The organism is Variovorax sp. WDL1 (genome assembly GCF_001541225.1).
GTDB lineage: Bacteria > Pseudomonadota > Gammaproteobacteria > Burkholderiales > Burkholderiaceae_C > Variovorax.
In genome coordinates, this window is sequence record NZ_LMTS01000247.1 from 746 (window position 1) to 42,493 (window position 41,748).

At 67.1% G+C, this 41,748-nt stretch carries 39 protein-coding genes; 22 read left to right on the forward strand and 17 right to left on the reverse strand.

Annotation, left to right across the window (positions count from 1 at the left end; genetic code table 11):
* Positions 1 to 1,269, reverse strand: a 1,269-nt coding sequence (locus APY03_RS30345; RefSeq protein WP_232324479.1) for an ABC transporter permease/substrate-binding protein, incomplete at its 3' end; no start/stop codon positions are given.
* A gap of 29 nt (positions 1,270 to 1,298) precedes the next feature.
* On the opposite strand from APY03_RS30345, the gene APY03_RS30350 reads away from it, so the two are divergent.
* Both APY03_RS30350 and APY03_RS30355 read left to right on the forward strand, forming a co-directional pair.
* Entirely contained in the window at positions 1,299 to 2,159 is an 861-nt protein-coding gene (locus APY03_RS30350) for an alpha/beta fold hydrolase (protein ID WP_197913149.1), read from the forward strand.
* A 29-nt stretch (positions 2,160 to 2,188) separates the two neighbouring features.
* Positions 2,189 to 3,316, forward strand: a complete 1,128-nt coding sequence (locus tag APY03_RS30355) for an ROK family protein (RefSeq protein WP_232081124.1) — start codon at positions 2,189 to 2,191, stop codon at positions 3,314 to 3,316.
* Positions 3,317 to 3,356: 40 nt separating this feature from the next.
* Here the strand turns inward: APY03_RS30355 and APY03_RS30360 are convergent, their stop codons facing one another.
* Genes APY03_RS30360 through APY03_RS30370 form a run of 3 tightly spaced genes read right to left on the reverse strand, consistent with a single transcriptional unit; the run spans position 3,357 to position 6,587 of the window.
* Positions 3,357 to 4,733, reverse strand: coding sequence for a phospholipase D-like domain-containing protein (locus APY03_RS30360; protein ID WP_232081123.1), 1,377 nt, complete (start codon positions 4,731 to 4,733; stop codon positions 3,357 to 3,359).
* Between the two features lie 16 nt (positions 4,734 to 4,749).
* Entirely contained in the window at positions 4,750 to 5,427 is a 678-nt protein-coding gene (locus tag APY03_RS30365) for a glutathione S-transferase family protein (RefSeq protein WP_068682942.1), read from the reverse strand.
* A 38-nt stretch (positions 5,428 to 5,465) separates the two neighbouring features.
* Entirely contained in the window at positions 5,466 to 6,587 is a 1,122-nt protein-coding gene (locus APY03_RS30370) for a 5-methyltetrahydropteroyltriglutamate--homocysteine S-methyltransferase (protein WP_068682944.1), read from the reverse strand.
* 146 nt (positions 6,588 to 6,733) lie between these two features.
* Here APY03_RS30370 and APY03_RS30375 point away from each other — a divergent pair, with 146 nt between their 5' ends.
* The 8 genes from APY03_RS30375 to APY03_RS30410 all read left to right on the forward strand — a co-directional run bounded on the left by APY03_RS30375 (position 6,734) and on the right by APY03_RS30410 (position 14,404).
* Positions 6,734 to 7,843, forward strand: a complete 1,110-nt coding sequence (locus APY03_RS30375; protein ID WP_068682946.1) for an aromatic ring-hydroxylating dioxygenase subunit alpha — start codon at positions 6,734 to 6,736, stop codon at positions 7,841 to 7,843.
* Positions 7,840 to 8,595 (forward strand): GntR family transcriptional regulator, encoded by a 756-nt coding sequence (locus APY03_RS30380; protein WP_068682948.1) that lies wholly within the window; start codon positions 7,840 to 7,842, stop codon positions 8,593 to 8,595. The genes APY03_RS30375 and APY03_RS30380 overlap by 4 nt, the downstream gene beginning before the upstream one ends.
* 17 nt (positions 8,596 to 8,612) lie before the next feature.
* Entirely contained in the window at positions 8,613 to 9,623 is a 1,011-nt protein-coding gene (locus tag APY03_RS30385) for a PDR/VanB family oxidoreductase (protein ID WP_068682950.1), read from the forward strand.
* Between the two features lie 157 nt (positions 9,624 to 9,780).
* On the forward strand, positions 9,781 to 10,956 hold the full coding sequence (locus APY03_RS30390) for an ABC transporter substrate-binding protein (protein WP_068682952.1): 1,176 nt from the start codon (positions 9,781 to 9,783) through the stop codon (positions 10,954 to 10,956).
* Positions 10,957 to 11,104: 148 nt separating this feature from the next.
* Entirely contained in the window at positions 11,105 to 11,977 is an 873-nt protein-coding gene (locus tag APY03_RS30395; protein ID WP_068682954.1) for a branched-chain amino acid ABC transporter permease, read from the forward strand.
* Between the two features lie 3 nt (positions 11,978 to 11,980).
* On the forward strand, positions 11,981 to 12,952 hold the full coding sequence (locus APY03_RS30400; protein WP_068682956.1) for a branched-chain amino acid ABC transporter permease: 972 nt from the start codon (positions 11,981 to 11,983) through the stop codon (positions 12,950 to 12,952).
* On the forward strand, positions 12,949 to 13,707 hold the full coding sequence (locus APY03_RS30405) for an ABC transporter ATP-binding protein (RefSeq protein ID WP_068682957.1): 759 nt from the start codon (positions 12,949 to 12,951) through the stop codon (positions 13,705 to 13,707). The genes APY03_RS30400 and APY03_RS30405 overlap by 4 nt, the downstream gene beginning before the upstream one ends.
* Positions 13,700 to 14,404: an ABC transporter ATP-binding protein gene (locus tag APY03_RS30410; RefSeq protein WP_068682958.1), complete on the forward strand. Its 705-nt coding sequence runs from the start codon at positions 13,700 to 13,702 to the stop codon at positions 14,402 to 14,404. Before APY03_RS30405 ends, APY03_RS30410 begins: the two co-directional genes overlap by 8 nt.
* A gap of 19 nt (positions 14,405 to 14,423) precedes the next feature.
* Here APY03_RS30410 and APY03_RS30415 read toward each other — a convergent pair whose 3' ends face one another.
* Both APY03_RS30415 and APY03_RS30420 read right to left on the reverse strand, forming a co-directional pair.
* A complete protein-coding gene (locus APY03_RS30415) occupies positions 14,424 to 15,560 on the reverse strand; it encodes a branched-chain amino acid ABC transporter substrate-binding protein (RefSeq protein WP_068682960.1) in 1,137 nt (378 codons plus the stop codon).
* Between the two features lie 150 nt (positions 15,561 to 15,710).
* Positions 15,711 to 16,328: an NAD(P)-dependent oxidoreductase gene (locus APY03_RS30420; protein ID WP_068682962.1), complete on the reverse strand. Its 618-nt coding sequence runs from the start codon at positions 16,326 to 16,328 to the stop codon at positions 15,711 to 15,713.
* 173 nt (positions 16,329 to 16,501) lie between these two features.
* On the opposite strand from APY03_RS30420, the gene APY03_RS30425 reads away from it, so the two are divergent.
* Positions 16,502 to 17,425 carry a LysR family transcriptional regulator gene (locus tag APY03_RS30425; RefSeq protein ID WP_068682964.1) on the forward strand — a complete coding sequence of 308 codons (924 nt, stop codon included), beginning with the start codon at positions 16,502 to 16,504 and terminating at the stop codon, positions 17,423 to 17,425.
* A gap of 83 nt (positions 17,426 to 17,508) precedes the next feature.
* On the opposite strand, the gene APY03_RS30430 is transcribed toward APY03_RS30425, so the two are convergent.
* Positions 17,509 to 18,414 carry a LysR family transcriptional regulator gene (locus APY03_RS30430; protein ID WP_068682966.1) on the reverse strand — a complete coding sequence of 302 codons (906 nt, stop codon included), beginning with the start codon at positions 18,412 to 18,414 and terminating at the stop codon, positions 17,509 to 17,511.
* A gap of 113 nt (positions 18,415 to 18,527) precedes the next feature.
* On the opposite strand from APY03_RS30430, the gene APY03_RS30435 reads away from it, so the two are divergent.
* Genes APY03_RS30435 through APY03_RS30445 form a run of 3 tightly spaced genes read left to right on the forward strand, consistent with a single transcriptional unit; the run spans position 18,528 to position 21,670 of the window.
* Positions 18,528 to 19,478 carry a hydroxymethylglutaryl-CoA lyase gene (locus APY03_RS30435; RefSeq protein WP_068682968.1) on the forward strand — a complete coding sequence of 317 codons (951 nt, stop codon included), beginning with the start codon at positions 18,528 to 18,530 and terminating at the stop codon, positions 19,476 to 19,478.
* A gap of 12 nt (positions 19,479 to 19,490) precedes the next feature.
* Entirely contained in the window at positions 19,491 to 20,645 is a 1,155-nt protein-coding gene (locus tag APY03_RS30440; RefSeq protein WP_068682970.1) for a CaiB/BaiF CoA transferase family protein, read from the forward strand.
* A 44-nt stretch (positions 20,646 to 20,689) separates the two neighbouring features.
* Positions 20,690 to 21,670 (forward strand): tripartite tricarboxylate transporter substrate binding protein, encoded by a 981-nt coding sequence (locus APY03_RS30445; protein WP_068682972.1) that lies wholly within the window; start codon positions 20,690 to 20,692, stop codon positions 21,668 to 21,670.
* Here the strand turns inward: APY03_RS30445 and APY03_RS30450 are convergent.
* From APY03_RS30450 to dnaG, 4 genes are all read right to left on the reverse strand, one after another.
* Positions 21,642 to 22,811: an HPP family protein gene (locus APY03_RS30450; RefSeq protein WP_068682973.1), complete on the reverse strand. Its 1,170-nt coding sequence runs from the start codon at positions 22,809 to 22,811 to the stop codon at positions 21,642 to 21,644. The genes APY03_RS30445 and APY03_RS30450 overlap by 29 nt on opposite strands.
* A gap of 2 nt (positions 22,812 to 22,813) precedes the next feature.
* Complete coding sequence (locus APY03_RS30455; protein WP_068682975.1) at positions 22,814 to 24,052, reverse strand: multidrug effflux MFS transporter; 1,239 nt, start codon at positions 24,050 to 24,052, stop codon at positions 22,814 to 22,816.
* A gap of 114 nt (positions 24,053 to 24,166) precedes the next feature.
* Positions 24,167 to 26,506: an RNA polymerase sigma factor RpoD gene (rpoD, locus tag APY03_RS30460; RefSeq protein WP_068682977.1), complete on the reverse strand. Its 2,340-nt coding sequence runs from the start codon at positions 26,504 to 26,506 to the stop codon at positions 24,167 to 24,169.
* A gap of 314 nt (positions 26,507 to 26,820) precedes the next feature.
* Entirely contained in the window at positions 26,821 to 28,704 is a 1,884-nt protein-coding gene (gene dnaG, locus APY03_RS30465; RefSeq protein ID WP_068683107.1) for a DNA primase, read from the reverse strand.
* A gap of 91 nt (positions 28,705 to 28,795) precedes the next feature.
* Here dnaG and APY03_RS30470 point away from each other — a divergent pair, with 91 nt between their 5' ends.
* On the forward strand, positions 28,796 to 29,749 hold the full coding sequence (locus APY03_RS30470; protein WP_068682979.1) for a YihY/virulence factor BrkB family protein: 954 nt from the start codon (positions 28,796 to 28,798) through the stop codon (positions 29,747 to 29,749).
* On the opposite strand, the gene APY03_RS30475 is transcribed toward APY03_RS30470, so the two are convergent.
* A complete protein-coding gene (locus APY03_RS30475) occupies positions 29,697 to 30,455 on the reverse strand; it encodes a 3-hydroxyacyl-CoA dehydrogenase (protein ID WP_068682981.1) in 759 nt (252 codons plus the stop codon). The genes APY03_RS30470 and APY03_RS30475 overlap by 53 nt on opposite strands.
* Positions 30,456 to 30,600: 145 nt before the next feature.
* Positions 30,601 to 31,161 carry a phasin family protein gene (locus APY03_RS30480; protein ID WP_068682983.1) on the reverse strand — a complete coding sequence of 187 codons (561 nt, stop codon included), beginning with the start codon at positions 31,159 to 31,161 and terminating at the stop codon, positions 30,601 to 30,603.
* Between the two features lie 182 nt (positions 31,162 to 31,343).
* Here APY03_RS30480 and APY03_RS30485 point away from each other — a divergent pair, with 182 nt between their 5' ends.
* Positions 31,344 to 32,285 (forward strand): histone deacetylase family protein, encoded by a 942-nt coding sequence (locus APY03_RS30485; protein ID WP_443082855.1) that lies wholly within the window; start codon positions 31,344 to 31,346, stop codon positions 32,283 to 32,285.
* A gap of 59 nt (positions 32,286 to 32,344) precedes the next feature.
* Positions 32,345 to 32,794, forward strand: coding sequence for an acyl-CoA thioesterase (locus APY03_RS30490; RefSeq protein WP_068682987.1), 450 nt, complete (start codon positions 32,345 to 32,347; stop codon positions 32,792 to 32,794).
* Positions 32,795 to 32,846: 52 nt separating this feature from the next.
* On the opposite strand, the gene APY03_RS30495 is transcribed toward APY03_RS30490, so the two are convergent.
* Both APY03_RS30495 and APY03_RS30500 read right to left on the reverse strand, forming a co-directional pair.
* The gene (locus APY03_RS30495) at positions 32,847 to 33,254 is read right to left on the reverse strand and encodes a hypothetical protein (RefSeq protein ID WP_068682989.1); all 408 of its coding nucleotides are present in this window, start codon (positions 33,252 to 33,254) and stop codon (positions 32,847 to 32,849) included.
* A 25-nt stretch (positions 33,255 to 33,279) separates the two neighbouring features.
* A complete protein-coding gene (locus APY03_RS30500) occupies positions 33,280 to 33,513 on the reverse strand; it encodes a CsbD family protein (protein ID WP_068682991.1) in 234 nt (77 codons plus the stop codon).
* Positions 33,514 to 33,710: 197 nt separating this feature from the next.
* On the opposite strand from APY03_RS30500, the gene pncB reads away from it, so the two are divergent.
* From pncB to APY03_RS30525, 5 genes are read left to right on the forward strand one after another with little or no spacing between them, the layout of a single operon-like run.
* Positions 33,711 to 34,922, forward strand: a complete 1,212-nt coding sequence (pncB, locus tag APY03_RS30505; RefSeq protein WP_068682994.1) for a nicotinate phosphoribosyltransferase — start codon at positions 33,711 to 33,713, stop codon at positions 34,920 to 34,922.
* Positions 34,919 to 36,349 carry a sodium:proton antiporter gene (locus APY03_RS30510; protein ID WP_068682996.1) on the forward strand — a complete coding sequence of 477 codons (1,431 nt, stop codon included), beginning with the start codon at positions 34,919 to 34,921 and terminating at the stop codon, positions 36,347 to 36,349. The genes pncB and APY03_RS30510 overlap by 4 nt, the downstream gene beginning before the upstream one ends.
* 2 nt (positions 36,350 to 36,351) lie before the next feature.
* The gene (locus APY03_RS30515) at positions 36,352 to 37,338 is read left to right on the forward strand and encodes a 2-hydroxyacid dehydrogenase (protein WP_068682998.1); all 987 of its coding nucleotides are present in this window, start codon (positions 36,352 to 36,354) and stop codon (positions 37,336 to 37,338) included.
* Positions 37,339 to 37,351: 13 nt separating this feature from the next.
* A complete protein-coding gene (locus APY03_RS30520) occupies positions 37,352 to 38,695 on the forward strand; it encodes a DNA recombination protein RmuC (RefSeq protein ID WP_102905466.1) in 1,344 nt (447 codons plus the stop codon).
* Positions 38,692 to 39,852 carry an MFS transporter gene (locus tag APY03_RS30525; RefSeq protein ID WP_068683002.1) on the forward strand — a complete coding sequence of 387 codons (1,161 nt, stop codon included), beginning with the start codon at positions 38,692 to 38,694 and terminating at the stop codon, positions 39,850 to 39,852. Before APY03_RS30520 ends, APY03_RS30525 begins: the two co-directional genes overlap by 4 nt.
* Before the next feature lie 49 nt (positions 39,853 to 39,901).
* Here the strand turns inward: APY03_RS30525 and APY03_RS30530 are convergent, their stop codons facing one another.
* Both APY03_RS30530 and efp read right to left on the reverse strand, forming a co-directional pair.
* Complete coding sequence (locus tag APY03_RS30530; protein WP_068683004.1) at positions 39,902 to 40,768, reverse strand: TIGR00730 family Rossman fold protein; 867 nt, start codon at positions 40,766 to 40,768, stop codon at positions 39,902 to 39,904.
* A gap of 181 nt (positions 40,769 to 40,949) precedes the next feature.
* Positions 40,950 to 41,504, reverse strand: a complete 555-nt coding sequence (gene efp / locus APY03_RS30535; RefSeq protein WP_068683006.1) for an elongation factor P — start codon at positions 41,502 to 41,504, stop codon at positions 40,950 to 40,952.
* Positions 41,505 to 41,748 lie beyond the last annotated feature (244 nt).

Below are 41,748 nucleotides of genomic sequence, written 5' to 3' on the forward strand. Positions count from 1 at the left end.
CTGTCCGCGTGTCATGCCCAGGGCCGTGCCGGCCATCCGCACCCCAACCGGCACCTCGGCCAGGCCGGTCACGGTGTTGCGCATGATGGGCAGCAGCGAATAGAGCGTGAGTGCGATCAGCGCCGGCAAGGTGCCAATGGCACCGAGGAGAGAGATCAGCACCGCGAGCAGCGCCAGCGACGGCACGGTCTGCAGGAGCCCGGCAAGGCCGAGCACCAGGGCCCGCAGCCGCAGGTGCGGGAACACGGCAATGCCCAGCGGCACGGCGACGAGGATCGCCAGCCCGACCGAGATCGCCACCAGCAGAAGATGCTGGCGCGCGAGCCGGCCGAGGTCGGGGCCGAAGAGCTTGGCGACGAAGCCGCGCGCATCGTCGCCACCGGCAGCGCCGGCCTTCCCGCCCACGCCACCCTGCGCCAGAAAATCGCGCGCGATCACGTCGAAGGCGACGCCCTGCAACTCGGCACGCGCGTTCATCGCGATCATGGCGCGCTCGTCGATGCGGCCTTCGAGTTTCTGCAGCGCGGCCCAGGCGGCCGGCCAGCGCGTGGGGACGTCGAGCCGGTACAGCACCACTGCGTCGTAGCGCGGGAAGTAGCCGCGGTCGTCGGCCAGCACGCGCAGGCCGAGGTGGTCGATCTTGGCGTCGGTGGTGTAGATGTCGATGACGTCGACCTGCTTCGCCGCGATCGCGTCGTAAGCCAGGCCATGGTCCAGCCCGGTGGGCTTCTGCGCGAAGCCGTAGCGCGCGGCCAGGCCTTGCCAGCCATCGGCGCGGCCGATGAATTCGTTGGACAGGCCCAGCCGCAGATCGGGATGGCGCGCCAGGTCGCCGAGGGTGCGAACGCCGAGCCGATCGGCATCGGCCGCGCGCATGGCGAGCGCGTAGCCGTCGTTGAAGCCCAGCGGAATCGCGATGCCGAGGCCGAGCGGTGCGAGCGCGGCGTTCATCGCCTCGGGCGTCATGGGCTGCGGGTTCTTGAGGATCTCCAGCGCCACCGTGCCGGTGTATTCGGCGTACAGATCGATGCTGCCCGAGCGCAGGGCCTCGTAGACGATGGCGGTGTTCCCCAGGCCCTGCCGGAGCCGGGGCGGGGCCGACAGATGGGGCGCGGCGGTCTGCGCCAGCACCTCGGCCAGGATGTAGGACTCGGTGAAGCGCTTGGACCCGATGTCCAGGCCCGTGTCCTGCGCCTGCGAGGTTGCCGCTGCGCAGAGCAGGCCCAGGAAGGACAAGGCGAGAAGCCGCAGGTGGAGCAGGCAATGCATCCGGCGCAGTGTATCGGCGTGCCCCGGACTTGGCCGCACTCCTACAGCAGATCGTGCGCGGGGCTGATGCGACGCCATGGCGCGTGCGCCATAGTGAGAAGGTGCGCATCAATTACGTCCGGCGTGGCCAAGGCAAGTCGCTGCTGCTCGTCCATGGACTGGGCAGCAGCTGGCGCTCGTGGCAGAGCGTCATGGAACCGCTGGCGGCCAAGCGCAGCGTGACCGCGATCGACCTGCCTGGCTTCGGCAAGAGCCCGCCGCTGGACGGCGAGGTCTCGTTGCAGACGCTGGCCGACGCGCTCGCACAGTTCCTCCGGGAGCATGAGCTGATCGGCACCGATGCCGCCGGCAGCTCGATCGGCGCTCGCCTGTTGCTCGAACTGGCGCGCCGCGGAGGCGTAGTGGGCTCGGTGGTATCGCTGGGGCCGGGCGGCTTCTGGGTCGGCTGGGAGCGCTTCGTCTTCGCCGCATCGGTCTGGTTCTCGCACCGGCTTGCGCAGAGCCTGCAATTTGCCATGCCGACGCTCATTGCGCATGACTGGTCGCGCAGCCTCCTGCTGGCGCAGTTCTCGGTGCAGCCGGCTGCGCTGCCGCCTTCGATGGTGCTCGAGGAAATGCGAAGCTATGCCAGCGCGCGCTCCTACGGCGCGGTGTTGCGTGCGCTCCTGCGCGAGCCGGCGCAGCAGGGCGCGGATGCGGGCAGCCTGGCCAGGCCCCTGGTGATCGGCTGGGGGCGGCTCGACCGCGTCTGCCTCCCGCGGCAGGCGGCGCGCGCGCTGCAGCTCTATCCCGGGGCACGCCTGCACTGGTTCGAGCGCTGCGGCCATTTCCCGCACTGGGACGCGCCTGAGGAGACCACGCGCCTTATTCTCGAAGCCACGGCCGACTGACTGCACTACCCCAACCTGAAAAGGACTTCATGGCCTCCAAGAACAAGACGCACAAGGCGCGACCAAAGAAGAGCAACGACAACAACGGCTACGCGCCGCCGGCGCCGACGGCCGACATCCATGGAGCGAAGGAACTCCCGGCGGTGATCGTCGAGGGCTACAGCCTCCAGTTGCGCGGCGAGAACGGCTTCCTGGGCGACCAGGCCAGCCAAACGGCCTTCCGCGAGCTGCTGGAGCGCTGGCGCCGGCGTCATCGCAAGAAGGGCAAGCCGGATCCGCTGGGCGAGCAGCATTCCAAGGAGCTGGCGAAGGGTACGCTCGACGCCGCGCTGAAGGCAGGCAAGGCCACGGAAGCCACGGACATCGTCCACGCCGCCATCGAGGAGTTCGCCGAGGCCCTGTCCGAGGTCATCCAGAGCTTGCTTCGCCAGCCTTCGTGGGAGGGCGTCGAGCGCATCGTGATCGGCGGCGGCTTCCCGGAAAGCGACGTCGGCGAGCGCGCGGTGCTGCAGGCGGCTGCCATCCTCCAGGAAGCGAAAGTACGGACGCAGCTCGCACGCATCTGCCATGAGCCCGACGATGCCGGACTGCTCGGCTGGCTGCACCTGACCCCGCCCGAGCTGCTGGAACACTACGACGCCATCCTCGCGCTCGACATCGGCGGCACCAATGTGCGCTGCGGCATCGTGAAGACGCGGCGCAAGCGGGCGGCCGACCTGTCGAAGGCGAAGGTGATCCGACGCAAGAAGTGGCGCCATGCCGACGACGGCCCGAACCGGCGCATGCTGGTGGCAAGGCTGGCAGAGATGCTCGAAGACCAGGTCCACTATTGCAAGAAGGCAGGTATTCGCCTGGCGCCCTTCGTCGGCATCGGCTGCCCGGGATTGATCCGCAAGGACGGCTCTATCGCGCGTGGCGCGCAGAACATGCCCGGCGACTGGACCAGCGAGCACTTCCACCTGCCCACCGAGTTGGCCAGGAAGATCCCGACCATCCGCGGCGTGCCGACCATGGTGCTCATGCACAACGATGCGGTGGTGCAGGGTATGAGCGAGCTGCCTTTCATGCGCGACGTGAAGCGCTGGGCCGTGCTGACCATCGGCACGGGGTTGGGGAACGCAAGCTACACCAATCTGGAGTCGCCGAAGAAGCCATAGGAGAGGCTGACCCCTGGTCGGCCGCTACAGCCCGTTAGAGCTAGAGCTGGAAGGCGATCGTCAGCAGCAGGCCTTCCGCCACGTCGCGTACCAGGCCGGGGCGCCGCGCCCGGTAGGTCTCGCCGGCTGAGGCGGTGGTCTCGATCCACTGGGCGAGCCAGTCGATCTGCTCGGCGCCGTAGAACACCACTGCCGCCTCGTGGTTCAGCAGCAGGCTGCGCATGTCGAGGTTGATCGAGCCGCACAGCGCCAGCTGCTCGTCCACCACCACGGCCTTGGCGTGCGCCATGAAGGGCAGCATGCGGAAGCTGACGCCGGCGCGCGCGAGATCGCGCATGGCCCGTGCGCGTACGAAGTCGGCCAGCCGGTGGTTGGATTGCGCCGGCATCGCGATCGTGACCTGCACGCCGCGCCGTGCTGCCAGCCGCAGCGCGTCGCGCAGGCCGTCGCCGGGCACGAAGTAGGGCGTGACCGCGAGCAGCCGGTGCTCCGCGCGGAAGCAGGCGTCGATCAGCAGCGCATGGGCCGTGTCCTCGGTCTGGTCGGGTCCGCTGGGAAGGAACTGGGCAAGCTCGCCCGCCGGCGGCGCGACGGCGGCGATGGCGCGCGGCTTGCGCCCGCGCACCGAGGCCCAGTCGTGGTCGAACTGGCGCGCCGCCGCCACGGCCACGCTTCCCCGGAGATCGAAGGACAGGTCGCGCCAGGGCTGCGGGTGCTCGTGGTTGCCGAGGAAGTACTCGCCCGCGAGGTTGCGCCCGCCCGACCAGAGCCAGCCGTCGTCCGCGATGGTGAGCTTGCGGTGGTTGCGCAGGTTGCGCGGGCCCGTGCGGCGAAGGCTGAAGAGGGGGCGGAATACGGCCACCTCCGCGCCGGCGCCGCGCAACGTGTCGAAGTGATGGCGCGGCAGCGACAGGGCGCCGAAACCGTCGAGCAGCACGCGCACCTTGATGCCCTCGCGCGCGCGCCGCGACAGCCGGTTGATTGCCTCGTGGCCCAGCGCATCGTCGCCGATGATGAAGGTGCAGACGTCGATGCGCGTGCGCGCACCCTCGATCACCTCCCACAACGCGTCGCGTGCCGCGCCGCCGTCGGCATGGAAGCGCACCGCGCTGGGGCCGGGCGGCGCAAGGCCGAAGCTCTCGATCAGGTCGGCCGCCCAGTGCCCGGCCGGCACCGAGCGCGGCGGCCGGGGCGAACCTGAAGGCCGCAGCTTGCGCTGGCCGAACAACAGGTACATCGGGAGGATGAGGTAGGGCAGCAGCGCCAGGCCCATGACCCAGGCGATCGCGGTGGCGGGCGCGCGATGCTCGCGCCGCCCGCGCGTGGTCAGCACATAGACCAGGAGTGCGAAGGTCACGACCAGCAGGTGCTGCGACGGCGAGGGCAGCCAGTCCAGCCAGTCGTCGATGCGGTTCACGCGGTGCGGGCCTGATTCACGAGCTGACAGGCCCCAGGTGCGACTGGAGGGTGGGGGGCACGGGCCGCCCCTCCGAGGCCAGGAAGCGCATCATCGGCCCGACCACGGCGCGCACCGCGGGACGCGCGCCCACGCGCTCGCGCCAGGCCAGCAGGCGCGGCGTGGCGTCCGTCATGCCGGCACCCTTGCGGTCGGCGAAGATCTGCGCCATGTAGAAGGCGATATCGGCGAAGGAGTAGGGGCCGGCCAGGTGCTCGGCGTGCGCCAGCCGCTCTTCCATCTGCTCGTAGAAGCGCGCGCAGGCGGCGCAGGCCGCAACCGCCGCCTCGCTGCGCATGTCGTGCTGCAGGCCCATCAGCTTGATCACGTGCGGGAAGAACACCTCGTCGGAGAGGTGCTCGAGCTGGCGGGCGCGAGCGCGGCCGGCGACGTCGCGCGGCCACAGCGGGGGCTCGGGCACCTTGTCCTCGAGGTATTCGAAGATCTGCGTGGAGTCGAAGACCTCCACCTCGCCGTCGATCAGCACGGGCACCTGCCGCTTGGGATTGACGCGCAGCACCTCGGGGTGCTTGGGCAGGTAGTTGTCGTCCTTGTCGAAGGGAACCATGACGGCTTCGACCGCGATGCCTTTTTCGAACGCCGCGATCTGCGCCTTGGCGCCGAACATGCTGAGGGGGCCGGTGAAGAGCTTCATGGAGCGCGATCATGCCGCGACTTCACCGGGCACGCACCTCAGGTCGAGCCCCAGACCTCCTGAGCGACTTCCACCACCAGCCGCAGCTTCGCCCGCTGGTCCTCCACGGCGATCTTGTTGCCGTGCACCGTGCTGGAGAAACCGCATTGCGGCGACAGGGCCAGCTGCTCCAGCGGCACGTACTTCGCGGCGGCCTCGATGCGCTGCTTGAGCTCGTCCTTGTCTTCCAGCTGCCCGAACTTGGTGGTCACCAGGCCCAGCACCACGGTCTTTCCCTTGGGCAGGAAGCGCAGCGGCCGGAAGTCGCCCGAGCGTGCATCGTCGTATTCGAGGAAGTAGGCGTCCAGGTCCATCTCCTTGAGCAGCGCCTCGGCCACCGGCTCGTAGTTGCCGGCCGCCGCATGGGTGCTCTTGAAGTTGCCGCGGCACAGGTGCATCGCGAGCGTCATGCCCTCGGGCTTCTGCGCCACCACCTTGTTGATGAAGGCGGCGTAGCGGTGGGGCAACTCGTTGGGGTCGTCGCCGCGCTGGCGGGCTGCCTCGCGCATCTTCTCGTCGCACAGGTAGGCGAGGTTGGTGTCGTCCATCTGCACGTAGGTGCAGCCGGCATCGGCGAGCGAGCGCAGCTCGTCGCCGTAGGCGCGGGCCACGTCGTCGTAGAAGGTGGGGTCGAGCTCCGGGTAGGCGTCCTTGCTGATGCCGGCGCGGCCACCGCGGAAATGCAGCATCGTGGGCGAGGGGATGGTGACCTTGGGCGTGTTGCCAGGCGAGACCTGGCTCTTGAGGTACTGGAAGTCGGCCAACTGGATGGCCTTGGCATGGGTCACCTTGTCGATCACGCGCATCACTGGCGGTGCGAGCTCCTCGCTGCCGTCGGGCTTGCGGATGGTGACCGGGATGTCGGTCTTCACGCCGCCGAGCTGCTCCAGGAAGTCGATGTGGAAGTAGGTCCGGCGGAACTCGCCGTCGGTGATGCTCTTGAGGCCGACGTCCTCCTGGAACTTCACGATCTCGGTGATGGCTTTGTCTTCGACCTTGCGAAGTTGTTCGGGCGTGATCTCGCCCTTGGCTTTCTGCTCGCGGGCTTCGAGCAGGTACTGGGGGCGCAGGAAGCTGCCGACATGGTCGTAGCGGGCAGGCAGGCGGGCGTGTTCGGACATGGTGGGCTCCGTCGAAACTGAAAAAGAACGACCGATCGTAAACGCTGAGCAATCCGGTCGGATGAATACAGTGAGTTCAGTGTTTTCCCTTAAAAGAGGGCCAAAGTATTGGATATTGAGCGGTTACTGTATACATTGCGTATCCCATGAGTCGTTCCACAAGTCCTTTTCCCCTCGATGCCTGGTATGCGGCGGCCTACGACGTCGAGATCAAGCACAGCCTGCTCGCTCGTACCGTCTGCAACCAGAAACTGGTGCTGTACCGGCGCAACGATGGCCAGGTCGCCGCGCTGGAAGACGCTTGCTGGCACCGCCTGATGCCGCTCTCCCTCGGCCGGCTGGAAGGCGACGAGCTGGTCTGCGGCTACCACGGCCTGGTCTACAACAGCCAGGGCCGCTGCACCCACATGCCGAGCCAGGAGACGCTCAATCCATCGGCCTGCGTGCGCGCCTATCCGGTGGTGGAAAAGCACCGCTTCGTCTGGGTCTGGCCCGGCGACTCCGCCAAGGCCGACCCGGCGCTGGTGCCCGACATGCACTGGAACGACGACCCGGCTTGGGCCGGCGACGGCAAGATGATCCGCGTGGCCTGCGACTACCGGCTGGTGGTCGACAACCTGATGGACCTCACGCACGAGACTTTCGTGCATGGTTCCTCCATCGGCAACCGCGCGGTGGCGGAGGCGCCCTTCGTCGCGACGCACGGCGATCGTTCGGCCACCGTCACGCGGTGGATGGAGAACATCGACCCGCCGCCGTTCTGGGCTGCGCAAATCCGGCATGCCAGGGGCTACGAGGGCAAGGTCGACCGCTGGCAGATCATCCGCTTCGAGGGGCCCTGCACGGTCAACATCGACGTGGGCGTGGCCCCGGCGGGCAGCGGCGCGGTGCCGCGCGAAGGCCATCCAGGCGACCGGAGCAGGGGCGTGAATGGCTATGTGCTCAACACCATCACGCCCGAGACCGACACGACCTGCCTCTATTTCTGGGCGTTCGCGCGCAATTACTGCATCGGCGAGCAGCGGCTCACGCACGAATTGCGCGAGGGCGTGGCCGGCATCTTCCGCGAGGACGAGCTGGTGCTGGAGGCGCAGCAGCGCGCGATGGACGAGCGCCCCGGGCACGAGTTCCACAACCTCAACATCGACGCCGGTGCGATGTGGGCACGCCGACTGATCGACCAGATGATTGCGAAGGAGCGGCCGGCCGCGGCAACCATCCCTATCCGGCCGGTGCCTGCGGCGGAGGGCGCGTGAGCACGAGCAGCGAGACTTCTTCGGAAGCGGGGGGCTCGCAGGCGGTCAAGGCCCAACTGCGGCTGCGCGAGATGGTGCTGGCCGGCGAGCTGCCGGGCGGCACGCGCATCGCCGAGGTTGCGATCTCGGAGCAGCTGGGGGTTTCGCGCACGCCGGTGCGTAGCGCGCTCATGCGGCTCGAGCAGGAAGGCCTGCTCGAAGCCCTGCCCAACGGCGGCTATGCGGTGCGCACCTTCTCGGAACGCGACGTCGCCGACGCCATCGAGCTGCGCGGCACGCTCGAAGGCCTGTCGGCACGTCTGGCGGCCGAGCGCGGCGCGGCGCCCGTGGTGCTGCGCGAGGCGCGCGCCTGCTTGCGCCGCATCGACGAACTGCTGAAGGAACCTGCGCTCGACGACGCCGCCTTCTCACGCTATGTGGAATTCAACGGGCAGTTCCATCGCCTCCTGTCCGAGATGGCCGGCAGCCCGCTGCTCGCGCAGCAGATGGAGCGGGTGATCAACCTTCCCTTCGCGTCGCCCTCGGCCTTCGTGGTGGTGCAGGCCAATTCGCCGGCCGCGCGCGACATGCTGGTGATCGCGCAAGACCAGCATGGCCAGGTGCTCGACGCCATCGAGAACCGCGAAGGCTCGCGCGCCGAGGCGCTGATGCGCGAGCACAGCCGCATCGCCCAGCGCAACCTGCGCGAGGCGCTGCATGGTGCGCACAACCACCCCCTGCCCGGCGTGCAATTGATTCGCCGGCGAGCCTGAACCCCACCCATCTTGCGATGAACAGCGAAATCCACTGGATGCCTGCGCGCATCACGGCCTGCCGCGATCTGACGCCCACGGTGCGTGAGTTCGAGCTCACGCCCGAAGCGGGCCTGGCGGCCGGCTACGAGCCCGGGTCCCATCTCCAGGTCCAGGTGCTCGTCGGCACCACTGGCGCAGGCCGGATGCAGAAGCGCCACTACTCGCTCGTGGGCGAGCCTGACGGGCGCGCGTGGCGCATCGCCGTCAAGCGCCTGGACGACGGCCGGGGCGGCTCGCTCGCGATGTGGCGCCTGGGGCCCGGCGATCGCCTGCTGGTGACGCAGCCGCAGAACCACTTCGGCCTCGACACCACGGCGCCCGGCTACCTGCTGGTGGCGGGCGGCATCGGCATCACGCCGATGGTCTTCATGGCGCAGCGCCTGGGCGCGCTGGCGGCGCGCAGGGGCGTGCCGGTGCGCATGCTCTACGGCGCGCGAAGTACCGAGGAGCTGGCCTACCTTCCGTTGCTGCAGAAGGCGCTCGGAGGCTCGCAAGCCACCAGCTTCCAGGCCCACGCCGGCAGCGCGCCCATCGATTTCGCCGCCGAGATCGAGGCGTTGCCCCCTGGCGGTCAGCTCTACACCTGCGGGCCGGTGCCGATGCTGGAGGCCGTCAAGCGCGCCTGGACGGCGGCTGGGCGACCGCCGGCAGACCTGCGCTTCGAGACCTTCGGCAGCAGCGGCCGGCTGCCGGCGCAGGCATTCGAAGTCCGCATTCCGCGTCATGACCTCAGCATCCAGGTGCCCGCGGAAAGCAGCCTGCTCGAAGCGCTGGAAGCCGCGGGCGTGCAGACGCTGTGGGATTGCCGTCGCGGCGAATGCGGCCTGTGCGCGATGGACGTGCTCGCCGTCGATGGCGAGATCGACCACCGCGACGTGTTCCTCAGCGAACAGGAGAAGCGCGAAGGCCAGCGTATCTGTGCCTGCGTGTCACGCGCGGTCGGCAGCATCACCCTCGATTCCGCGTGGCGGCCCGACACGCCGTGAAGGCCCGGGGGCTTTGCGCGATCATCGCGCAAGCGATCGACGGATCGCGCAGAATCCAGGCCGGCGCGCTGGCGCCTTAGGTGTTTGCCAAGGCGCCAACGTCGATTCGATTGATCACAATACGCCCCGTTCCGATCCTCATCACAAGGAGACATCCATGCAACGTCGCCACCTAATGCAGGCCGCGAGCCTCACGGCCCTCGCTCTGGCCATGCCGCTGGCGCAGGCCCAGGGCAACACCTTCAAGATCGGCCTGGTGCTGCCGATGACAGGGCAGCAGGCCACCACCGGCCGGCAGATCGAGGCCGCGGCCCGGCTCTACATGGCGCAGAACGGCGACACCGTGGCGGGCAGGAAGATCGAGCTGATCATCAAGGACGACACCAGCCTGCCCGACGTGACCAAGCGCCTGGCGCAGGAGCTGGTGGTGAACGACAAGGTCAACGTGCTGGCAGGCTTCGGCATCACCCCCTCGGCCATGGCCACCGCGCCCATCGCCACCCAGTCGAAGACGCCGATGGTGGTGATGGCCGCCGCCACCTCCAGCATCACGGAGGCCTCGCCCTACATCGTGCGCACCAGCTTCACGCTGCCGCAGGTGTCGGTGGCGATGGGCGACTGGGCGCCCAAGAACGGCGTGAAGTCGGTGGTCACGTTGGTCACCGACTACGGGCCGGGCAACGACGCCGAGAAGTTCTTCGTCGAGCGCTTCCAGCTCAACGGGGGCAAGGTACTCGACAAGCTGCGCGTGCCGTTGCGCAACCCGGATTTCGCGCCCTTCCTGCAGAAGGTGCGCGACGCCAAGCCGGACGCGCTGTTCGTCTTCGTGCCCTCGGGCGCCGGCGCGGCGGTGATGAAGCAGTTCATCGAGCGCGGCATGGACAAGGCCGGCATCAAGATGATCGCCACCGGCGACGTGACGGACGACGACCAGCTCAACGACATGGGCGACGGCGCCCTGGGCGTGGTCACCACGCACCACTATTCGGCGGCACACCCGTCGGCGGCCAACAAGAAGTTCGTCGAGGCCTTCCAGAAGGCCAACAAGAACATGCGTCCCAACTTCATGGCGATGGGCGGCTACGACGGCATGCGCGTGATCTACGAGGCGCTCAAGGCCACCAAGGGGCAGGGCGGCGGCGATGCGCTGCTGGCGGCGATGAAGGGGCAGCTCTTCGAGAGCCCGCGCGGCCAGGTGCTGATCGACGCGCAGACGCGCGACATCGTGCAGGACGTGTACCTGCGCAAGGTCGAGAAAAAGGACGGGCAGCTCTACAACGTGGAGTTCGACGTGATCAAGGCGGTGAAGGATCCGGGCAAGAACAAGCAGTGATTCATCAAGCGACCGCGCGCTCCAGCCGCATGACCCCGCCGCGCTCCCTTCGGGAGACACCGCGGAACCGGCTTTGCCGGGCCGCAGGTGTTGCTCCCGGTAGGGGGTGGGCGCCCGACACGAAGTGCGGGCAACCTGGGGGCGAGCCATGTTGACCATTCTTTTCGACGGCATCGCCTACGGCATGCTGCTGTTCGTGCTCGCAGTCGGCCTGGCGGTGACGCTGGGGCTGATGAACTTCATCAACCTCGCGCACGGGGCCTTCGCGATGGCTGGCGGCTACCTGACGGTGTTCGCGATGCAGAAGGCGGGCGTGCCCTTCCTGGCCTGCCTGCCGCTGGCCTTCATCGTGGTCGGCCTGGCGGGCGCGCTGCTGGAACGCACGCTCTACCGGCCGATGTACGGCAAGCCGCACCTGGACCAGGTGCTGTTCTCGATCGGCCTGGCCTTCATGGCGGTGGCGGCCATCGACTACTTCGTCGGCTCCTCGCAGCAGAACATCCACCTGCCCGAATGGCTGCGGGGCCGCAGCGAGATCGGCGAGGATCCGTGGCTGCTGGGCATGGGGCACTACCGGCTCTTCATCATCGCGGTATGCGCCGTGCTCACCGTGGTGCTGCAGCTCATCCTCTCCAAGACGCGCTTCGGCAGCCGGCTGCGCGCAGCGGTGGACGATCCGCGCGTGGCGGCCGGACTCGGCATCAACGTCAACGTGGTGTTCCTCCTGACCTTTGCGGTCGGCTCGGGGCTCGCGGGCCTGGGTGGCGCGCTCGGGGCCGAGATCCTCGGCATGGACCCGACCTTCCCGCTCAAGTACATGATCTATTTCCTGATCGTGGTCTCGGTCGGCGGCACCTCGTCGATCACCGGGCCCCTGCTGGCCGCGCTGTTGCTCGGAATCGCCGACGTGGCGGGCAAGTACTTCATCCCCAAGATGGGGGCCTTCACGGTCTACCTTTTGATGATCCTGATCCTGATGTGGCGCCCGCAGGGATTGTTCACGCGCCGGGGAGGGCGCTAGCCAATGGATTCACGCGACGCGCTGCTGGCCAGGACGCGCTGGCGGCCCTGGGAGTTCGTCTTCTGGGCGGTGGTCTTCGTGCTGCCGGGGCTGCTGCCCTCGAAGGCGCTGATGATCAACGAGATCGCGATCATCGCGCTCTTCGCGCTGTCGCTGGACCTGATCCTCGGCTACACCGGCATCGTGTCGCTCGGGCATGCGGCCTTCTTCGGCTTCGGCGCCTACACGTCGGCCCTCTTCGCCAAGCACGTGATGCCGGACCCGACCGTGGGCCTGCTGGTCGCCATCGCCGCCTCGGCCGCGCTCGGCGCCGTGGCCAGCATCACCATCTTGCGCGGCAGCGACCTCACGCGGCTGATGGTCACGCTGGGCACCGCGCTGCTGCTGCTCGAGTTGGCCAACAAGCTGGACTGGCTCACCGGTGGCGCCGACGGGTTGCAGGGCGTGGTGATGGGGCCGGTGCTGGGCATGTTCGACTTCGACCTCTACGGCCGCACGGCGGCCTGGTACTCGCTTGCGGTGCTGTTGCTGCTGTTCCTCGTGATGCGGCGGCTGGTGCAGTCCTCCTTCGGCGCCACGCTCAAGGCGATTCGCGACAACCGGCTGCGCGCAATGGCGATCGGCATTCCCGTCGTCTCGCGCATCGCGGTGATCTACACCGTGGCCGCCGCGGTGGCCGGCGCGGCGGGCGCGCTGCTGGCTCAAACGACCGGCTTCGCCTCGCTCGACGTGCTGGCCTTCGACCGATCGGCCGACGTGCTGCTGATGCTGGTGATCGGCGGCGTGGGGTGGCTCTACGGCGGCATCGCCGGAGCCATCGTCTTCAAGCTGCTGCAGGACACGCTGTCGACCGTGACGCCACAGTACTGGATGTTCTGGATCGGGCTGATCCTGGTGCTGCTGGTGCTGGTCGGGCGAGACCGCCTGCTCAGGCCCTGGACCTGGTTCGGCCGGCGCGCGGGGGCGGTGCGATGAGCGATGTCGTGCTCACCGCCATCGGCCTGGTGATGCGCTTCGGCGGCATCACTGCCACCGACAACGTGACGCTGAACCTGAAGCGCGGCGCACGCCACGCGCTGATCGGTCCCAACGGCGCCGGCAAGACCACGCTGGTCAACTTGCTGACGGGCGTGCTCACGCCGACGGCCGGGCGCATCGTGCTGGAGGGTGAGGACATCACGCGCCTGGCGCCGCATGCGCGCGTGGCGCGCGGCATGGTACGTACCTTCCAGATCAACCAGCTTTTCGACTCGATGACGCCGCTGGAGACCTTGGCGCTGGTCGTGTCGCAGCGCTCGGGCCTGGGAGCGCAGTGGTGGCGGCCGCTGGGCGCGACGGCGCAGATCTCGGAGCGGGCGGCGCAGCTGCTGGAGCAGTTCCGTCTCGCCGACGTGGCGCGGCAGCCGACGCGGGAGCTGGCCTATGGCAAGCGCCGCCTGCTCGAGATCGCGATCGCGCTGGCCTGCGAGCCGCGCGTGCTGCTGCTGGATGAGCCCGTGGCCGGCGTACCGGCGGGCGAGCGCGAGGAGCTGCTGCAGACGGTGTCCGCGCTGCCGGCCGATGTCTCGGTGCTGCTGATCGAGCACGACATGGACCTTGTGTTCAGCTTCGCAGACCGCATGACGGTGCTGGTCAACGGAGCCGTGCTCACCGAGGGCGACCCCGACGCGATCGCCCGCGACCCGAAGGTCAAGGAGGTCTACCTGGGCCAGGGAGCGGTGCATGTCTGAGCTGCTGCGCATCGAGAAACTTAGCGCGGGGTACGGAGAGGCCGTGGTGCTGCACGACGTTTCGCTCCACCTCGGCGAAGGCCAGACGCTGGCGCTGCTGGGCCGCAACGGGACCGGCAAGACCACGCTGATCAATACGCTGGCCGGCGCGACGCGCCAGCACGGCGGCAGCATCGCGCTCTCGGGCGCGGCGCTGCACAAGCTCTCGCCGCACCAGCGCGCGGCAGCGGGCATCGGCTGGGTGCCGCAGGAGCGCAACATCTTCAAGTCGCTCACGGTGCACGAGAACCTGACGGCAGTGGAGCGACCCGGCCGGTGGAACCCGCAGCGCGTCTACGAGATGTTCCCTCGACTGGCCGAGCGCAAGCGCAACCTGGGCACGCAGCTGTCGGGCGGCGAGCAGCAAATGCTGGCCGTCGGCCGGGCGCTGGTGGTGAATCCGCGGCTGCTGCTGCTCGACGAGCCGCTCGAGGGACTGGCGCCGATTCTCGTGGAGGAGCTGCTGCGCGCAATCCGCCGTATCACGCAGGACGAGGGGCTCGCGGCCATCATCGTCGAGCAGCATCCGCAGGCCATCCTCGCGATCTCCGACGAGGCGGTGGTGCTCGACCATGGCACGGTGGTGCATGCCGATCGCGCGGCGACCCTGCGCGCCCAGCCCGAGGTGCTGGAGCGCTTGCTGGGCGTCTCGCGCTGACTGTGCGCCGGACCCCCGTTCACCAGCGGTCTGAACTCATCAGCGGTTCCCAGCGTCCTCCGCGCGGTCGATAGACGCCCACGCTGCCGTAGATCTGCTCGCCGTCGGGACCGAACTTCATCACATTGGTGACGGGGGCCATGAAGTCGAGCTCGCGAAGCTTGGCGGTCAGCACCTTGCCGTCGACCGACTTGGCCCGCTGCACGGCGTTGGACAGCAGGTACATGGCATCGTAGGTGTAGTGGGAGCCATACACCGGTGCGTGGCCATATGCAGCGCTGAAGGCGGCGACGAACTTCGCGCCGCGGTAGAACTCCCTCGGTTCCAGCACGGGCGACGTGGCGAAGACTTCGAGCGGGAGCTGCTGTGCCAGCAGCTTGTTGGTCTTGAGCGTGTCGCCGCCGACGATCTTGATGTTGTTCAGGCCGGCATCTGCCAGCTGCTCGATGAGCGCGACGACTTGAAAGTCCGCAAGGGTCGTGACGATGGTCTCGACCGAACGGGTCTTCAACTCCTTGACCAGCGAACCGAATTCGGTGGTCTTGTCGTCGAATGATCGGCGCAGGGCGACGGTCCGGCCATGGGCGTTGAGCGACTTTTCCGCCAGTTCAGCCAACGCCTTGCCATAGGACGAGCTGTCGTCGACGACAGCACAGGCGCCTGCGCTCTCGCTGAGCGTCGTGGCCGCGTAGGCGCCCATCGCGCGCCCCTGGATCGTATCGCTGGCCACCAGTCGCAGCGTCGTCGGAAAGCCGAGCTGCGTGTACTGGGGCTGGGTGGAAATGGCGAGCTGCGGAATGTTCTTCGCAGCGTAGATGGGCGCGGCCTGGATGCTCACGCCGGAATTGAGGTGACCGATGACCGCGACCACCCCCTCGTCGACAAGATGGCGCGCAACCTGCTCGCCGACGCCGGGGCTCGATTGATCGTCGACGGCGACGATCTCGAAACGCAATGTCTTGCCGTCCACCGCGACGCCGCTGGCGTTGATTTCCTTCACCGCCAGCTCGACGCCCTGGAGCATGTCCTTGCCCAGGGCGGCCAGCGGACCCGACAAAGGCTGGGCGACGCCGATCTTCACCGTGTCGGGGACCTTGGAACAGGCGATGAGCCCGACGAGCGCGAGTGCCGCAAAGCCAATACCGATGAGTCTCATGAACCCCCCTGAAAGTTGTAGAAAAAAATTCTACGAGGGGGTCCTGGCGATCTCGGGCGGTCGAACAGATTTCGCGAGCATTCATCTCACGATGGTCGACAAGCGCAGGGCAGGCAACGAAGAAGGCGCTCGAGACGCCTGCGCGACCGTTCAGTAGCCGACGGTGAAGCGCTGGCGGGGATGCGCGTGCTTCTCGATCTCGTCTGCCATGGCGATCGCATAGTCCTCCATCGAGATCCAGCTCTTGCCATTGGAGTCAGCCAGCAACTGGTCGCCGCCGGTGCGGTAGCGGCCTGTTCGCTCGCCCGGCTCGAGCAGCGCAGACGGCGAAAGGAAGGTCCAGTCCAGTTCCTTCTCGGCGCGCAGCGCCTCCAGAAAGCTGCGGCCCGCCAGCGCCTCGGCCTTGTAGGCAGAGGGGAACTCGGGCGTATCCACCAGCGTCCTGCCCGGCGCAATCTCGAGGCTGCCCGCGCCACCTACCACCAGCAGGCGCGGCACTCCGGCCTGCTTCGCCGCGGCGATGGCGGTGCCCGCGTCGATGCCGCCCGCGAAGTGGGTTGCGCTGACGACGGCGTCATGGCCGCGCAGCAACGGCACCAGCGCGTCGAGCCGGGTGGCATCGGCCTGTTGGGGCGTGAGCCCGGGCTTGGGCTGGACCTTGCCGATGTCTCGCGCGATGCCTGTGACGGTGTGGCCGCGTGCAAGCAACTCGTTGGCGATGCGTGAACCGACGCGGCCGGTGATGCCGAGGATGGCGAAGTGGCTCATGGAAGAACTCCTGGTTGAAGGGAAAGACAAGGACTCCAGGCGCTCGGGAAACTTGCCGAACCGCTGCGAGATGCCTCCGGTTGCCGGGGTGCGGGAACGATCTTATGTTTCTCGTTCCGATCGAAAAACCGCTTAGCATGCAAAGGTTTGTTGCTTGAATCGACCAGATCTTTATGGACCGCATCACCGCCGCGCAGGTATTTGTGAACGTGGCCGAACGCGGCAGCATGACCGCTACGGCCGAAACGCTGGGCATGTCCCGCGCCATGGTCACCCGCTATCTGGCCCAGATGGAGCGCTGGGCCGGCGCGCGCCTGCTGCACCGGACAACGCGCCGGCTCAGCCTCACGCCGGCAGGCGACGAGACGCTCTCGCGCAGCCGGCAGATGCTCGAGATTGCAGGCCAGGTGCCCGTGGCCGTCGATGCGCAGGCCGAGCTACCGCGCGGCCTGCTGCGGCTGAGCTGCGCCCAGTCCATGGCGCAGGACGTACTGGCGTCGGCGGTGACGGCCTTCCTGCAGCGTCATCCGGCGGTGGCGGTCGACTTGCAGACCAGCGACCGCACGGTGAACCTGGTGGAGGAGCGCATCGATCTCGCGATCCGGATCACCAACGAACTGGACCCGAACCTGATCGCGCGGCCCCTGGGCAGCTGCGGCTCGCTGGTGTGCGCCACGCCAGCCTACCTGGCCGCGCATGGAACGCCGCGTGCGCCGGAGGAGCTCGCGCTTCACAACTGCCTGACGCACTCCTATTTCGGCAAGAGCCTCTGGCAGTTCGAACGACAGGGCCGGCAGCTCGCGGTGCCGGTGGGCGGAAACCTGAGCGCCAACGATTCGCACGTGCTGCTGGCGGGCGCGCTCGAAGACGCTGGCATCACGATGCAGCCGGTGTATTCAGCCGCGCCGCTGGTGGCCAGTGGCAGGCTGGTCGCGCTACTGCCCGAATGGAAACCGCAGGCGCTGGGGGTCTACGGGGTCTACGGCTCGCGCCGGCAGATGCCCGCCGCGTTGCGCGCGATGCTGGATTTCCTGGCAGCGCGCTTCGCCGAAGAGCGCTACTGGCCGTCGGCAACGGGGCCGAAGAAGAAGCGCTGAGTGAATATCCAGGTCGGGTCGTTCTCTTTGCGTCTTCGCGGAACCTTCGCGTCTTCTGCGTCCGCATCTCAGCATCCCGGTCGTCAGCTGACCCGGGCACGCTCGCGCAAGTGCACGACCAGCAGCTTGGCCGCCGGGGAGAGATTGGCCTCGCTGCGAAAACAGATTGCAAAGCGCCGCTCGGCCCAGGCGTCGGACAGCGGCACCACGCGCAGCCCGAAGCTCTGCACCACGGGGTCGACCACTTCGCGTGGCACCACCGCAATCCCGAGGCCAGCGCGCACGCAGCGTAGCGCCGCGTCGAAGGTCGACACCACCGCGCGATAGCTGAGCGGCCGGCCGATGATGGCGGCCGCACGCGCCAGCATGGTGTGGACGGCGGTGGAGGCCGGCAGGCCGACGTGGTCGAACTCCAGGGTCTCCTCGAAGCTGCAGCGCCGGCGCCGCGCGATCGGATGGGAGGGGTGGGCAACCATGGCCAGCCGGTCGCGCCGGTAGGGCCAGGCCTGCAGCCCTTCGAGGTCTGCCGCGTCCCAGCACACGCCGACCGGGGCCGAGCCTTCGCGCAGCGCGCGGACCAGGTCCCGGCTGAGCGCCTCTTCGATGTCGACGCGAATGTCGCCATGCGCGGGTACCTGCAGGAAGTCCGCGATGTCGTCGGGCAGGAACTCGGCGATGGAGGATACGCTGGCCAGCACCCGCACCTGGCCCTTCACGCCGCGTCCGTAGGCGGCCATGTCGCGGGCCACGCGGTCGGCAGTGGCAAGCATGGCGCGTGCATGCTCCAGCAGGATCTCGCCAGCCGCCGTCGGCATGACGCCGCGCCGACGGCGCTCGAACAGCGTGGCGCCGACCACGCCTTCGAGCTGGGCCAGCCGCTTGCTGATGGCGGAGGCCACGATGTGGTGCTGTTCGCCGGCCCGGGCGATGTTGCGGGTCTCGCAGACCGCCACGAAAAGGCGCAGGCTCGTGAGGTCCAGGTCTCGCATGACGTTCCGTACCGGAATGTTGGGCGTGCCAGATTACCGCTTTTGCGAGCGATAGGGAACGCCTAGAGTTCAGGCAAGGACGGCTTCCTGCCGACCACGAGAGACAAAGCCCCATGCCCGCATCGAACCCGCGCCTGCCGCGCGCCGCCGTCATCCGCGAGGTCGGTCTTCGCGATGGCCTCCAGAGCATCGCGACCATCCTGCCCACCGAGCACAAGTGCGAGTGGATCCGCGCGGCCCATGCCGCGGGCCAGCGTGAGATCGAGGTTGGCTCCTTCGTGCCGGCGCGCTTGCTGCCGCAGCTGGCCGACACCGCCGAGCTGGTGAACTTCGCCAAGACGCTGCCCGGCCTCTTCGTCTCGGTGCTGGTGCCCAACCTGCGCGGCGCGGAGAGCGCGATTGCGAGCGGCGCCGATCTGATGATCGTGCCGCTGTCGGCCAGCCGTGCTCACAGTCTTGCCAACCTGCGCAAGACGCCGGACGAGGTGGTTGCGGAAGTCGCGCGTGTCCGCGCGGCGCGCGACGCAGCCGGCGCAAGGACGCTGATCGAAGGCGGAGTGGGCACGGCCTTTGGCTGCACGCTGCAGGGCGAGGTCGATCCAGGCGAGGTGCTGCGCCTGATGCAGGCCCTGCTCGACGCGGGCGCCGACCGGGTGAGCCTGGCCGACACCGTGGGCTATGCCGATCCGGCCATGGTGCGCGAGCTGTTCGAGCAGGCGCTGGAGATCGCAGGCGAGCGCTTCTGGTGCGGGCACTTCCACGATACGCGCGGCCTGGGCCTTGCCAACGTGTATGCGGCCCTGGAGCTGGGCGTGAACCGCTTCGATGCCTGCCTGGCCGGCATTGGCGGCTGCCCGCATGCGCCCGGCGCGAGTGGCAATGTCGCCACCGAGGACCTGGCCTACATGCTGGGCAGCATGGGCATCGCGACCGGGGTGGACATCGGGCAGTTGCTCTCGCTGCGTGCGCGGGTGGCCGACTGGCTGCATGGCGAGACGCTGCACGGCACGCTCTGGCAGGCCGGCCTGCCCAAGACCTTCACACCCGAAGCCCTGGCAGCCTGATACGAAAGCACCATGCAAACCGAAAACGATTCCCTGCCTCTCGCCGGCGTCCGCGTCGTCGAGTTCACCCACATGGTCATGGGCCCGACCTGCGGGATGATCCTGGCCGATCTCGGCGCCGAGGTGATCAAGATCGAGCCGCCCGGCGGCGACAAGACGCGTCGGCTGCCAGGCCTCGGCGTCGGCTTCTTCCGCTCCTTCAATCGCAACAAGAAGAGCGTGGTGCTCGACATCACGAGTGAAGAGGGGCGTGCCACGGCGAGCGAGCTGATCGGCCAGTGCGACGTGATGCTGGAGAACTTCCGGCCGGGGCTGATGAGCTCGCTGGGCCTCGACCACGAGACGCTCTCGAAGAAGTACCCGAGGCTGATCTATGTCTCGCACAAGGGCTTTCTGCCCGGCCCGTACGAGAAGCGGCTTGCGCTGGACGAGGTGGTGCAGATGATGGGCGGCCTGTCGTACATGACGGGCCCGCAAGGGCGTCCGCTGCGCGCGGGCACCTCGGTCAACGACATCATGGGCGGCATGTTCGGCGCCATCGGCGTGCTGGCGGCGCTGCGCGAGCGCGAGCGCACCGGCCGCGGGCAGGAGGTGCAGAGCGCATTGTTCGAGAACTGCGTCTTCCTGTCCTCGCAGCACATGCAGCAGTTTGCGATGACCGGCGAGCCGCCGCCGCCGATGCCCTCGCGCGTGTCGGCCTGGAGCGTCTACGACGTCTTCACGCTCGCCGGGGGCGAGCAGCTCTTCATCGGCGCTGTGAGCGACAAGCAGTTCCTCACGCTGTGCCGCGTCCTCGAGGCGCCCGAACTGGCTGCCGACCCGGCGCTCGCGAACAACGCGTTGCGCGTGGCGGTACGCCCGGCCCTGCTGCAGCGCCTGGGCGAGATCCTGGCGCACCATCGTGTCGAGGAACTCGCGCCGAGGCTCGAGGAGGCTGGCATTCCCTACGCCCCGATCGTGCGGCCCGACCAGTTGCTGCAGGACCCGCACCTGAAGGCGAGCGGCGGCCTCGTACCTATGGAAACCGACGATGGCGGCATGACCGAAGTGGTGCTGCTGCCGCTGCTGATGGGAGGCCGCCGCCCAGGCGTACGGCAGCCCCTGGCGCGCGTGGGCGAGCACACCGACGAGGTGCTGTCGCAGCTCGCGGCGCGCGAAGCGGCCTGAACGGCCAGCCCCTCGACGATTCGACACAGCCAAGGAGACATGACATGAACCCTATCCTCTCGCGCCGCACGATGCTGCACTTCGGCACTTGCGCACTCGCCGCCGCCGCGCTGCCTGCGCTGGCCCAGGGCGGCTCCGACAAGCCGGTGCGCATCGTCCTGCCGATCAGCGCCGGCTCGGGCGTGGACACCATCGCACGCGCTGCCGCCCCGGCGCTGGGCAAGGCCTTTGGCCGGCCGGTGGTGATCGAGAATCTGCCGGGCGCGGGCGGCATCACCGGTACCTCCGCCGTGGTGAAGGCGGCGCCGGACGGGCTCACGCTCGGCATGGTGTCGAACAACCACGTGATCAATCCGAGCGTCTACAAGAAGATGCCCTTCGACGCCCTCGACGACATCACGCCCATCAGCGTGGTGGGCGCGACACCGCTGCTGCTGGTGGTGAATCCGAAGGTGCCGGCGAAGAACGTGAAGGAGCTGGTGGCGCTGCTCAAGGCGAAGCCCGATGGCTACAACTACGCTTCCTCGGGGAACGGCACCATCATCCACCTGGCCGGCGAGATGTTCATGGACGAGGCCGGCGTGAAGGCGCGCCACATCCCCTACAAGGGCACCGGCCCGATGGTGACCGACATGATTGCGGGCCAGGTCGAGATCGGCGTGGTGGCCTTGCCGGCGGTGCAGCAGCACATCAAGAGCGGCGCGCTGCGCGCCATCGGACTGTGTGGCCCCGCACGCTCGCCGGCCGCGCCCGAGATCCCGACCATTGCGGAGCAGGGCCTGCCGAACTACAGCGTGGAGGGCTGGTTCGCCGTGATCGGACCGGCCCGGCTGCCCGCGGCCGAGGTCAAGCGCGCGCACGATGCCGTCGTGGCTGCCTTCACCACGGCCGAGGTGCGCGAGGCCATGGACAAGCAGGGCAACATCGTCAAGCCGACGACGCCGGAGGAGGCGGCCCGCTACTTCCGCAGCGAGGCCGAGCGCTACGCGGCGCTCGTCAAGAAGGCGAACGTGACGCTGGAGTAGGCGGCCCGGTCTCGGGACCGACGGCGCGGTACAGGGCGCGTACGAAATCAGATTGCGTGATCATCCCGGTGAGCCGCCGCTCGTCGTCGATGATCGGGATGTGATGGTGGCCGCCCTCGGAGAACAGCGGCACCAGCTCCACCATCGGCCGCTCCTCGCTGGATACGCGGACCTGCCGCGTCATGATCTGGCCGACCACCTCAGGCTTGCTCGACATGACGGTTCGCGTGGCCCGTATGAAGTCACGAAGGCGCCCGCCCAGGCCTTCGTGGTGGTCCAGGTCGATGTGGCGGAGGAAGTCCGCCCGCGTCACGATGCCCACCACTCGGCGCGTGCGGTCGATCACCGGCAGGGCCTTGATGCCGCGCGCCTGCATCAGGGCCCACGCCTCCTGCAGCGGCGTGCCGAACTCGGCGGCCACCGGGTCGCGCGACATGATGTCGGCGCAACGGACGGTGCCGAGGCGGCGCCGGTAGGACTCCAGCTCGGTATCGCGGATCAGCGACTCGAGGTCGTCGCGGCTGATGTCCAGCACCTGGTTGTAGCGCGCCAGCACCGCATCGACGTCGGCCGAGCTGAAGCGCGCATCGGCCTGCGGCGTGCGCGGCGCCAGCTGGACGTGCGGGTAGCGGCGCCCGGTCAGGGTGTTGTAGAGCACGCCGGCCATCACCAGCAGCACCGAATCGGCCAGGACGGGGTTGAGCGCGAAGGGAAAGTGTGTCGTGTGGTTGAGCGCCACCAGCAGCGCCACCGCGCCACCGGGCGGATGCAGGCAGCGCAGCGCGAACATCAGCGCGATGGCCAGGGCGGTCGCGACGGGGCCAACCCACGCGGCGTCGGGCATCCAGCGCGCGCAGGCGACGCCGACCAGCGCCGAAAACATGTTGCCCGCGATCACCGGCCAGGGCTGGGCGAGCGGGCTTGCCGGCAGCGCGAACACCAGAACGGCACTGGCGCCCAGCGGCGCGATCAGCCAGTGGCCGTGGCCGTCCGAATCCAGCCCGGCGAACTGCAGGATCAGCACGGTCAGCAGCAGGCCCAGCCCGGCACCGGCAACGGCGCGCAGGCGTTCGCGCGTATTGACGTTGGTGCGGCCCGGAAGCCAGGAGCGGGCGAAGGTGCGCAGTGCCTCCCGTCCCATGCTCAGGCGACCTCGCCGGCGACCCGGCGTCCGATCTCGGGCCAGCGGCCGTGCAGCCAGCCCCAGGCCACCAGGCCGATGCTCATCATCCCGATCGAGGTCAGCGCCAGCGCCAGCGTCGAATGCATGACGAGCGGGGCGACCACGCCGGCCACGATGCCGTTGGCCGTCGAGCCGATCACGGCCTGCAGCGAGGAAGCCATGCCGCGGCGCTCAGGATGCAGGTCGAGCACCAGCAGCGTGACCACCGGCACCATCAGCGCCCAGCCGAAGGCGAACACCGCGAGCGGCCACAGCGCCCAGGCCGCGTGCGGGGTGAAGAGGGCGTTGGCGACCACGTTGGCGATCGAGGTCAGCAACATGATCAGGAACCCGTCGCGGATCTGCCGCTTGGGCGCCACCTTGCCCGCCATGCGGCCGCTGGCCCAGGCGCCGGCCATGATGCCGCCGATGGTCAGCAGGAAGAACCAGAAGAACTGCGTGGGCGCGAGCGCGAGGTGATCCCCGAGGAAGGCAGGCGCGGCCAGCACGTAGAGGAACATGCCGTTGAAGGGCACGCCGCTGGCCAGCGCCAGCAGCAGGAAACGCGGGTCGGAGCACAGGTTCCAGTAGCCGCGCATCAGGTGCCGCACTTCGAAGGGTTGCCGCTGGCTGTGGTGCAGGGTTTCGGGCAGCAGCTTCCAGTTGGCGGCAAATAGCACCACGCCCACAGCCACCAGGAACCAGAAGATGCTGTGCCAGCCAAGGTGCACGTACAGGAAGCCGCCGATGATCGGGGCAATCGCCGGGGCGACGCCGAAGTAGATCGTGACCTGGCTCATGACCCGCTGTGCTTCCGCCGGGGGAAACATGTCGCGGATCACCGCACGCGAGACCACGATGCCCGCACCGGTCGACAGGCCCTGCAGCGCGCGGAAGAGCACCAGCTGGCCGATGGTCTGCGAGAGCGCGCAGCCCAGCGAGGCAATGGTGAACACCGCCAGGCCCCACAGCACCACCGGGCGGCGACCGAAGCTGTCGGAAAGCGCCCCGTGGAACAGGTTCATGAAGGCGAAGCCGAACAGATAGGCCGAGAGCGTCTGCTGCATCTCCGCCGGCGTTGCGCCGATGGTCTGGGCGATGCCTGAGAAGGCCGGGATGTAGGTATCGATCGAGAAGGGACCGAGCATGCCCAGCACCGCCAGCAGCACGGCCAGCGCCCAGCGTGGCGCCTGCCAGAGTTTGTTGGCGTCGGGGTTCATGCGGCCAGTCTCCGTTCTTCCGTTCTTGGTTTTGGTCTTGGTGTCGCGGCCAAAGAGAACGCCCGCCGCCTGTGAAGGCAAAGCGGGCGTTCGGGCTCGAGGATCCGCTGGGGATCAGAGCGTATCAATAAAGCTGCGCAGCTTGTCGGAACGCGAGGGATGCTTGAGCTTGCGCAATGCCTTTGCCTCGATCTGGCGGATACGCTCGCGCGTCACGTCGAACTGCTTGCCCACTTCTTCCAGCGTGTGGTCGGTGGACATCTCGATGCCGAAGCGCATGCGCAGCACCTTGGCTTCGCGCGGCGTCAAGCTGTCGAGGATGTCCTTGACCACGTCGCGAAGGCCAGCCTGCATCGCAGCCTCGATCGGCGCGGTGTTGCTGCTGTCCTCGATGAAGTCGCCCAGGTGCGAATCGTCGTCGTCGCCGATGGGGGTTTCCATCGAGATCGGCTCCTTGGCGATCTTCATGATCTTGCGGATCTTGTCTTCCGGGATCTCCATCTTGGCGGCCAGGATGCCGGCATCGGGCTCGAAGCCAAACTCCTGCAGATGCTGGCGGCTGATGCGGTTCATCTTGTTGATGGTCTCGATCATGTGCACCGGGATGCGGATGGTGCGCGCCTGGTCGGCGATCGAGCGCGTGATCGCCTGGCGGATCCACCACGTCGCATAGGTCGAGAACTTGTAGCCGCGGCGGTATTCGAACTTGTCGACCGCCTTCATCAGGCCGATGTTGCCTTCCTGGATCAGATCCAGGAACTGCAGGCCGCGGTTGGTGTACTTCTTGGCGATGGAGATCACGAGGCGCAGGTTGGCCTCGATCATTTCCTTCTTGGCATCGCGTGAGGAGGACTCGCCCTCGTTCATGCGCTTGTTGATGTCCTTGAGCTCGGCCAGCGGCACCACCACGCGTGACTGGATGTCGGTCAGCTTCTGCTGCAGTTCCTGCACCGGCGGGATATTGCGGGCCAGCACGGCGCTCCAGGGCTTGGCCGAAGCCGCCTGCTTCTCGACCCACTTGAGGTTGAGCAGGTTGGACGGCACGCGGTGGCCGTTCTTGTCGTAGCCGCTGAAGTCGCGGATGAACTCTTCCTGCGGGAAGCCGCACTTGTCCACGATGATGCGGCGCAGCTCGCGCTCCTTCTTGCGCACATCGTCCACCTGGGTGCGCACCAGGTCGCACAGCTTCTCGATGGTGCGGGCCGTGAAGCGGATGGTCATCAGCTCTTCCGAAAGCGCATGCTGCGCCTTCTGGTAGGCCGGCGTACCGTAGCCTTCCTTGTCGTAGACCCTGTGGACCTTCTCGAACAACACGGCGATCCGGTCGAAACGGGCCAGCGCTTCGTTCTTGAGCTCCTCGAGCTTCTTAGTCAGCGCCTTGGAGCCGCCCTTGCCGTCGTCGTCGTCTTCCTCGTCGAACTCGTCGAAGTCTTCCTCGGCCACGTAGTCATCGGCCTCGTTGGGGTTCGAGAAGCCGTCGACGATGGTGGAGATGACGACCTTGCCCTCGCGGATCTCCTGGCCCAGGCGCAGGATCTCGGCGATGGTGGCGGGCGAGGCCGAGATGGCCTCCATCATGGCCATCAGGCCGCCCTCGATGCGCTTGGCGATCTCGATCTCGCCCTCGCGCGTCAGCAGCTCGACGGTGCCCATCTCGCGCATGTACATGCGCACGGGGTCGGTGGTGCGGCCGAATTCGCTGTCGACCGTCGAGAGGGCGGCTTCGGCCTCCTCTTCGGCTTCTTCCACAGTGGTGGCGGTAGGCGCCGTGTTGTTCAGCAGCAGGGTCTCGGCGTCGGGCGTCTGCTCGTAGACCGCCACGCCCATGTCGTTGAGCATGGTGACCACGACTTCCATGGTCTCGGCGTCGACCAGCTTGTCGGGCAGGTGGTCTGAGATTTCGCCGTGCGTCAGGTAGCCGCGGGTCTTGCCCAGGGTGATCAGGGTCTTGAGGCGGGAACGGCGCTTGGCCAGGTCTTCTTCGGACAGTACCGTCTCGTCGAGGCCGAACTCCTTCATCAAGGCGCGTTCCTTGGCCTTGCTGATCTTCATGCGCAGGGGCTTGACCTTCTCTTCGGTCGCGGCGGGCTCATCACCGACCAGCTCGTCTTCGATGTCGGACAGATCGACGTCGCTGGCGGGCGCCTGAGCGGCGGCCTTGGGCTTGCGGCCACGCTTGGCGCCGCCAGCGGCGGGTGCGGCACCGGCCGCCTTGGGCGGACGGCCGACCTTGCGAGCGGCGGTGGCAGGCGCGGCGGCGACCGCTGCTGCGGTGGTCTTCTTGGGTTCGGCGGTGGGGGACGATTTGGTGGGCACGGTTTTCACTTTCGTTGCGGCTGTGGCCTTGGACGCGGCGGTACCCGTCTTAGTTGCCGGCAGGGCCGCAGCTTTCAACGGTTTCTCTGCAACCGGCTTGTCGGCGGCGGACACGGCAGGCTTCTTTGAACTGGGCATAAGACCTTCGTACAACAAGAATTGGACCAACAGAATCACGGGCGCCAACAGCCCGGCGCAGGCAGGAGCACAAAATAAACGGAAAGGGCGAACAAAAGGTCGCTGGCAACCCTCGAACGCGCTTCAAAAGACAAGATGTCGGGCGAACATTTGGTGTGCAGTCCTTGCGGTTTTTGACCCGTATTCCGACGTGGACTCATCGGAAATTGCGTTGCGCATCGAGTCGGCCCGGAGGTGCTGCTGTCGCTCTTGCCTTATTTCGCTTGCATGCGAAGCCTTAAATTATAGCGTGTTGCGCGTTTTTCAAGCAGTTCCTACCTAGGATGCAGGCGTGCGCGCAGCTCCAGCCGGCGCGTTTCCAGGGCCTTGTAGCGCTCAAGGGCCCGCGGATCGCTCCCGACGGCGGCGATGGCCTCACTCTGTTGAGCCTTCAGCCGATCGTCCAGCATGAAGTCGAGCACGTTGCGCAGTTCGCGCGTGGCCTCCGCTGCATGCTCGCCCTCGGGGTCGCCGAGTGGCCCGCCATCGGGGCCGGTCATGACGCGCAGCGCCAGCGTCTCGAAGTCAAGACCCCGCAGGCCCTCGCGCAGTGCTGCCCAGGGCTGCACCCCGTGTTCGTGCAATTGGCTGTCCAGCCAGGCGAAAAGCTGTCCGTGCTCGCCGGGGAGTTCGCACAGCAGGGCATGGAGCTCGTGGGGCAGAGCCTCCCATTCCGCCATGCTCGACAGCAGCAGGCGCGCGGCGACGTCGGGCCGGCCGGGCGGCAAGGTGCGGCCGCGGGCAGGGGCACGGGGGGGCGAAGCGCGGGACCCGTAGCGGTCTTCCCGGGGCCGGGCCCGGCCTCCTTCGCGGCGCTCATGCGGACCTGAGCCGGCGGGACGGGCTGCCCCGGGAGGCAGCCAGAGCTCGCCAAGCTCCTGGGCGCTCAACTGAACCATCTCGGCGATCTCGGTAAGCAGTTGCCGCTTGAGCGCGCCCTCGGGCAGGGTGCTCCACAGCGGCCGGGCATTGCTGGCCATATGGGCACGTCCTTCGGCGCTGCCGAGGTCGCAGCCCTCGCGCGCCACTTCGACCATGAAGCGGCTCAGCGGCGTGGCTTCGCTCACGAAACGCGCGAAGGCGTCGGCGCCGAATTCGCGGATGAAGCTGTCGGGATCGTGTTCGTCCGGGAGAAAAAGGAACTTGACGCTGCGCACGTCGGTGGCGTAGGGCAGGGCGCCGTCGAGCGCCTTGCGCGCGGCGCGCCGGCCGGCGGCGTCGCCGTCGAAGCTGAACACCACCGATTCGGTGAAGCGAAACAGCTTCTGGACATGGTCTGCGGTGCAGGCCGTGCCCAGGGTCGCCACCGCGTTCGGGAAGCCCAGCTGGGCCAGCGCCACCACGTCCATGTAACCCTCGGTCACCAGTGCATAGCCGCGCTCGCGGAAGGCAGCGCGGGCTTCGTAGAGGCCATAGAGCTCGCGACCCTTGCTGAAGACCGGGGTCTCGGGCGAATTGAGGTACTTGGGCTTCTCGTCGCCCAGCACCCGGCCGCCGAAGCCGATGCATTCGCCCTTGACGTTGCGGATGGGGAACATCACCCGGTCGCGGAAGCGGTCATAGCGCTTGCCGTCGCTGTTTTCGTCGGCCTCTCCGGCGATCACCAGGCCGCTCTCGGCCAGCAACGGGTCGTCGTAATCGGGAAACACGCTGGCCAGCGTGCGCCAGCCGGGCGGCGCGTAGCCGATACCGAACTGCCGGGCGATCTCGCCCGAGAGGCCGCGGCCCTTGAGGTAGTCGACGGCGGTCTTCGACTGGCGCAGGTGCTTGCGGTAGGCCTCGCCTGCCTTCTCGAGCACCTCGGACAACGTGGCCTGCTTCTGGCGCTGTCCGGCGGCTCGGGCGCGTTCCTCGGGCGAGGCGTCGTCTTCGGGCACCTGCAGGCCATACTGCCCGGCGAGGTCGTTCACCGCCTCGACGAAACCCATTCCCGCATGTTCCATCAGGAAGCCGATCGCGTTGCCGTGCGCCCCGCAGCCGAAGCAGTGATAGAACTGCTTGGTCGGGCTGACCGAGAAGGAGGGTGACTTCTCGCCGTGGAAGGGGCACAGCCCCATGAAGTTGGCGCCGGCCTTCTTCAGCTGGACATAGCGCCCGACGATCTCTACCACGTCGGCGCGCGCAATCAGTTCCTGGATGAAAGTGGCGGGGATGGTCATGTAGGCGGAGAGCGGCAAATCATACGCAAGACCTCACGCGAACGCCCCCCCGGCGGCATACTGGCCGATTCGAATCCCGCGCCTCATCTGCATGATTCGCCGTACCGTCCGTCACGCAGTGCCCTTGCTGCGGCATCCTCTGCGCTTTGGCTGGGAGGCAGTCAAGGCGTTTCGGGCCAACCAGGGCCTGCTGCTCGCGGGGGCGGTCGCCTATTACGCGCTGTTGTCGATCGTGCCCATCCTGATCCTGAGCGTGATCGCGATGTCGCACTTCATCGACCAAGCGGAACTTCTGAGCTCGGTGGGCCGCTACCTCGAATGGCTGCTGCCGGGCCAGTCACGCGCCATTGTCGGCGAGCTGTCGAACTTCCTGGCGCATCGCGACCTGATGGGGCCAGTGCTGTTGGTGACGATGATCTTCTTCAGCTCGCTCGCCTTCACCGTGCTCGAGAGCGCAATGGCGGTGATCTTTCATCACCGCAAGGCCGACCATTCACGGCACTTCCTGATTTCGGCGGTGATGCCCTATGTCTACATCCTCTGCCTGTGCGTCGGCCTGTTGCTGGTCACCCTGGTGGCGGGCGCGTTGCAGGTGATCGGGCAGGAAAGCGTCGAGCTGTTCGGCCGCAGTTGGTCACTCTCGGGCGTATCGGGGGCGCTGCTGTATCTGCTCGGGTTGGGCGGTGAGATCTTCATGCTCACGTCGCTCTATCTCGTGATGCCCGTGGGCCGGCTGCGGCTGCGGCACGCTTTGCTGGGCGGCGTGACCGCGGCGCTGCTCTGGGAGGTCACGCGCCGCGTTCTGGTGCTCTACTTCGCCACGCTGTCGCAGGTCAACGTGGTGTATGGCTCGCTGACCACGGCAATCGTGGTGCTGCTGAGCCTGGAGATCGCCGCCACGCTGGTGCTCTTCGGCGCCCAGGTGATCGCGCAGTACGAGCGGCTGGAGCGCACTGGCCGCGCACCGCCGATTCCGGGCGAGATCGCGGCGGTCAGCGCGGCGCCAGCCGGATCGCGCCGTCGAGTCGGATCACCTCGCCGTTGAGCATGTCGTTCTCGATGATGTGCTTGGCGAGCTTGGCATAGTCCTCCGGCGTGCCAAGGCGCGAAGGGAAGGGCACGCTGGCGGCCAGGGCGTCCTGGACTTCCTTGGGCATGCCGAACAGCATCGGCGTACCGAAGATGCCCGGGGCAATCGTCATGTTGCGGATACCGTTGCGCGCGAGGTCGCGGGCGATCGGCAGCGTCATCCCGACAACGCCGCCTTTCGAAGCACTGTAGGCGGCCTGGCCGATCTGGCCGTCGTAGGCTGCGACCGAGGCGGTGGAGATCAGCACGCCGCGCTCGCCGGTGGCCTCGGGCTCGTTCTTGCTCATTGCGTCTGCCGCAAGGCGGATCATGTTGAAGCTGCCGATCAGGTTGACGGTGACGGTCTTGCTGAACACAGCCAGTGCATGCGGGCCGTTCTTGCCGACCGTTTTTTCGGCAGGTGCGATGCCGGCGCAATTGACCAGGCCGACCAGCTTGCCCAGCTTCTGGGCGGCGGCCACCGCGGCTTGGCCGTCGGCTTCCTGGCTCACGTCGCACTTGACGAAGACGCCGCCGATGTCCTTGGCGACCGTCTCGCCCTTGTCTGCCTGCATGTCGGCGACCACCACCTTGCCGCCGTTGGCCGCCAGCATGCGTGCCGTGCCCTCGCCGAGGCCCGAAGCGCCGCCCGTGACGATGAAAACCTTGCCTTCGATCTGCATGTGCTCAGCTCCTCAAGAATACGTGTCGTCCGGCGATCATAGAGCGCAAAAAAAGAAGCCCCATCCGAAGATGGGGCCCTGGAATTGGATCCCGAAGGACCCAAGGAGACAATCATCACCCGCTCGAAGGCGGGCTCATCCTTGATCAGGCGCGCTTGCGAGCAGCGGTCTGGGCAGTGCTCTTGGCGGCGTTCACGGCCGTGTTCGAGACGGCTTGGAAGTTGGCTTCGGCGACGTCCGAGGCTTGCTTGACGGCTTTCTGGACCGACTCGAAGGCGTTGTTGGCGGCGGCCACGGCGCTCTTCATCACGGCAACGGCGGTTTCCGAACCGGCGGGGGCGTTCTTGGCGGCGCTGTCGACCAGACCGACGAAGGCTTGCTGCGCTTCAGAGGCCTTGACTTCGAAGGCCTTGCTGAATTCGGCGCCGGTGCCTTGGGCGATCTCGTACAGGTGGCGGCTGTAAGCGGCGGCCTTCTCGGCGAGGGGTTGGAACAGGCCGGCTTGCAGGGCCAGCAGTTCTTGCGCGTCCTTCACGCTCAGCAGCGCTTGCGTGGTGCCGGCAGCCTCTGTCAGGGCAGCCTTGGAGGCGGTGACGTTCAGTTCGACCAGTTTCTCGACGCCTTCGAAGGCCTTGGTGGTGAGGCCGAACAGCGTTTCGACGTTGGCCTTGTGGGAGGCGATGATTTGGTCAGCGGTCAGTGCCATGTGGAAGCTCCATTAGGTAAAAGGGGACGATCCCCGGGGTGAGCTGCCCCCCTTCATCATATTTATGTTGCGGCGCAGCATGGCCAAAGTATAGGCAGCGGCGCGGCTCTCTCCAAGTGGTTTTTGCTGCTCTGCAGCAATTTAGAAGCCTCTTTCTAAAACGGTCCCCGACAATGTTGCCCATGCGTGCTTTTTATTCGGGCCACTTCGTCTTGCCGCTACCGCCCGGCCATCGGTTTCCGATGGGGCGCTATGTGTTGCTGCGCGAGCAGATGGAGCGGCACCTGCCCGAGATAGAAATGCTCGAGGCGCCACGTGCCAGCGACGGCGAGCTCGCGTTGGCCCACACGCCTCAATGGATTGCCGCCATCAGCGACGGCAGCGTCGAGGCCCAGACCATGCGGGAGATCGGCTTTCCCTGGAGCGAAGCCATGGTGGAGCGCTCGCGCCGCTCGACCGGGGCCACCATCGCCGCCTGCCGCGCGGCCCTGGCAGAAGGCGTGTCGGGCAATATGGCCGGCGGCACCCACCATGCGGGCCCCGATCGGGGCGGCGGCTTCTGCGTGTTCAACGATGCCGCCGTCGCGGCACGTCTCATGCAGGCGGAGCAGGGCCGGCGAGGTCGCGCGACGCTGCAGGTGGCGGTGATCGATCTCGACGTGCATCAGGGTAACGGCACCGCGCGCATCTTTCGCGAGGACCCGAGCGTGTTCACGCTGTCGATCCATGGCCAGAAGAACTTCCCCTTCCGCAAAGAGGCGAGCGACCTCGATGTCGAACTTCCTGACGGTTGTGGCGACGTCGACTACCTGGCCGCCATCGAGCATGCGCTCGACGAGCTCGACCGGCGCTTCTCCCCCGGCTTGGTGATCTACCTGGCGGGCGCCGATCCCTTCGAGCGCGACCGGCTTGGACGCCTCAAGCTGAGCTTCGATGGCCTGGAGGCGCGCGACAGGCGTGTCTTCGATTTCGCCTGGCAGCGCCGGATCCCTCTCGCGTTCGCGATGGCCGGCGGCTACGCCAGCGACATCTCCGAAACGGTGCAGGTGCAACTCGGCACCTTCCGCGTGGCCTTCGCCTACTGGCGGCGATGGCAGAATGCCGCGGCCAAAGGACATCCGTGAACTGCAAAGACGGGCGCTTCGAAGCTCATACCACCGTAGCCGAAGGCGAAGCTACTCGCATGAAAGCCAAACCTACCCCTCATCCCCGCAGCGCCTTTCGCGTCTTCCGAAGCATCCCGACGCGGTGGGCCGACAACGACATGTACGGGCATGTCAACAACGTCGTCTACTACAGCTGGTTCGACACTTCAGTGAATGCGCTGCTGATCGAGCGCGGCGCCCTCGACATCCAGCGCGGCGAGATCATCGGTTTCGTGGTCGAGACGGGGTGCAACTACTTCGCGCCGTTGGCCTTTCCGCAGACGGTCGAGGCAGGCGTCCGCGTCGCACATATCGGCAGCTCGAGCGTGCGCTATGAGGTCGCGCTATTCGCCGAGGGCGCGGAGACCGCTGCGGCACAGGGCCACTTCATTCATGTCTATGTCGACCGGGCAACGCAGCGGCCGGTGAAGCTGCCGCCTGCCTTGCAGGCGGTGGTCGGCGAGCTGCTCGTGATCGAAGAGGCATGAGAAAACGGCGCCCGCGGGCGCCGTTCTTTGTGGACGTTGCGCCGGGCGCCCGTCACTTCTTCGCGTGCATGGCCTTGATGTCCGCCTTGGCCTTGGTCTCGTCTGCCTTGGCCTGCTTCTCGCAGGCGCTCTTGGCGTCGCCCTTTAGGTCTTCGCATTTTTCCTTCGCGACGTCGTATTTGGCCTTCACCTTTTCTTCCTCGACCTTGCGGGCGTTGGAGTCGCTGGGCTTGTATTGCTGCTCGAGTTCAGCCTTGGCCACATTTTCCTTGCCCTTGGCTTCCTTCTCGCAGACATCCTTGGCGTTGTCCTTCATGGGATCGCATTTGGCCTTGTCCGCCTTGTAGGACGCCTCGATCCTTTCCTTGGCGACCTTGTATTCGTCCTGGGTCAGCGCGCTGGCCTGCGTGGCCACGAGGCACGACGAGGCAATCGCGAGCATGAGCAGATGCTTTTTCATGGATTTACTCCTTGGTGTTGACAGATCAATACTTCTCGAACCAGAGCGCCTCGGGCGTGCGGCCCTCGCGTGTCTCCCAGTCCTTGACCTGCTTTTCGGCTTCGTCCCGGCTGATGCCGTGGCGTTCCTGGATGCGTCCGAGCAACTGGTCGCGCTTTCCGGCGATGACATCGAAGTCGTCGTCGGTCAGCTTGCCCCACTGCTCCTTGACCTTGCCCTTGAGCTGCTTCCAGTTGCCTTCGATGGTGTCTTTGTTCATTGACCTATCTCCTTCAAATGAGGGTTTTGTCGCTGACCGATTGCCAAGTGTGCTTGCTGGCCAGCGTGAGGTTGACTCTGGCTTGCAGGCCCGGGTCGAGCGGTAGGACGCTCGGGGAAGGGCCCGTAGGCACATGCCGACGTGCCCCGTGATAATCGGACGCACGCAGAAACAGGACACCAGCGCGCCGCATCATCATGATCATCCACAGCCTGCTCGATACCGACCTCTACAAGTTCACGATGATGCAGGTGGTGCTGCACCACTTTCCGGGCGCGCGCGTGGAGTACCGCTTCAAGTGCCGCAATGCCGGCATCGATCTGGCACAGTTCGCCTCGCAGATCCGCGAGGAGGTTCGCCACCTGTGCTCGCTGCAGTTCCGGGATGCGGAGCTGAGCTATCTGCGATCGATGCGCTTCATCAAGAGCGACTTCGTCGATTTTCTCGGGCTGTTCCGCCTCAACGAGAAGTACATCAAGATCACTCCGCTGGCCTCGGGAGAGCTCGACATCCGCATCGAGGGGCCTTGGCTGCACACCATCCTGTTCGAGATCCCGGTGCTGGCGATCGTCAACGAGGTCTACTTCCGGAGCACCCAGCCCCGCCCCGACATCGCCGAGGGCCGCCGGCGCCTCGAAACCAAACTGGCGCAGTTGCAGGGAGAGGGGCTGCAGGACCTGAAGATTGCCGACTACGGCACCCGCCGCCGTTTCTCGAAGGATTGGCACGAGGAGGTGCTGCGTACCCTCAGCGCCCGGCTCGGCCCCGTGACCTCGCCGCAGCAGCGCAGCCTGGAGAGATCGCCGCAGTTAGCCGGCACCAGCAACGTGCTCTATGCCATGAAGCTCGGCCTGATCCCGCTGGGCACCATGGCGCACGAGTACCTCCAGGCATGCCAGGCGCTCGGTCCGCGCCTGCGCGACAGCCAGGTCTTCGGCTTCGAGTCGTGGGCACGCGAGTACCGGGGCGACCTGGGGATCGCGCTGTCGGACGTCTATGGCATGACCGCCTTCCTGCGCGACTTCGACCTGTACTTCTGCAAGCTGTTCGATGGCGCCCGGCATGACAGCGGCGACCCCTTCCAATGGGGCGAGCGCATGCTCGCCCACTACGTCGCCAACCGCGTCGATCCGCGTACCAAGACCCTGATCTTCAGCGACAGCCTCACGGTCCCGCGAACCATAGAGCTCTACCAGCAGTTTCGCGGCCGCTGCCAGTTGGCCTTCGGCATCGGCACCAACCTCACCAATGACCTGGGATACGAGCCGCTGCAGATCGTGATCAAGATGGTCCGCTGCAACGACCAGCCCGTGGCCAAGCTGTCCGACACGCCTTCCAAGAACATGTGCGACGACGAGCGCTACCTCGCCTACCTGCGCCAGGTCTTCGAGATTGCCCAGCCCGCATGACAGCTTCGTACGCGCCGATCCGATTCTTCCGCCTGCTGGTCACCGTTGCGCTTCCTGCCCTGTTGCCTGCCACTGCCGTCGCTGCCGAGTTCGACGGTGGCGGTTTGTCTGCGTGGTGGGGCTTGCCCTTCGCCGGCATCCTGCTGTCGATCGCGCTGATGCCACTTCTGGTGCCTTCGTTCTGGCACCACCACTACGGCAAGGTTTCGGCGGGCTGGGCGCTGGCCTTCCTGCTGCCGTTCGCGTTCATCCACGGTGGGAGCCTGGCCGCCGCCCAGCTGCTGCATGCGCTGCTCGCCGAGTACGTCCCCTTCATCATTCTCCTGACGGCGCTCTTCGTGGTCGCCGGCGGCATCCACATCCGCGGCAACCTGCACGGCACGCCCGGCCTCAACACCGCGATCCTGGCGATCGGCGCATTGCTCGCGAGCCTCATGGGGACGACCGGCGCCTCCATGCTGCTGATCCGGCCCCTGATCCGCGCCAACGACAACCGGCGGCACCGCGTGCACGTGGTCGTGTTCTTCATCTTCATCGTCTCCAACGTGGGCGGCTCGCTGACGCCGCTGGGCGATCCGCCGCTGTTCCTCGGCTTCCTGAAGGGGGTGGAGTTCTTCTGGACGGCACGCAACATCCTGCCCGAGACGCTGTTCATCGTCGGCGTGCTGCTGGCGCTGTTCCATGCGCTCGACCGCTGGTACTACCGCGAGGAGGGCGTGCTGCCCTTCGACCCCACGCCCGACACGCGGCGCATCGGCTTCGATGGCGCCGCCAATTTCTGGCTGTTGGGCGCAATCGTCTGCCTGGTGCTGATGAGCGGCCTCTGGAAATCGCCCATCAGCTTCGACGTCCACGGGACGCGGGTGGGTTTGCCGGGCATCGTGCGCGACGTCGGCCTGGTCGCGATCACGCTGCTGTCGCTCAGGATCACCGCGCCGCAGGTGCATTCCGATAACCAGTTCGGGTGGGCGCCGATGGCGGAGGTGGCGAAGCTCTTCGCCGGGATCTTCCTCACCATCATCCCGGTGATCGCAATGCTCAAGGCTGGCGTCCAGGGGCCCTTCGGCGCCGTCGTCTCGGCCGTGACGCGGTCCGACGGCCAGCCCGATCCCGCGATGTACTTCTGGGCCACCGGGGTGCTGAGCTCCTTCCTCGACAATGCACCCACTTACCTCGTGTTCTTCAACACGGCGGGCGGTGATGCGCAGGCACTCATGAACATCCATGCATCGACCTTGGCCGCGATCTCGGCCGGCGCCGTGTTCATGGGCGCGAACACCTACATCGGCAATGCGCCCAACCTGATGGTCAAGGCCATCGCGGAAAGCCGCGGCGTGCGCATGCCGAGCTTCTTCGGCTACATGATGTGGTCGGGCGCCATCCTGGTGCCGCTGTTCATCCTCTCCACCTTCATCTTCTTCCGTTGATCATGAGCAAACCCAAGATCCTCGTCGCCCGTTCGGTCTTTCCCGAAACCATCGCCCGGCTGGAAACCCATTTCGAGGTCGAGTCCAACCAGGACGACCAGAACTGGAGCAAGGCCCAGCTCATCCAGAAGCTGCAAGGAAAGCAGGGCGCCTTCACCACCGGCAGCGAGCGCATCGATGCCGAGGTGCTGGCCGCCTGCCCCGAGCTGAAGATCTGCGCCAACATGGCGGTCGGCTACAACAACTTCGATGTCGATGCGATGACCGCCCGCGGCGTGCTCGCCACCAACGCGCCCGACGTGCTGACCGAGACCACCGCGGACTTCGGCTTTGCGCTCCTGATGGCCACAGCGCGCCGCATCACCGAAAGCGAGCATTTCCTGCGCGCCGGCAAGTGGGAGAAGTGGAGCTACGACATGTTCGCCGGCTCCGACATCCACGGTGCCACCCTGGGCATCATCGGCATGGGTCGAATCGGCCAGGGCATTGCCAGGCGTGGCGCGCACGGCTTCGGCATGAAGGTCATTTACCACAACCGCTCGCGGCTCGACCCGCAGCTCGAGGCCGAGTGCAAGGCCAGCTACGCCAGCAAGGAAGATCTGCTGAAGACCGCCGACCACGTGGTGCTCGTGGTTCCTTACTCGCCGGCCTCGCATCACACCATCGGCGCCGCCGAGCTGGCGCTGATGAAGCCGACGGCCACGCTGGTCAACATTGCCCGCGGTGGCATCGTGGACGATGCGGCACTGGCGCAGGCGCTGCGCGACAGGCGCATCGCGGCGGCAGGGCTGGACGTGTTCGAGGGTGAGCCCAAGGTGCATCCGGCACTGCTGCAGGTCCCGAACGTCGTGCTCACGCCCCACATCGCGAGCGCCACCATCCCGACGCGGCGCGCGATGGCCGAGCTGGCCGCGGACAACCTGGTCGGGTTCCTGGTCCACGGCAAACCGGTCACCCCTCTCAATCCCGTGGTACTGGGAGGCAAATAGACCCGTCATGCCTTTGCCGGAATCCTGGATCCTGATCGGCCTCGCGGCGCTCAACATCGTCCTGCTGCTCTGGCTGCTGCTGCGCAAGCCGCCAGCTCCCGACCACAGCACCCTCGTCGCCACGCTTGGCGCGGCCAACGAGCGCATCGAGCGAGAGCTGCGGCACGAAATCGGCGAGTCCTCACGCGGCGCGCGGCAGGAGACCAGCCAGGCCTTCGCCACCTTCCAGCAGGCGCTGGTGCAGCAGGGGGCCGAGGCCACGCGCACGCAGAACGCCCAGATCGATGCTTTTGCACAGCAGCTGGCCCTGCTGCAGAAGACACTGGCCGACACGCTCAATACCCAGCTGCAGGGGTTGTCCGAATCGAATGCGCGACGGCTGGCCGAGGTGCGGGCGACGATGGAAACCCAGCTCGCGCAGCTGCAGCAAAGCAACACCGCCAAGCTGGACGAGATGCGCAAGACCGTCGACGAGAAGCTGCAGAGCACCTTGGAGGCCCGGCTGGGCGAGAGCTTCAAGCAGGTGGCTGACCGGCTGGAGCAGGTGCACAAGGGCTTGGGAGAGATGCAGACGCTGGCGGTCGGCGTCGGCAGCCTGCAGCGCGTGCTGACCAATGTAAAGACGCGTGGCGTGTTCGGCGAGGTGCAGCTCGAAGCCCTGCTCGAGCAGGTGCTCACGCCCGAGCAGTACGCCCGACAGGTCGAGACCAAGCCGCGCAGCGGCCAGCGGGTGGATTTCGCGATCCGCTTTCCCGGTCGCGGCAGCGATGGCGCGCCGGTCTGGCTGCCGATCGACGCCAAGTTTCCGCGCGATGACTACGAGCGCCTGCTCGATGCCCACGAGCGCATCGACGCGGGCGCTGCCGAGCTGGCAGCTCGCGCCCTGGAGGCGCGCATCCGCACCGAGGCTCGCTCGATCGCCGAGAACTACCTTGCGGCGCCACACACCACCGATTTCGCGATCCTGTTCCTGCCGGTCGAGAGCCTGTACGCCGAGGTGCTGCGCCGCCCCGGGCTGATGGACGCCATCCAGCGCCAGCACCGCGTGACGCTGGCGGGGCCGACGACGCTGCTGGCGATGCTCAACAGCCTGCACATGGGCTTCCGCACGCTCGCGCTGGAGCAGCAGGCCTCCGAGGTGTGGAAGGTGCTCGGCGCGGTCAAGACCGAGTTCGAGCGCTATGGCGAATGGGTGGCCCGCATCAAGGAGCAGGTGGCGAAGGCCTCCGACACGCTCGACAAGGCAGACACGCGCGCCAAGCAGATGCGCCTGGCCCTGCGCAAGGTGGAGGCGCTCCCGGAGGCGCAGTCGCAGGCTCTGCTGCCGGCCGGCGATGACGGCGAGCTGGCCCCGTGACTGGTGAACTGCTGCGCCTGATCGCGGCGCAGATCCTGCTGCATGCGGCCATGACGGGCATGCGTCTCGGCGCGCCCTTGCTGGCGCTGCAACAGGGCTACAGCGCGGCGGCTGTGGGCCTGCTGATCGCGCTGTTCGCGCTCACCCAGGTGTTCCTTGCACTGCCGGCCGGGCGCTTTGCCGACCGGCACGGGCTCAAGCGTCCGCTGATGCTGTCGGTGATCGCCGCCTCGTCGGGGGCCGCGCTGGCGGCTGTCCTGCCTTCGTTCCCGGTGCTGTGCCTGTCGGCGCTGCTCACCGGTGGCGCCACCGGCGCGGCCGTCATCGCGCTGCAGCGCCATGTCGGGCGCGCGGCAAGCAATGCCGTGCAACTCAAGCAGGTGTTCAGCTGGCTGGCGATCGCCCCGGCGGTTGCCAACTTCGTCGGCCCTTTCGGCGCCGGCCTGCTGATCGACCATGCGGGCCACAGTCCCGCCGACCTGCCGGGTTTCCGGATCGCGTTCGCCGCCCTCGCACTGCTGCCATTCGCCGGCTGGTTCTTCGCGCGCCGCACGCAGGAGCTGCCGCCCATCGCGCCGGCGGAAGGCGGGGCCAGGCCGCGTGCCTGGGACCTGTTGCGCCAAGGCATGTTCCGGCGCCTGCTGTTCGTGAACTGGCTGCAGTCTTCCAGCTGGGACGTGCATGCCTTCCTGCTCCCCATCCTGGGCCACGAGCGCGGGCTTGGTGCGTCGGTCATCGGGTCCATCCTCGGCGCCTTTGCCATCGCCGCGGCGGTGATCCGCATCGTGCTGCCGCTGATTGCCGCCCGCGCATCGGAGCGCGGCGTGATCGCCACGTCGTCCGTGATCACGGCGCTGGTGTTTTCGGTCTACCCGCTGCTGTCCTCGGCGCTCGCGATGGGCATCTGCTCGGTGGTGCTGGGCTTCGCGCTTGGCGCCGTGCAGCCGATGGTCATGAGCATGCTGCACCAGATCACGCCGCACGAGCGGCACGGCGAAGCTCTCGGACTGCGGCTCATGGCGATCAACGCCTCCAGCGTCGCCATGCCGATGCTTTTCGGGTCGGTCGGCGCGCTGATCGGCGTCGGCGGCGTGTTCTGGCTCGCCGGCGGCGTGGTGGCGCTGGGAACGCGGGCGGTGTGGGGGCTGAAGGCGTGAGCCCCTCCAAGGCGAGGTGCTCCGGCAAGCCCTCGCCCGGCGGTCCGGGTCAGAGCTTGTAGAAGCGCTTGATCGCGTCCCACGCGTCCTGCGGCGTGTCCACGTACTCGAACAGCTTCACGTCGTCGGGCGAGATCACGCCTTCCTCGGCCAGGAAGTCGAAGTTGATCAATTGCTTCCAGTAGTCCGAGCCGAAGAGCACGATCGGGACCGGCCGGGCCTTGCGGGTCTGGACCAAGGTGATCACCTCGAACAGCTCGTCCAGTGTGCCGAAGCCGCCCGGGAACGCCACCAGCGCCTTCGCCCGCATCATGAAATGCATCTTGCGGATCGCGAAGTAATGGAACTTGAAGCTCAGCGCCGGCGTGACGTAGGGATTGGCCTCCTCCTCCATCGGCAGCGCGATGGCCAGGCCGACCGAGAGTCCGCCGCCCTCGTAGGCGCCGCGGTTGGCGGCCTGCATGATGCCGGGGCCGCCTCCGGTGCAGACGAAGAGCTTGTCTTCCGGATCCTTGTCGTCGCTGTACTGGGCGATCAGCTTTCCGAGGGAGCGCGCCTTCTCGTAGTAATGCGAGCTGCGCGCCAGCCGGCGCCAGCGCGCTGCGGCCACTGCGTCGCCCGCGGCATCGGCCTGGGCGATCAGGGCGCCCGATTCCTCCTCGCTACGGAAGCGCGCGCTGCCGAACACCACCACGGTGTTCTCGATGCCGTGGGCACGCATCTCGAGGTCGGGTTTCATCAGCTCGAGCTGCATGCGCAGCCCGCGCGTTTCGCGCCGCAACAGGAACTCGGGGTCGGCGAATGCGAGTCGCGAGGGATCTGCGTTGAGAGGAAGGCCCTTGTCGGCATGGGCCTGGAGGGTGGCCCAGGCGTCGGCGAGGCGCTTGTTGTGAAGATCGTGTGCGTTGTTGGGCATGGTCTGGTGCGGAGATCGGCCTAGGATTGTGCGCGCTGCACGACCCGGCCTGCATCCCTGGAGCAACTCCCGCGGAAGCGTCCGTGACGCCCGTCACCTTCGACAAGGGGAGGTGTCCATGAGGCCGAGCGTACGCAAGAAAAAGGCTCCCGAAGGAGCCTTGACGCAATGCGGGAGCCGCTCAGACGCGCTTGCGGTATTCGCCCGTGCGGGTGTCGATCTCGATGCGATCGCCCTGCGAGACGAACAGCGGCACGGGGACCTCGAAGCCGGTGGCGATCTTGGCGGGCTTCAGCACCTTGCCCGAAGTGTCACCCTTGACGGCCGGCTCGGTCCAGGTGATCTCGCGCTCGACGCTGGTGGGCAGTTCGACCGAAATGGCCTTGCCGTCGTAGAACACCACTTCGACGGGCATGCCGTCCTCGAGGTAGTTGAGCGCGTCGCCCATGTTCTCGGCCTCGACCTCGTACTGGTTGAATTCGCTGTCCATGCAGACGTACATCGGGTCGGCGAAGTAGGAGTAGGTGCACTCCTTCTTGTCGAGCACGATCTGCTCCATCTTGTCATCTGCCTTGAACACGACTTCGGTGTTGAAGTTGGCGATCAGGCTCTTGAGCTTCATGCGAACGGTGGCGGAATTGCGGCCGCCGCGGCTGTACTCGGTCTTGAGCACGACCATCGGGTCCTTGCCGTGCATGATCACGTTGCCGGCGCGGATTTCTTGAGCGATTTTCATAGTCAGGGTTTCTGGATGTTGGCCGCTCGGCGTGTCTGGGCCTGGATCCTCTGACACATTCACCGCGGCGGGTTCAGCGGATGCAGCGGCACCTGGGCTAGGGTCCGGCCGGAAATCCGCAAAGCCCGCAATTCTAACTTTTTTGGGCGACAAACTGCCGCAAACGGGTCAGGAGGCCATCCTGCTCGAACAGGCGATCGCGTGCGGCGGCCGCCACTGCCCGCCACGGCGCGAGTGCCGGCGG

Excerpts from the sequence above, each read along its gene's own strand:
- APY03_RS30355 (WP_232081124.1), top strand. The coding sequence starts at position 2,189 with ATGGCCTCCAAGAACAAGACGCACAAGGCGCGACCAAAGAAGAGCAAC.
- APY03_RS30365 (WP_068682942.1), bottom strand. The coding sequence starts at position 5,427 with ATGAAGCTCTTCACCGGCCCCCTCAGCATGTTCGGCGCCAAGGCGCAG.
- APY03_RS30370 (WP_068682944.1), bottom strand. The coding sequence starts at position 6,587 with ATGTCCGAACACGCCCGCCTGCCTGCCCGCTACGACCATGTCGGCAGC.
- APY03_RS30375 (WP_068682946.1), top strand. The coding sequence starts at position 6,734 with ATGAGTCGTTCCACAAGTCCTTTTCCCCTCGATGCCTGGTATGCGGCG.
- APY03_RS30385 (WP_068682950.1), top strand. The coding sequence starts at position 8,613 with ATGAACAGCGAAATCCACTGGATGCCTGCGCGCATCACGGCCTGCCGC.
- APY03_RS30390 (WP_068682952.1), top strand. The coding sequence starts at position 9,781 with ATGCAACGTCGCCACCTAATGCAGGCCGCGAGCCTCACGGCCCTCGCT.
- APY03_RS30395 (WP_068682954.1), top strand. The coding sequence starts at position 11,105 with ATGTTGACCATTCTTTTCGACGGCATCGCCTACGGCATGCTGCTGTTC.
- APY03_RS30400 (WP_068682956.1), top strand. The coding sequence starts at position 11,981 with ATGGATTCACGCGACGCGCTGCTGGCCAGGACGCGCTGGCGGCCCTGG.
- APY03_RS30405 (WP_068682957.1), top strand. The coding sequence starts at position 12,949 with ATGAGCGATGTCGTGCTCACCGCCATCGGCCTGGTGATGCGCTTCGGC.
- APY03_RS30410 (WP_068682958.1), top strand. The coding sequence starts at position 13,700 with ATGTCTGAGCTGCTGCGCATCGAGAAACTTAGCGCGGGGTACGGAGAG.
- APY03_RS30415 (WP_068682960.1), bottom strand. The coding sequence starts at position 15,560 with ATGAGACTCATCGGTATTGGCTTTGCGGCACTCGCGCTCGTCGGGCTC.
- APY03_RS30420 (WP_068682962.1), bottom strand. The coding sequence starts at position 16,328 with ATGAGCCACTTCGCCATCCTCGGCATCACCGGCCGCGTCGGTTCACGC.
- APY03_RS30425 (WP_068682964.1), top strand. The coding sequence starts at position 16,502 with ATGGACCGCATCACCGCCGCGCAGGTATTTGTGAACGTGGCCGAACGC.
- APY03_RS30430 (WP_068682966.1), bottom strand. The coding sequence starts at position 18,414 with ATGCGAGACCTGGACCTCACGAGCCTGCGCCTTTTCGTGGCGGTCTGC.
- APY03_RS30435 (WP_068682968.1), top strand. The coding sequence starts at position 18,528 with ATGCCCGCATCGAACCCGCGCCTGCCGCGCGCCGCCGTCATCCGCGAG.
- APY03_RS30440 (WP_068682970.1), top strand. The coding sequence starts at position 19,491 with ATGCAAACCGAAAACGATTCCCTGCCTCTCGCCGGCGTCCGCGTCGTC.
- APY03_RS30445 (WP_068682972.1), top strand. The coding sequence starts at position 20,690 with ATGAACCCTATCCTCTCGCGCCGCACGATGCTGCACTTCGGCACTTGC.
- APY03_RS30450 (WP_068682973.1), bottom strand. The coding sequence starts at position 22,811 with ATGGGACGGGAGGCACTGCGCACCTTCGCCCGCTCCTGGCTTCCGGGC.
- APY03_RS30455 (WP_068682975.1), bottom strand. The coding sequence starts at position 24,052 with ATGAACCCCGACGCCAACAAACTCTGGCAGGCGCCACGCTGGGCGCTG.
- rpoD (WP_068682977.1), bottom strand. The coding sequence starts at position 26,506 with ATGCCCAGTTCAAAGAAGCCTGCCGTGTCCGCCGCCGACAAGCCGGTT.
- dnaG (WP_068683107.1), bottom strand. The coding sequence starts at position 28,704 with ATGACCATCCCCGCCACTTTCATCCAGGAACTGATTGCGCGCGCCGAC.
- APY03_RS30470 (WP_068682979.1), top strand. The coding sequence starts at position 28,796 with ATGATTCGCCGTACCGTCCGTCACGCAGTGCCCTTGCTGCGGCATCCT.
- APY03_RS30475 (WP_068682981.1), bottom strand. The coding sequence starts at position 30,455 with ATGCAGATCGAAGGCAAGGTTTTCATCGTCACGGGCGGCGCTTCGGGC.
- APY03_RS30480 (WP_068682983.1), bottom strand. The coding sequence starts at position 31,161 with ATGGCACTGACCGCTGACCAAATCATCGCCTCCCACAAGGCCAACGTC.
- APY03_RS30485 (WP_443082855.1), top strand. The coding sequence starts at position 31,344 with ATGCGTGCTTTTTATTCGGGCCACTTCGTCTTGCCGCTACCGCCCGGC.
- APY03_RS30490 (WP_068682987.1), top strand. The coding sequence starts at position 32,345 with ATGAAAGCCAAACCTACCCCTCATCCCCGCAGCGCCTTTCGCGTCTTC.
- APY03_RS30495 (WP_068682989.1), bottom strand. The coding sequence starts at position 33,254 with ATGAAAAAGCATCTGCTCATGCTCGCGATTGCCTCGTCGTGCCTCGTG.
- APY03_RS30500 (WP_068682991.1), bottom strand. The coding sequence starts at position 33,513 with ATGAACAAAGACACCATCGAAGGCAACTGGAAGCAGCTCAAGGGCAAG.
- pncB (WP_068682994.1), top strand. The coding sequence starts at position 33,711 with ATGATCATCCACAGCCTGCTCGATACCGACCTCTACAAGTTCACGATG.
- APY03_RS30510 (WP_068682996.1), top strand. The coding sequence starts at position 34,919 with ATGACAGCTTCGTACGCGCCGATCCGATTCTTCCGCCTGCTGGTCACC.
- APY03_RS30515 (WP_068682998.1), top strand. The coding sequence starts at position 36,352 with ATGAGCAAACCCAAGATCCTCGTCGCCCGTTCGGTCTTTCCCGAAACC.
- APY03_RS30530 (WP_068683004.1), bottom strand. The coding sequence starts at position 40,768 with ATGCCCAACAACGCACACGATCTTCACAACAAGCGCCTCGCCGACGCC.
- efp (WP_068683006.1), bottom strand. The coding sequence starts at position 41,504 with ATGAAAATCGCTCAAGAAATCCGCGCCGGCAACGTGATCATGCACGGC.